Source organism: Vreelandella andesensis (genome assembly GCF_003989795.1).
Lineage (GTDB): Bacteria > Pseudomonadota > Gammaproteobacteria > Pseudomonadales > Halomonadaceae > Vreelandella > Vreelandella andesensis.
Genome location: NZ_RZHG01000014.1, coordinates 1 through 57,671, shown reverse-complemented (window position 1 = coordinate 57,671; position 57,671 = coordinate 1). Strand labels below are relative to the sequence as shown.

Here is a 57,671-nt window from a genome sequence, read left to right as displayed (position 1 = left end):
GTAATGTTGGTGCCAGCCTGGGCACGGATATTACCTTGGTTAGTTTGCAGACGAGCGGCGCTGCTCATGGCAAGCGCTCCGCCACTAGCCAGCAGCTCAATCGTTTGTTCTGCAGCGGCTGTGCGGATTTCGATTTGATCACTGCCATTGCTTAGCGTAATGGCGTCATCTGCCAGCACGCTAATGCTGCCGCGAGTACTGTTAATGTTGGCCTGTACAATGATATCGGCCGTGCGGCCGTCATTGAGCGCTTCCAGCAGGAGGTTGCCGCTGCCGCCAGTCAGATTGATATCGCCGCTGATGGTCAGGCTGCCATTAAGCAGGCGCAGCACGGCATCGCCGCCGGTACCGGCAAGGCTGATTCCGTCTGCTTCCAGCACCTCAAGATCCGTGTCTTCATGCAAATACAGGCCGCCGGAGACACTGTTGGTAGCCGTCAGGCCGGCAATGGTGGTTGTCAGGGCCGTGGCAGCAGTGCCGATGCCCGTGCCTGCGCTAAGCGTGACTATGGTGGTTTCGCCCGCCAAATGGCGGTATGCACTGCTGAAGCCAGCAACCGACTGAATCGCACCGATGCCGCTGTCATTAGCATCAGCGGTCAGCTCGATGGCATCAACCGCATTAAGGCGCGCCAGGGTTATGTCATTGCCCGCCACAAGCGTAATGGAACCGGTGGTCGTGCCACCGATGCTGGCGTCCGTAAGCGCCTCCGCATCCATCTGGATATAGCCATTGGCAGAACTGGCCGTCAGCTCGATCTGCCCGCCAGCAGAGAGGATATTTCCACCCTGCTCGATACCGCCAGCGTTCGAGGTGATATCAATGGTACCCAGGCCGGTATTTTCAATAATTCCCGTGGCGGTGTTGCTGATCTTGCCATCGGCCAGCAATGTGATTGCACCAGTGGTAGAGCGCACCGTAGCGGCAAGCGCCAGGGTTTTGCCGTCATCGGCAACTTTCAGCGCCACCGGGTCATCGCCCGACTGGTTCGCCGTGGTCGAGGCCACCAGGGTGATGGCACCACTTCCTTCGGTAGTAATTCCACTACTCGCAACGATTAGCGTCTGGGTATCCAGGTCAGTGGCCGTGTCAGCAACAATATTATTGGCAGCCCGTGTGGTACCACTCAGAACAGCCGTATTGCCGGCTGCGCTCAGGGCAATGTTGCCCAACTCGGTACTCAGACTAATAGAGCCTTCGCCCTCGCTATGCGTCTGGCGTGCGCTCAGGATATTGAGGTCACCGTCAATCGCGAACGTGCTGTTAGCCTGGGTGTGAATACGAATGTCGCCCTGACTTCCAGTATTGACGGCGGTCAGGGTATTCATTTCGGTCCACAATAAGCTAATGCCTTCTGCGGCTTGCACCTTGAGGTTGTCAGCGCGCAGCGCTTCGCTTATGGGTGTATTCAGCGAATTTTCCTGTACAACCCGGCCTTTTTCCGAGAACAGTGTCAGGGTGTTTCCAGATGTAATGCTCGGACGCGTCTCAACCATCACACCGTTTTTCAGAACAATATTTTTTTCAGCAATCAGCGACATATCATTCAATGACCACAACAACCGGCCTTGGGCGATATAATCTTCCACAGTGATGTTGCCACCGTAGATTTCGATAGCGTCGCGGAAGGTATACGCCTCCGGGTCACCAGTCGCACCGATACGCACGTTACCGGCCCCGCTCTCTGCTTTACCATCTACTTCGCGGCCGATAATGATGCGTTCAAAACCGGGGTTCAGGGCCGCCAGATCCGTATTGGAGATTTCCAACACGTCGTTGTTATTATTGCTAACTGGCCCAGCAAGATTAATAGCACGGTTCAGGGTGGTGGTTTCGATGATCAGTGTTCCATTACCTGCGGTCATCGACTTCTCAGACTTGGGCAAATCAAGGGTATCTGCCTGCAGGTAAATGGTCTTGCCGTTGCCAACGCTGACTTCAATGTCATTACTGAAGAAGATGCGATCCGCACCCTTGACAATCAGATTGCCCGACAGCACTAGGTCCGCGTTAAAGGTGACCTTACCGCTGGCATTAATGACCAAGTCACCATTGATATTCACGGACTTATTAAAGGTTACATCAAGCGCGTCGGTGATATTCAGCCCGGAAAGCGGTTCACTATCTCCCACAGAGGCGTTGATAGTGATATTGCCATCATTGGCTTTCAGATCCAGGTTGCTGCTGACAGCTCCGTCCTTGGCATTCAATCCATGGATGTTGTTCAGCGAGCCCAGGGTGATGCTGCCGCTATTATTGAGCGATACCGCCGAAACATTACTACTCGTGGCTTCCCCATCGACCTTAAGCAGCTCGCCCACGTTGAAGGCACCGCTGATATCGTCGAGGAAAACCATCGTGCCGGACACCTGATGCACGATAGCCTGAGAAGTGCTGTTGGCCAGGTCAGTACCCTGGAAGACCAGGTCGCCGACGTTGAAGCCGGTGCTGTCGTCAACGGTCACCAAGCGTGCGCCGGAGATCGCACCTACGTCACCATCGACCAGGATGGAGTCATTGATCGTCAGGTTGCCTTCCGCGGCCACGTTAGCCGCCCAGTCGGTAGTATTGCCCGAGCCGAACATGATGATGCTGGAGCCGTTCAGCGCTACCAGATCCTGATTGATATAAGTATGGCCGCCGGACTGCGGATTACTAATGACTAAGTTATTACGCGTGATCACTGTCTGGACGGTGTCGCGGTCGCCGATATGGATGGCATAGCTACCGCTATCATCCCCGATCACAACTTGACTGAATCCGGGCTGAATGCGATCGAGTTCCTCAAGTCCCAAGTGCAAGGTATCCTCGCTGCTTCTAAGGACATCACCCAGAATAATCGGTCGCGTGCTATCAATCGGCCGAATACTGAGGATCGCGCCGGTACTGCGTAGGTCCTCGCTGATTTCTGCGCTATCGCTGATAATAGTGATATTTTCACCGCCGGCATCCACGGGTGCGGAAATCGTCTGGCTACCGCTCAGGCTCGAGATATCCGTCGAGCCACCACGTGAGCCAGAAACATTACCGTCTTGCACTACCGTGACATCCCCCGTGGCAATGATCTTAACGGTCTCACGTTGACTGCTGTTAACGTTGATCTGTGACGCGTCCACCACAAGCGCCAGCGGGCTAAACAGGAAGCCGTTAACCTGCTGACCGACACGACCTTGCGCAGCAATATTTAGGCTGCCTTGCGTTTGCAAATAAGGCCCGTCAGAGGCGCGCAACACCTGATTATTAGCGATATGGTTGGGCACTTCATAGGGTTCGACCTTAGCGGTACGAATTTCGCCACTGGCCTGATTAACCACAAACTTGCCACGCCGCATCGCCCAATCGATGTTGGCATCAAAAGCGGCACCGTCCATCCGCCAACCGCTGTAGAGCGCATCCACTAGCACTGATCCCGCCGGGGTGCGCAGAACAATATTGCCTTCCCCAGCGACACGAATGCCGGCTGCTAGCGTCAGGTCACCGTCTTCGGCAGTCACCATTACGCCACCGCCGGTGGTCACGATATCCTGATTCAGGCGCACGTTGGCGCTATCGCCGCCAGCGTAGAGGTTAACCTGTCCACTAGTGGCATTTAGGCCTGTGCTGCTAGCTGCCGTACCGATGATAATCGCGCCATCCAGCGTACTGACACTAACGGAGCCGCCAGCCTGCTGATCGAGCCGCTGGATCTCAAGCTCGCCAACGTTTTCCAGCCAGATATCGCCGCTGCCGGTATTGGCCAGATCAAGCTTGGCTACGTTGATTTCCAGAGTACCACCGCCGATGGTGGCATGCCCCACCCCGTCTACCGCACCGATCACCAACGTGGCATTGCCCGCGTCGATATCCGCCACGCTATCACCAGCATCAAGCAGGGCACCACCACTGGTAATCACTAACGTGTTGGCACTGCTACGCAGCTTGCTCAACGTAATATCACCACCGGCTAGTAAGCTAATCTGCCCGCTGCCAGCCTGCACGTGTGCCTGAGTGTTAATAGTCAGCGCGCCACTGCCGGCATCCAGGGTCAAGGCTCCGGAGCTTGAGGTAATATCGGCAAGACCGCTCAGGCTCAAGCCGTTTGCCGCCTCGATAGTGACGGTGCCACCGTCGCTGGTGATCGCTTGATTCAGCGTAATTGCCCCGGCTGTGGTCTTAAGGGACAAAGCCGCGTTATCAGCCAACGTCAGCTCGGTATCCACTGTCAACGCATCGGTGGCAGAGAGGGTTATTGCCTTACCTTGGCTATCCAGCCGGGTAATGTTCAGCGCGCCGGTATTCGCCAGATTCACAATACCATCAGTCACCAGGCTCAATCGGTCTGCATTGATCGACCCGGTCACATCACCACCGGCCACAATGGTGACGCTATCCAGGCTACCGTTAACACCACTGCCAAAGGTGACGCTGCCCTGTGTATTGATTACCAGGTCACCACCGCTACCGGTCAGCGATTCAATCACCACATTACCGACCACGTTAAGCAACACATCACCACCAGCCAGATCCAGTTCCGAAATGGTCAGCGTATCGGTGCTGCTCTGGTTCAGGGTTAAATCACCGCTGCCAGTGAACGTCACCGCTAGACGGTTGATATCGGCATTAAGGGTGAAGTTATTCAGTACGGTAGCTGTCAGGGTGTTGGCGGTGACCTGACCACCTAGCGCAATGCCTCCGTTAGGTGCGTTCAGAACCATACTACCGCTACCGATGTTAAGTGATTCGACGACCACCAGATCGCCATTCTGCGCGGTCAGGTTCAACGCCTGCCCCGCAACAGTCGGCAATGCCACCACACTGAGGCTACCGGTGGCGATCATGCCGTTAAACACGGTGCCCTCTGGCAGTTCAGGAATCGTCAGTACGAAATCGCCTTCCACCGTGGGCAACGACGTGCCGGAGGTAATGGCCGTGTTCTCGGTAGAGGCTGTCAGTGTGAAAGGTGTATTGGTCGCGTTTGCGGTCAGTCTCAGGCCACTGGCGCCTTCCTTTTCAGCCGTTGTCGCCGTTCCTGCATTAATTTGCGTGATCAGGGAATCGATCACTGACGTCCAGGTGGCAGTCACCCCATCAATACCCGGCTGAGCCGTGTAGGTCTCAGTAGCGACTCCGCTAGTGATGCTAACGACATACTGGATCTCGCTGCTGGTATCGCCGGAGAAGGCGACCGTAGATATTTGAACCTGTTCACTGCCGGCCTCACTGATCCGGGCGCTGCTCAAACGGCTGGAAATATCCGTGACCACCTCACGTATTACCTGAACCTCACCGACAAAGAAGCCGGTATTCGGTTGATCCGCAGTGAATACTAGTTGATTGCCGCTAACAGTGGCCGTTACAGACAACGCAGTGTCTGCATTGGTCGCATCGCGCAACCCTGCCAGTACAATGGCCAGCGTATCGCCGGTGGTGGCGGTGTAAGTGTAGGCCGTGGTGTTGTCGCTGTTAGAGCCAACGGCGAGGCTGAAACGGTCCTTGGGTGCAACATCAAGCGCATTAAAGCTGATGCTTCGCACTTCGGTGGCGCTGGTGCCGGAAATCTGTGTTATGTCGATAGGTGCCAGCGTTGAATCCTGGCTCAGTGCATCACTCAAATTGAAAGCGTCGGCGTTTTGCAACCGCAGTCCGGCGCGCAGGTCGTTGGCGTTATCGGCATCCACGGCGGTGATTGTAAGCCCGGCAATATTCGCATTGATTTGCGCCTGCAGGTCGGCGGCAATGTCATTCCAGGTGGCGGTCTTGGTCGTGACCGCTGCTGCATCCAGGCTGATGGTCAGATCATTGGCCAGGCCGGTCAACGTCAGCTTGCGGGTAGCGGCATCCGCACTCGCCGTGACCAGCTTGGATTCACCCATAAAGCCTGCCAGCTGAGTGAGCAGCCCTTCCCAGGTATCGTCGGTTTGCGGTGCCAGCGAATATCCCTCGCTGACTGTTTCACCGTCAACGCTGGCTTCCAGCGCCAGCGTATAGGTGCGGCCTTCAGAAATGGCATCCGCTAACTGATCGGCAAAGATAACCTCCCAGATAACGGGCTGGCCTGCGGTTTGTGTACGGGTAGCGTCCACTGCGCCGCCGGCGTCCTGCTCGGTTTCGCCGCTGGCGGTGTAGGAAGTGCCTTTAATTACCAGTGTATAGGCACGTTCGGGCTGCGGCTGCAACTCAGTGAAACGCACCTCGCTGATTTGCGGGTCGCCGCCATCGGCGTCCTGCAGGGGCACATCAAAGCGTGAGGCATTGCTCCAGTAGCCATCTTTGATGGCTAGGCCAGTGTCAGTGCCATCGAGCACGTTGACGTTATCGACGCTGAACGCCTCGTTGTTGCCTTTTTCAAGGGTCAGGGCCAACCCGGCGTTGGTGTCAGCAGTTGCGGTGATACCTTCATCGGCAAGCAGTTTGACAAGCTCTGTGCCAAGGTCAGTGAACGTGCCGGCAGTTACAGCATCACCCGGGGCGAACGTGACGTCACTGCCATACACACGCGCCGTGGCGCCATCAACGGTGACTTCGTAGACGTGCGTCGCGTCAAAGCTGCCGTAGAAGTTGATCAGATTCTGCTGTGGCTGATTAGCATCCGCCTGCTGTATCGGCGTGCCCCATGACTGGGTGTTGACTGTCTGTGGCTCGCGCACGCTGGCTTCCAGCGTATAAGCCTGGTTCTCAGCGTTGGCCGTCAGCGTCAGCTGCCAGGCACCGTTTGCTGCCTGCGCGACGTCCAGATCGGCGGCGTCAAACAGGGCATGATCAGCAACAATCTGCGTCCTGAATTCTTCCAGAATGGTTTGGAGCGAGTCGAAATCACCGTTGCTATCTGCCGTCACGAAATAGCTGGCCGCCGGATACACCTCGGCGTCGCCGTTATCGTTATCGGTAACAGCGGACAGATCGAGCTTATATTTCGCGCCATCAATAAAGGTGGTAAAGCCAAGGGTGCTGACTTGCGCCAGGGAGTTGCCGGCCGCTGTTACCAGCGCCGCAATATCCAGGAAATCCGCGGTGACATCACTGTCACGGGTTTCGGTCAGGCTCAGCTGACCCAGCGTAAAGGCCTGATTCAGCTCCCCGGTGATGCGCACGCCGTTAGCGTTGGTGTCTGCCTGGGCAATAACGTCCAGCGCGGCCAGCTTATGCGCCAGCGCGTCCAGCAGGCTCGCACGGTCGGCCGTTACTTCCACGCCGTTAACCGTATCGCCTACCTGCACAGCGACAGACGTGCCATCGATGTCAAACGATAGACGCGTGGTGGGCATGGGGGTGTAACTCAGCGCCAGGTTAAGCTGCTCGCTCTGGGCAGCATTCACACCAGCAGGTTGAATCGTAGTGGTATCTGCCGAGGCCACTGCACCCAAATCGCTGAATAGGCCGGCTGCGGTCTGTTCGGTGGCGCCGGTGGCAACGCCGCCGTTGCCGGTCTGGGTGGTACGCACTTCAATACGACCATCCACGCCCACATCACTGGCCGATTGCAGCACCGTGAACTGCGGCGAACCGTCGCCCTGGCGCAGGGAGACGTTAAAGGCAAACAAATCCGCTGACGTATTGTCATACACGCCATCAATCGTTTGCAGTTCCAAAATCTGCTGTTTGGCATCCACCTTGATACTGCCAGAGGTTTTTTCGGTGCCCTGGCTGGTCGCCGTTTCAACGCGATCGAGGTAAAGGTTACCACCAGCGTTCAACAGAATATTATCGCCGGCAGCGGTATTGGTAATCTCACGGGCGCGCAGATCGCCCCCGGTGGACACATCGATTGATCCGTTAGCTGCGCGAATGCGCGTGGCAGTCAGGTCAGTGGCTTCATTGATCTCGATCGCACCCTCCAACGTCGATTCAGCGCTGATGCTATTGACCAGCGTGTTGACCTGAATGGCATTGGACGTGCGTACCTGAAAATCATCGGCAATAAAGACTGAGGCGCCATCGGCGCTGATGCTGTTGGCCTGCACGTCAATCAGCGTTTTAGCGCCAATAATGCCGCCCGTCACACTCAGGTTGCCGCCGATTTGCAGGCGGATATTCTGAGCGCTCTCGAAGCCTTCCAGACCGCCGATAAAGCCCGTCAGGGCCCAGTCATCCTCCAGAATCACTTCGATATCGCGCGCAGCACGCAGATCAAAGTTGGTCGCCTTCAGCGAGTCCGTGACGATATTGATAAAGCCCGACCCTTGCGACGTACCGGCCGTGCTTCCGCTTTCATTGACGTCGGTGAAAGAAACTACGTCATTTTCACCGCTGGCACGCATCACCACTTCGCCAATGTCAGCGTTGCCGTCGCGAGCAACGATGTCACCGGCCACACTGATGTTCGCACCGGAAATCAGTTCCAGACGATCGCGCACTGTCAGGGTGCCATCAATCGACAGGGTGCCACCGGTCTGGATGATGATCTCGTCTGAGGTCATATCCCCCGGCAGGCGTGAGCTTTGTGCATCCCCGCTACCAAACAAATAGCGCTCACCGGCTCGGTATTCCATGGATTTGTCGGCGGTAAAGAAGCGATAAAGCTCCAGACTGCCAGCCACAGCGCTGAAACCGATGCCCTGGGTGTAGTCGATGCTGTCACCGCTGTTATCGTTTGCATCGAAGTCCGTCGGTGTTACTACCTGAATATCACCCTGTTGGCTGACTAGGCGAACATAATCGCCTGTGATCTGGGTGGCAGCGGCGGTAATGATGTTGTTGACCGCCTCAATCACGACGCGGCTGTCGCTGTTTTGTGCCGTAACGGCCTGCAAGATCCGCAGGCCCTGGCTGGCTTCACGGCTGCCATCGCGGTCTTGTACGCGGATATCGCCCGCAGTGGTAACGGCATCAAGCTGGTTCAGCGCAACGTCAAGGTCGATAATACCGCTGGTGGCACGCGCCACCAGCGTACCAGCGATCAGATCGACTGCATCGTCAGTGACGCTCTCACGAATCTGCCCGCCAGCGGTCAGTGTGACTGTAATCGCGGAGGTCACGTCGGTAACGGCGTTTCCGTCAGCATCTTCACTCACCGGCAAGGCATCGCCATCGGCAAGCAGAACGCCCGCCACAACGCGGCCCAGGGCAATATCGCCGGTGGCGTTAACGGTCAGGGTATTGACCGTTCTGTTGGATGCCAGAGTGACGTTATCCAATACCACGTCGCCCTGGGCTTGAACCAGCAGGCTACCGTCGAGCACCTCGGTGGCGCTCAGTGTCAGGCGGCGATCTGACTGTGCCAGGGTCACATGGCCAGCACGCGTGGTGGTGATGCGCGCCTCATTGACCTGGGTATTCAGGGTGATCGGTGCCATGGCATCGATGATCAGTACGTCTGCGACCAGATCAGCAGCGGTTTCGTTGGCCCGGGTTACGGTACCTTGCGCGTTGATAGTGACATCGCCACGCCCCGCCGTGGTCAATGTTTCGACACTGATATCGGCGCTGGTAATCGCGCCGCTTCGGTAGGTGGTCAGGTGAATATCGTTGCGGTCGGAATTGCCAAGCGCGACGGCGCGGGTCACATGGATATCACCGATATTGGTGATATCGATGGCACCGTCTGCCACTTCCACATCAACCAGGGTCAACGCACCACGATTGAAGAGCGTTAGCTCACCGGCACGCTCAAGGGTCAGATCCACTTCAGCAAACTGGGTAACGGCGACACGGGTATCATCCGCGTTTTTGCCAACCATGCTCAGGCGATTGTCAGCTGTGGCAGTCAGGCGATGCGCACTGACTAAGCCGCCAGTTTGATTAATGGCGCCATCGACCACTGTTAAGGTGACTGTGCTGTTAGCGCCCTGCGCCTGCACCAGGGCGCTGCCCAAGGACAGGCTGCCGCCAAATTCACCGGTTGTCATGGTGATACCGCTACCCGCAGCCGTGGTCGTCAGCTGTGCCGTGCTGGCCAGCGTAATACCGCCGTCGCGGCCAATGCCCTCGCCGGCTTTCAGCGTCATGGCATTGTCAGCCAATAAGATGCCGCTGATGCTCAGGTCAGCGCCAGCAGAGAGCGACAGCGTTTGAGTATTGGTAACGCCCTGATCGGTGTTGGCGTCGGTGCCAACCACGCCCTGAGCAGACAGCGCCCCGGTGGCGTCAAGCGAAATGTCAGCGGCGCTCAGCCGTGACGCAGCTGTCAGCGTCATTGCAGCCCGACTGTTAAGTGCCAGGGTGTTACCGGCCGAGAGCTCGGCTGGGGCAGCAAAATCTGCGCCAGCAACGCTAAGGCCGCGCACCTGCAATGTCTTGCCGCTGGTCACATTAAAGTCATTAACGGCGCTGGCCTGTACGCTTAGGGTCGCCCGACCGCCAGCCTGCAGATTAATGTTATGGCCCAGAAGCGTAGTTTCACCAAAGGCCGCGCCAATGCCGTTGACCGTCTGCTCGGTGATCTCGGCACGGGTAATGGTTTCGGTGCCGGTCAGCTCCTGGGTCTGCCAATCGGTGCGGTTTTCGAAGGTGGTTACCATCACCGGTAGGTTAATGGTCTCGTACACCGGACGGAAATTGTTGATATCTTCAGCCTGGTACTTGACCTCGTAGCTCAGCTGGGTGCGCTTATCAAAGACATCATGCCATTGTGACGTCCAGTCGTAGGCGTAATCCTGATAGGTCTCGCTCGTGATATCGGTACCCCTGGAGCGAACATCAAAGTAAGCGAAAATACGATCACCGCCTCCGCTGCCATCATATCTGATACCAAGTTTGATCTGATGATTGTAGTTCGCATACTGATTGTATAAATTTTGATTGATATTGGGCCCGTAGTCACCGGTATTGCCCCACTCACGGTCATGGCCACCACCTACCATCGTGGTTAAGTTCCAATACCAGCGGTCGGCCGCGGCGCTTTCGCCATTCCAATCCCTTACATTTTGAAAATTCGGCACCTCATCTTCGTCGTCGTATGGTCCCCAGGTCGAGCCGTCGTCGTTATCAACGCGCACACTGCTGATCCGGGTCCAGTCATTCCAGTAGTTGAATCTGAAGCCAAATTCCCCAGCGCGCTCGCTCAGGGCCGTTTGCGATAGGCTGCTGGTATCTGTAGCAAGCGCCGTAATGTAATTCTGAAAGGCGGTGATATGGTCGGTATAACGGCCGTTCTGATAAGTGGTTAGAGCAGTATTTTGCTCACCAGTTAAGGTGATATTGGAGGAATCGACGTTGGTATAGCCCGGCCCGGATTGCCACACCCAGTCAGGATTGCGCAGCTTGATACTGTCGTCGCTGCGCGACTGAATGTCGAAAGTGCGGTTGCCGCTGTTTTCCCGGTAAGTCACTTGCCAGTTGGCTTCGCCGTCTTCTACCGGATTATGCGGCTCGTTCCGATTGCCCGGATAGCCATCGTTCGGGAAATAGTAGTCAGACGTTAGCTGGCGATAGTCAACGCCGGCGTCATCCTGATAGCGCCCTACATATTCGCCGCTGGCACCGCCAGCATTGACGACCCAGTCACCGTTGGACTGGCCATCCCGCGTGGTGTCATTGTCCAGATAGCGCGCGGTGCCCTGTGAAATAATATTGCCAATGTCAGCATTAGCGCCCTCCGGCATAACAACATATTTATCACGCCATCCGGCCACATCAATGTAGTAGACCTTTTCCGCATTACCCGCCCAGTCGGGGGTCACCTCACTCGAGCTGGTGACACCGTTGCGCGTGGTGTTGAGCGTAACCTTGTTCGATGTGCCGTCAGTGCTGCTGTAGCTGAGGTCAAACACCGGCATATAGCCCAGATGGTTAAGCACCGCCTGGCGCTGGGCATCATTGAGCTGGGTAAAACCGCGGTAACCCGTCTGGAAATACTGAAGACCGGTTGGCGCTGTGGCAGAGCGGCTGGGCAGCGCCTCGGTGCCAGCGTCGCTCCAGTCGATCTCGCTGTTGTTGTAGTCGATGCCTTCAATGAAGGTTTCGCGGAATTTTTCGCCTGTCGGCGCCTTGGGATTGTAGTAGCCGGTCTGGGTTAGGGTGACGTCCATGGCGATGAACTCATTGCCTACCTTGACCAGTTTCTGGTCTACCTCCTCAACAATGGTGGTGTCGATCCAACTGATCACGGGCACCTGGATGGTGCCAACAGCCACCTGCCGCGTGCCGATCACGACCTCAATATCCTCGGAGATCACCTGCACCACCGGGCGCATAAAGGTTTGCTCAGCGCCGGCTTTCGCTGCTGCCTGCAGCATAATATCGCCGCCGGTGCGCATATCAATGTCGCCCCCGGCATTGATGACGCCAGCATTGGTTACCTGCAAAGCGCCGTTACCCAGGGTACTGACAGCCAGCGGGGTCTCCAGAGTTGCCCGGTCGAGTTGCATATCAACACCCGATTGCAGGCGTACATCGCCGGCAGAGGCGATGCGTCCGGTCACCAACAACTGGTCATCGGCGTTGACCAGCACCAGCCCGGCGGCATCGGTCACCTCAATCAAGCCTGCAACGCTGACCATCGGTGCCGCCAGGTGCACCAGGCGGTCAGCCTTGAGAATCGCCTGTGGATCAGGTGCATTGGCAGCGGCCAGGGTCAGGCTGTCGCGCCCTTTTAGGAATATCTCGGCACCGGTAGCGGTTGCGTAGGCGTAACCACCCGCCAGAATATTGACCTGATTGGCCACCAGCACAATGTCATCGCGTACGTTAATGCTACCGGTCAGGGTTAGGTTGCCGCCGCTACTGCGCGCGTCTAGGCTGCCCGCAAGCGGTGCCATGTCGTCGTCCAGCTGGCCCAGCATGCCTTCCAGCAGCAAGCCGTCATTGGCATTAATACGGATCACGCCATCGGCGGCGACGTCCAGCACGCCACCCGAAACCAGGGTTTCACCATCAAGAACCACGTTCTTGACCCACACGCCTTGGTTACTGCTGTGAGTGCCGCCCTGCAGGGTCAGCTCAGCGTTGGCGTGAATCAGGTTATCGATACTGATCAGGGAATCGGAAGTCAACAAGGCGCTGGCCCCGGCCGCCTCGGCACGAATTACGCCATTAAGCTGCAGCTGGCCGGTAGCGCTCAGTTGCACGCGGTCATCGGCCATCACGCTACTGGTGCGGTTCATACTGATGCCAATGCCGCTGGCATCAGCGCCGGCGCGCAGCCTGATCTCACCGCTTGCGCGCAGGGTGGCCCCGGCAGCGACAAGCTGCTGGGTGTCATTCAAACGGTCGCCGCCCAGATGGATCTGGCGATCACTGCGAATATCTAGGATGGCATTATCGCCGGTGACGGTGCGGTTCTGGTCCTCGTCAAGCGTCGTGCCGGCACGGGCTTCACCGGCCAGTTCAATGCGAGCTCCGTTAAGGCTGATACGGCTGTTATCGGCAGCGCTGTAGAGCTGGGCATCAGCGCCCAGCACCAGGCGCTCGCCAGCGCTCAGTTCAAGCAGGCTGGCGGCCTGTAGCACAGCCGCGTAAGAGGCCGTATCACCGGCCTGCGGGTCAGCGTTACCCACCAGCAACTCGCCACCGGCAATGTAGCGGGCACGCTGGCCATCGCCCAAATTGGCAATGGTGGTGTTGAAGATACGTAGATCATCGCCAGCCTGAACACGCAACGAACCAGCCAGGCTTAAGTCGCCGTTCAGAGTAATATCCTGATTGGCCTGAATAAGTACTTCGTTATCCAGCGTTGAAGGGGTGGCGCGCGTGCTGCTCAGCACGCCTTCGATAATGACGTTGTCGCCCTTGAGAATAAGCTGTCCGGCGGTGGTGATATTACCTGCTTCTTTCGCCAGCGTTAGGGTGCCCAGCTCAGCGATAGCACTCACCTCGGTGAGACCCGGGTTGTTCTGGCCAATCAATGAATTCAGAGTGACATCATTAAGGCCAATAAAGCGGATCTTGCCGCTGCTTCCAGAGGACTGGAACTCAGCGCTGGCGTGGGTGTAAATACTGGTCACGCCCTCTTCACGCCCCTGGCCAGCAGTAACGATAATATTGCGTGTGGCGGTCAGATCACCGCGAATTTCGATAGAGCGGCTGGCGTCAATCAGGATATCCGCATTACGCCCGGCAGCAATGAAGCTGCCCTCGATCACTGAATCACCCACCGGGTTCAGTTCGATATTGCCGGCGCGCGTTTCAAAGGTGCCGGTCGTTCCTAGCTGCAAACCTTCACCGCTGGCGCCCGCCAGGAAGTTGATGCCGTCGTGGCCCACGATATGGTTGTCGATGGTGACCTTGCCACCCGCCGCACCGGCTTTGCCGAGATTGATCACCGAGCCTGACTGGCTGGCATCCAGCGCATAATGGTTATTGGCCGCCACATCGCCGTTTGCCAGCTGGGTGAACCCAAGACGCTCGGCGCCCACAGCGTTGGCGGTGAGCAAACTGAAGTCATAGAAGCTGGTCAGCTTCAGGCGGCTGTCTTCCAGGCGCACGGCAAGCTGTTGATCGGTGATGCGCTGGGTAGTGTTTAGGGCAGGCCCCGACCCACTGGTCTCAACCACAGTGAAGTCAGTAGCGTAGAGTGCCGCGCGCAAATCTGCCGCCAGGGCACTGGTGTTGGTATTATCCAGGGTGTCGTTTTTGGCGACGGTCACTTCGCCACGCACTTTATGGGTGCCCAGATCCAGTGTTACGTCGAGCGTGATATCGGCACTGATATCACCTTGGGCAAATTCAATGAAGCCGGCGGCCTGAAGCTCGCGTGACCAGGGTGTGGCCAGCACATGCAGGTTACCTGCCGAACTCAGGTTGATGGCCGCATTGGCAAGCCCGGTGCGCAGGCTGCTGGAGCCAAAAACGACGATGCCCTGGTCCGCGTAGTCTTGCGTTGGATCAACCGAACCAAGCCCCCCCCGAACGTCGAGCAGGCTACCGGCGTAGAGGTCGCGACCAAGACGGATTTGTCCTGTGGTGGCTTCGATCGTAATTTGGGACGCGCCGTTGCCGTATTCGCGCGTGGTGCCGAGACTAAAGCCACGCTCATCGAAATGATCACGAACCTCGCCACCGGCGACCATCAGGCCCAGCAGTTCGGCATCGTCCGCCGACAGAATGCGGATCTCACCGTCAGCATTGGCGGTGGCAACGCGTGCCCCACCGGGCATCCGCACGCCGATGCCGTCGCTGGAACCTTCACGAACACGGCCGCTGCCGCCTTCCAACGTGATCTGCTGGTTGGCACGGAAGGTACCGCCGATCTCGACAAGCTCGCCATCGGTGGCAAGGGTCATCGCCCCCAGCCACAGCTGGCCACCGGCCTTGAGTGACAGCGTCGAGTCTTCCTCAGACCACAGTGTCTCCTGGGCGGTCAGGTTACCGTCTTCGTCAAATGTCTGGCGCATGACGCCGCCGGCCAGCAGGGTGCCGGCCGCTTGAATATGACCCAGGGCATCAATGCTGACTCGCCCACCGCTGCCGTCCGAGGTTTGACCGGCCGCGCTTAGCCCACCCGCGGTAGTGACCGTGACCGAAACACCGTCGTCGTCGGCGCCCGGCGTGCCAGTGGTTACAACGTTCACCGCTTTGGAGGCAGAGACTGCGGTATCGATCAGAATTCGCTGGCCGGCACTCAGATTGACCGTGGCGTCGCCCTGACCCACCCAGGTAACGCCGTTTTCACCAATCTCTCCGCCGGCAACCACATCGCCGTTAAGGATTAAGTCCTGAGCGCCGCTCAGGTCAATGGTCGTGGCAGCGCCAAGGGTGTTCAGGCGCGCGGTGTCGGCAACATAGATGCTGGCCCCGTTAAGGCGGGCGTCGTCGCTGTTGCTCGCGCCAGCGGCGCTGAAGCTGATATCGCCGGTAACGTTGGCAAAGCCTTCCCAGTAGATAAAGCCTTGGGTATCAAAGGTGAGATCGGCGTTATCGCCCAGCAACTCAATATTGCCGCGTACGATAATCGGGCTATCGTTATCGCCCGCAATGGTAATGCCTTCACCATCGTCAAGCGTGGTAAGGGTACCGTCGAGCAAGAAGCCGTAGCCGCGCTGCCCGGTGAGTTCGTGGGGCTGCTGAATCTGAATCGCATCCACCACGCCGTCGTTATCTTCATCCAGGGCATAAACCAGGTAACGGCTGTCATTATCTTGCAGCAGCCAGCGGTTCTGGCTGACCTCATCCACCTGCTCGGCGATGGCGTCATTGCGATAATGCACACCCTCGGTAAAGGTGGTCATCAGCGCATTCAGGTTATTCGCGGCATCCGGGGTCGCGGTGTGATAGACCATCTGCTGATAGCGCTCAAGCCCCAGCGCTTCCAGCACTTTGAACTGCTGGAAGCTGGTGAGCTTGCTCTGGCCCCGAGCGTCAAGTTCGGCATCGCTGAGCTCGCTATCAAAGAGCGCATCGCTGGCCGGCTTGGGAATCCGGGTCCATGCAATATCGCTGTTGCGGTAGTCGTAGCTTGTCTCTGAATCGCTTTCACTGATCAGCGTCAGGCGCAGCTCACCGTTGGCATCGTTTTGCCACAGCTGGCCGTTGAAGCGGTAAAAGCCGATTTCTTCCAGCACTCGATCCTGCTGGGCGGACGTCAACTCCTGCCAGGACGTATCGGCCGCTGGCGCCTTCAGGTCGATTCCCCAGTCAATGTCGTCAACGGTGAACTCACCGCCTATCGTCGCCTGGGTAACGATGGTTGGCCTACCCGTGTCCGGATTGTTCACGTCACTGAGATAAACCTGCTGCTCGAACAGGCTGAAACCGGCGCTTTCGGCCACCCGAAGACGCTGCTCAAAGCTGAGTGATTCAAAGCTTGCCGAGGCATCCTCCGGCTCGCCCGGGCCGCCCCAGTCCAGCAGGTCGTAATCCACCCGATTACCGATCAGGAAGCCATTAACCATCTGCTCGCCGACCAGTGCATTAGGATTGAAGTAGCTAACCCCGGTAACGACGTCAAGGCCGAGGCTGGCAGCCACCACCTGTTGCTGGTCAGTGGTCAGGCTTGCAAAGCTAGCATTGGCATCCGGCGCGCCAGCGCTGCCCCAGAAGATATCCTTGTTCTCGTAGTCAGTCACCACGCCCTGTTCGAAGGTGCGCACAATGCGCTTGTCCGGTGTCGCTGAGAGATTGGTGAAGTAGTAGCCGCTGATGGTGGTGGCGTAGCCCAGTGAATCGGCCACGCGGGTTTTCTGAGCGGTCGTCAGGCTGCTAAACGCTGTCGTTGCGTCAGGCGTTTCGAGAATACCCCAGTCAATTTCGCGGCTGTCGAATTCCGGGAACTGACCCAGATATTTGGCTGCTGCAATCTTCTGATCAATATTCAGCTCAGAAAGCAGCGCCTCTGCACCCGGGTCATTGTCACCCCAGTTGGCATCGGGGTCGTAAAAGTAGATACCGAAGGTGCTGCGGTTGTCGTCTGGCTCACCCGTCGGCTGCTTGCGACTGAACTCGAACTGCGGTTCAACGCTGTAACCCAGACTGCGCGCCACAGCTTCCTGCTGGGCTGTCGTCAGGGCGTCAAAGCTGGCGTTGCTTGCTGGCGCAGCTACATCGAAGGCGGCCCAGTCAATCTGAGCATTGCTGTAATCGGCGGAAGGCCCCTGCACCAGGGTTTCAAACACTTCGCCGCTGCGGGCGTTAAAGTAGTGAGTACCCTCAAGCTTGGTATAACCCAGCGCTGCGGCGCGTGCATCATTGGCGGCAGTGCTGTTGTCACCCACCTCAATGGCAGTGAAAAACTGCTGTGTTTCAGCAGTGTAAAAGCCGCCGTCGGGGTGGGCGACATAGCCAAGCGATTCAGCAATCGCGACTTTGGCCTCATCGGCCAGGGCTGCAAAAGGCGTGAAGTTATCAATCGACACCAGGCTGGCGTTACCGGCCAGGCTCAGCTCACCTTCAGTCAAAAGCTGGCGTAGCTCATCACTCACTACGCCGTTACCAAGCGCACTCAGCAAGGTTGCGATGCGCGCTTGATTCTGGGTTTGTGTCAGTGTTTTGCCAGGCAGGGTGTCAAAGTATTCGGCATAGTCGCTGACCGTTTCGCCGTAGTTCAGCGTCATGCCACCGCCGGTGGTCACCGACCCGGACAGGCGCAGTTCGCCTGCGGTGTCGATGGTCAGTTCGGTGCGCTCGCCGGTCTTGTAGGCAACCGGCGTATCACCTTCATAGCGGAAAGCCGCCCCAACCAGGATCGCTGCACCAGAATTGACATGCAGGTAATCGGTGGAGCGCAGCGTCATTGAGGTATCGTCACCTTGGGCGCTTAACGTACCGCCTTCGAGCAGCAGCAAGCCGGTGCCGGCGTCCGTCTCGATACGTGAGCCGTCACCGCCGACGAAAATGCCGGTAGCACTGATGATTGACGCTGAGCTGTTCAGCGTGATGACGCTGTTGTCGTTGAACGTCTGAATGGTGCTACCGGTATCAGCGGTGATCGAGTTAGGCTCGCTGCCATAGGTCACCAAGGCATCGGTTCCAGTTGAGCCCTGAACATCGATCGAAACACTGTCATCGCCCTTGATCCAGCCGGTGACGACCAGCTGTTCACTCAACGCGATCTCCGTATCACGGGCATAAAGGCCGGCATCCGGCTGCCCCAGACCGTCGTGGACATTGTTGCGTAACACTTCCATTACACGGCCTTGAACACGCAAGGTCTGCGCTGCCTGGACGTCACCCACAATCTGGATGCTGTCTGCCTGTAGCGTGGTCGCATCCATCAGTTTGGCGTTAAAGGTAAACCCACCGGCCTGGGTGCGATCCTCGACATCACCGACGTACATGTCGACGTTATCGCCCTCATGGCCGATGGTGATTTGCGAGAAGCCCGTTTGCAGCGCCGAAAGATCGCGCATCCCCAGCTCCATAAAGCCGGTTGCGCCATTGATTGAGTAGTCGTTGCCGTAGGTCGACTGTCCCGCCGAGCCAATACGGTAGCCCTGGCCCGTCAGCGCCATGGTGCGCAAACGCAGCTCGCCGCTGCCGCGCACCTGGTTATCACCGGAAGCGAAGTCGATATCATCGGCCAGAAGACGCAGGGAGCCGCCGCTGGCGGCTTCAATCGCGCCTGAACGCAGGCTCAGCAGGCTTTCGCGTGCCGCTAGCTCAACATCAATCAAGCCAGCGATGGCATATAGCCCGCCTTTGCTACCGCGCCCGCCATCAACAATTCGCAGACTGTCGCTTTCACGAATGACGATATCCGCCAGATTACTGGCGGTGCCCAGATTTACCAGCGTCAAGGCATCAAGTTGGGTGGTCAGGGTGCCGCGAATACCGGCCGCTTGCAGGTTGAAGTGGCCCTGCTCGGCGACAAGATCAGCCAGGCGCACATCCAGCGCGCCGGCCGTGGTCAGTTCAAGATCTACCGAGCCCCAGGAATAGCCATCTGCCTGCGTCAGTATGAGGTCTGCAGTGGCCGTTTCATTGATGACCACCGCTTCCACAGCGTCATCCATACTCAGCGTGCGATCCCCATAGCTCAGGCCGCGATCGCTCAGGTTAAGCGCGCTGTTCATCGCCAGAGTATCGAAGGTCAGCGTATCACCGCCGCTGCCACCGGCGATCTCCATCCCACCGACCCAGTCAGCGCTGATGTCGTTATTACCCGCTTTAAGGTCCAGCACGGCATAGCCGGTGTTCTCGATGCGAATGGCGTTGTCGCCGCCACGCACTTCAATTTCTACTTCACTGGCACCGGAAACGGTAATCCGGTCGTTACCGGTACCGGTAACGATGCTGTCCTTCCCGGTACCCATGTCGATGATGGCCGCCCCCTGGCCACCCTGGAAAGCGTCGTTACCCTGCTCACCGAAGAAGCGCATGCCGGAAACGTCACCGCCGATAAAGCTGTCGTTGCCTTTGCCTCCGCGAATAACGCTATCGGAAGCACCTCCCATGATGATGAAGGTGTCGCGCCCGGCGCCGCCGTCGATATTCAGGGTGGCATCAACGCCGCGTCCGACGTACAGAGTGTCGTTGCCGCTGCCCCCGGTAAACACGATATTGCTTACGCCGCTATGCTGGGATGTTTCTCCCAGCGCACTGACCTTGACCGCACCGGCAATAGCTTCACCTTTGTCATTGGTCACAGCTTCAACGCGGTAGCTCTCATGGAGAATATCGCCATAGAGTTTGCCGCCGGCATCGCCGTAGCGGTCGATGACATCACCGGCGTTAAGATACAGGGTGTTGCCTACCTGCGTGGTGATCACCGGCGGCGCACCCCAACTCCAGCTATAGCCTCCGGATACACTGATACCGGCGATTGTTGCCGTCGCTTCAAGTGAGGCGCTCGCCTCGGTCAGTTCGATTTCGCCACTAAAGCCGGCCAGGGTTTCGTTGATTTCGAAGAAGCCCAGATCCAGACTAATATCCAGTGAGCCGTAGACACTGGCAGCAAACAACTTGTTACTGAACGTCATCGACATGCCGGCGTTGAGCTCGATAATCGCCATGTCAACGGTGATATCCACCGCGCCGGTCAGCTCAAAATCACCGTCCGAGCGCATATAACCGCTGGCATTCACCTCAACAAAGCCGAAGAAGTCGATACTGGCCTGATCAAGGCGAATCTCGAAAACGTCATCGACGATGCTCATGCCGCCTTCGAAGTCGACATTGAAGGCCAGAATTTTGATGGCGCCGTCCAACTCAAGGTTGAACAGCGTGTTGCCAGCAATGACGTCGCCACCCAACGTGGTGTAATCGCTGGAACCGGTATTAATTTCCAACAAGGCGTCGGCATTTATACCAATGGATGCGATGCCCAGTGACACGTTGGTTTCAGCACGCAGAGCAAAAATGGTTTCCGAACCATCGTTAATAAACGCCGCCGCACCAGCAAACTCCAGGGCACCGAAAGCCCCGAGATCCAGCGTCATGTCCAGATCAGCCTGAAGACCGCTGCTGTCGATCAACAGATCCACAGCGCCGGCCATCTTGATAACGCCGACGCTGATGGCCCCGCCGCCAGAGATACGCAGCGTCTGCGCACCCAGATCAACCCGCTCGATTTCGCCGGGAATGACATTGCCATTCTCGTCCAGCTTGAGCATATCGACCCGCTGGGTGCTGCGTGTTGTGTTGATCTGCAGCAGCGCGTTCGCTTCAAGCGAGAACACGCCAGCCACTTCGATCAGAGTGCGATCTCTGGGCGTGCCCACCTGCAGACTGCCATACAGACCGGCATCAACGCCGGTGTCCAGCCCAAGGGTACCCGTTGCGGACACTGGCTCCAGCACCGGCAGATCCAGAGTCATGTTCAGGTTGAGCTCGGTGCGCTCTTTAGCCACCAGTACGCTGAAACCGCCCTTCATCGCGAGCGCATCAAGCAACGTCAGCGAGCCATTGCCCGCCAGCGCCACAAAGAAGTCACTGGGTGTTTCCTGACCCGGCGGTATATTGCTTATTTCTAAAATATCGGGAAGGCCACGACTTGCCTCGAATTCTTCAGGCACGTCATAGGTCACCACATCGCCGGTGGTGTTCATCACAAACTCAAGGGATTCAACATTCAGATCGACAGGTCCAAGTTCAAGATCGACCTCAGTCAGTCCAAATCGTGCCGCCAACCCGGCTCTGTTCAGCACCAGCAGTGCTTGCGCATTACCCGAGAGGAAGCCACCCACCTCGGCCGACGCGTCGGCAAAAATCGTGAGCTCATCGTCAGTCAGTTCAAGCTCAAAGACACCGTCAAGCGTGGCGAGACCAAACAGATCGAAGTTGGCCTCCCCTTGTACACGCACCAGACGTTCATCGAACATCAGAACCACCGGCTCGTCGGGGTTACCGGTGTCGATACGGTAGCCCGCCGCTATGCTGCCGTCTGCCGTCTCGTAAGTGGATCGACTAAAATCGACGACAGCGAAATCACCGCCACTGATCGCCTGGTTCAGATCCAGGGTGAGGCTGCGCGCCGCCAGCGTCAGGCCATCAATACCCACCAGGCTGGCAGAGACCAGATCCGCCTGCACTGCGGCATAAGCAGCCGGGTTGGACAGATCCGTGTCCAACATCAAGACGGCCCCCATGGTCAGGTCTTCAATGGCCAGCCCCACGGCGATGTCGTTACGCACCGAGCCATCAATGCGTCCGTCGCTGTTGTTACCCCAGTAGTCGCCAACCCCATAAAAACCAAAGACGTTCGTCATGCCTAAAGCCAGTGAGGTAACCTCGCGTTCCTGACCATTAGAAAGCGTGACCGTCTCACCGCCAAGCTTGGTAAAGGCTACCGAACCGCTCACCTGCAGGAAGCCAGACAGGCCCTCGAAGTATTCCACCTTGGCCTGAATGATTTCCTGGTCAAAGTCGAGAAACACAGGGCTATCCGGGTCTCCCGTTTCCACTCGAAGACCCTGCTCACCAAAGACCGGCTGACCGATTTTTGGCAGCGCCAGTTGGTTAAACACACTGGTGAGATCGCCATCCAGGATGCCCTGGACACCCTGGAGGATTTTGAAAATATCCTCGACGCTACCCAGCGGCAGGCCAGGTGGCAATTCTGGTAGCGCCGGAAGCTCCAGGCTCGGCAGATCAAGCTTAAGCTCATCAAACAGCGCGGACGGGTCCAGGCCGCTCTGGGTCAGGTCGATGTAAGGCATCGGCAAAATAAGGGCCGCTTTTTCAAGCCCCTTGATCAGGCCGGTATTAATGTTGACTTCAATGCCCTCAAGACGGGCATCAAGCACCTCTTCCATACCGCGCAGCGCTGCTGAGCCCACGCTCGCTTTACCCGAAATATATTTGGGCAACGATTTCTCGATCCCATCGATTTTGATGCCCGCAAAGCCGGTGGCTGTCATCAGGGACAGGCCAAGATCCACATCCCGTACGTCAAGACCAATAAAATCATCGGAGTCGGGATCACCGATGCCCGCATAACCACTCAGGTTGGACGCGCCAAGCGTCATAATCTCAACATCGTGGTAGATGGCGTCCAGGCCAAGGTTAGAGAGAATACCCGTCTCTACCCTCACCAGTTGACGGGTTTCACCTTTGCTGAACGCCATGGAGCCTTCAAGGTGCAGGAATTCGGCCACCGATATCTTCGCGTGCTGTACGCTGGCGGCAATCTGGACGCGCTGATCATGATCCAGAAAAACCGAACCGCCCGCCGTTTGCATTTCTCGCCCTTTAACGCCATAGGTACGCTGAAAATCAATCCAGGCAAATGCATCGGTCTCTGGTGCCTTCGCCGCAATGTTCATAGCAGCGCGGACGTTCTGTAGTGTCGCTGTCAGTACCGGATCAAGCCCTACTACACCGGCCTGGTCAATTTGCAGATCCATGGCATTCAGGGTGTAGTCATCGTTCCGGTATTGGCTGAACGCGAAGTCCACGCCGTTGGCAAAGATACCAATAGCGCCGTCCGGGTCACCCACGCCGAAATAGGGGTCGCCAATACCGACAAAGGCATTCATACCGGTGCCAACGATGTCGATGGTATCGAAGCTTTGCCCCGTATCGGCCAGGTCCGTGCCCAGAATGACGTTGTCTTCTTTGCCCAGGGCAAAGCTGATATCACCGCTGAGATGTACAAAATTGTCGATCGCGAGGGTTGCGCCGGCCAGATCAATAGCAAAGATTTCGTCGCGGCCACCGTCAATGTCCAACACCAAATGGCTTTCGCCACCGGTGCTGGCCTCGATACCACCCACATTCCCGCCTAAGCCAAGAGGAATCGACAGCTCTTTGGCACTGTAATCAATCACCCGGCCGTTGCTGGCGGTATTGATCACCAGCTCGGCCTGATCGGCTTTAAGCGTCAATGCCGGCATGCCGATCAGGCCAATGAAATTAGTGCTTGCTTTGGCACTGACCCAGGCATCGCCCCCTAGCCCCAGCACCAGCGCTGCGGCCAGATCCAGATCGTCGATCGCCAAGCCTGCGCCGCCGTCATTGCGATCACCGACACCTGCAAAAATATCCAGATTAGCGGCGCCCAACGTGAAATACATAACGTCTTCGATGCTGCCATCGTTGAGTACCAGCGTTTCGAACTCAAGTTCGATTTCCATGAACTGTTCAAAACGTGCCAATCCAAACAGGTCGATATCAAACAGGCCGTTAAACTGCAGCAAGCTACCGATGCTCGGCAGTTGTCCGAAATCAAACGCGATATCGAAGTCAGGCAGGTTAAGTCCGCCCAGTAAGGCCAGTAGATCCGGCAGCTCAAGGTTGGGCCAGTCAACGTCAGGGAACAACTCACCGAGCGACAGCTCCGGCCAGTCAACGCTGGGCACAGAAGGCACGTTAAACGTGAGCCCGGGCAGGTCCAGATTGGGCAGCGCCAGGGCCAGATCTGGGAAGCTGATATCCGGCCAACTGACGTCAATGTCAAAGCCCAGCTCCAGCGCCAGATCCGGCAGGCTCCAGTCGGGCAAGTCCATATTCAGCCCAAGGTCAGGCATGCCAATATCGAACGAAAGATCCAGGTCACCAAAATCCAGCGGCGTCAGATCAAAGTTGATACCCAGTCCATCGAGAGGGTTCTGAAGGTAGGAAAAGCCGATATCGAAGGCGTCGATATCCACGCCCGGCAGTCCGACAAAACCCAACCTGCCGATGTCGGTCTGCATCACAGTCCACTGGCGATTGGTGTTGTTGCGGTCAGTCAGGATGCCCAGGCCAAAATCGAGCTGTTCGATCTCAAAACCGAAGCGGTCGTCGCCGCCCAAATCCACACCCACGAAGCCATCAGCGCCTTCGGCACTAAACGTTAGTGCATCCACCGTGGTGGTCGTGCCATCGTTCAACGCGATCTTTTGCGTCTGATTTGAGAAGGTGAAGCGGCCATCCACCTGCACTGCATTCAGCAGGTTCAGCGAAAGATCACCGCTGATACCCTGCTTGAGACCTGCCATATCAAAGACGATATTGGTTTCATCGCCTGAATCAATTTCTTCGCTGCCAAGCTTGACGCCAAGCCCGCGGGTCAGGGTCAGTGGCGCGGCAGAATAGTCAATCGCGCGCCCGCTTTCCGAGGCGGTATTGATGATCAGGTCGACGGCATTGGCCTCGACGGTCAGAAGATCGATACCCGTGAAGCCGGCTTGAGTTGCAGACGCCTTGGCGCTCACCCAATACTCACTCGGGTCGGTGACCTGCACCGCTATACCCAGTCCAAAGTCAGCGTCCTCAAGTCCGAAACCAATCCCATTGTTACCCGCGAAGAAATCGATATTTTCTTCAGCAAAGGTCATCAACGCCACGGTCGCCTCAGAGCCGTCGTCCAGAGTCACCGAGAAAAACTCCTGCGACAATGAGACATCCAGCTCAACATCAACGAGGTCAAACGCTTTTAGATAGAGTGTGCCATCGACTTCGAAGCTCAGCGTCTGACCATAACTCAGGTCAAAGTCCGCATTGCGCATACCGGCCTGAATGGTATCGCCCAGGGCAAACGCCAGCGCGAAATCGGTGCCGCTGGCATTCAGCGCACCATCGGCAACGCCAAAACTCATATCGCCAGACAGGCTGACTATGCCAAACAGGTCAGCGTCGACGCCCTCGGCTTCGAAGAAAACCTCGCTGCCGTCGGAAACACCGAAGGCTTGCTCAAAGGTGTAGCTGAGCGCACCCAGAGTGATCACGTCATTGGCCGCAATACCGGGATCGTTTTCGCGGTAGCGGAAGGTAACGGCATCTGCACTCACACCGGCGAAGTTGTCAATTGCCGCGGCAAATTCGCCATTTTTGGTCTCGAAACCCAGGCTATCGGGGCCCATCACCAAACCGATATCAGCACCTTCGACGCTGACACCCGCGGGGCCCGCGTCAAGGCTTGCGCTCACGCCACGCCCGATTGCCAGCAGCTCGTTGCCAAGCTGGCCAAAGGCAAAATCTCCGCGCAGGCTGATCAGATCACCAATGGCCAGGTCAACGTCCTCGCCGCTAACCTGCATAAACGGCGTATCAGCGAGCTGCACTTCCTGGCTGGTAAACTCGATGCTGATATCTTCACCACCCACGGTGAAGGTGTCGCTGAATGCGCCCGTAAATTGGCTGTAGCGCAGCGTCAGCGTAGAAGCCATGGTCACACCGGTCACACCAACAAGCGATACCCGCCCGGTGATATAACCCGCTTTGGCACCGTCCTGTTCAATGAAAAAGCCCTGGCCATTGGTGAGCTGAAGACCAATGCCACTGCTGAGATTGTCACCAATAAAGCCATTAACCTGATTGCCGATGACCACGGTAGAGCCGCCCACCGATTGCGACGTGGCAAGGCTGAATACGCCGGAAAGCTCAATCCCGGGGAAACTCAGGTCGAGCTCAAGCTCAACGGCGACCTCAACCCAGACAGTGGCGTTATCCTGACCCGCCGCATCGATCTCCAGAACGCCGAAGTCTCCCTCCAGCGTAATCGCGCGCCCAAGGTCGTTGAAGTAGATCACCGCATCACCGCCGGCTTCGACGCCGGGCAGCTCTAGATCGCTGGTGAAGCTCAGACGCCCGACCATGCTCTCACCTGGCAGAAGAGCAAAGACCCCCTGGGCATCGCTAATATCCAGACTGACATCACCGGTACCAGCACCATCAAAACCGTTAATGCTGGCATCATTAAAATAGGCGACCAGCTGATCGCCGTCGGCGGTGGTCGATTTTTCAAAGCCGACTTCGCCGCTGACGTCAATACCCATCAGGCCGACCGTGGCCAACTCCGATCTCATCGACAGGTAGCCAGGGCCAGCCTTGGCATCCAGCGTTACGCTCTGACCGCCCAGCGTGAAGGTTTCTTTAACGCTGCGCTGCATGGTGTTGAACGTGGCGCTGAAGGCATTAGCGTCAAGCGTTACCCCGGGCACACCGCCCAGCAGGGCAAGATCACCACTCAGGGTGCCCGCAACGCCTTCACTATTAAGCAAAAGACCGCCACTGCCGTCAGCGAGATTGATCATCTCAGTACCGGCAATCTCTACGGTAAAGCCCATATCCACACCGGCAATGCGTGTTTCACCGGCGGCGGCGTCAAACAGCAGCTGGTAAGTACCAGCAAGGGCAAAGAGCCCATCAATTTCCAGGCTGCCACCAAAATCGACCTGAATATCTCCCTGCGAATTGGTGCTGAACGACCCATCACCATCAAGGGTGACTACGCCCGCAACCACCGCGCTCAGCCCTTGCGCAGCAATGGCGATATCACCGTCAGCCACGTTGTCGGCAAACGTAAAGCTGATGTCACCGACCGCGAGCGTCTCATTCTTGGTGGCGCTGGCTCCAGATGCATAGCGAACGCTGACCGCTGTGGCGCTGACGTTGGCCAGCGGGTCAAGTGAGGCCGCAAACTGGCCTTCCTGTAGTGCGAATACAAGGCCTCCAGTGCCCTTGTTAATCAGGCCAAAAGAAGCATTGCTGAGCGACACCGAGGCGGGGCCAGCGTCCAGGCTGGCACTGACGTTGTTACCCACGGCGATCAGGTCATCACCGGCTTTGGCGAAGCCAAGATCACCGCTGAGGCTAACAAAACCCGCCACATCGGCACTGAAACCTTTCACGCCGAACGCCACCGTCTCCGCCGCGATGGCGTTGTTGAAGGTGTAGCTCAGGTCCAGCGCTTCCAGCGTGGTATCCGCCGCCACGGTGGTGGTGGCGTTGGTGTACTGGATGATGACTTCATCTGCGTTGACGCCGCCCAGGCCATCAATGGCAGCCGCGAAACTACCGTCTTTGAGTTCGAACGCGGTGCTGCCGTCAGCGCCGAGCACCAGACCAAAGGAGGCGTCACTCAGGCGAACGTAGGCCGCCTCACCGGCTTCCAGAGTGGCTGACACCTGACTACCGACCGCAACCAAGTCACCGTCGGCCTGACTGAACGCCACGTCACCACTGAGGCTGATAAAGTCAGCGACATTGGCGGCAAACCCTTCGACCCGGAACGCCACCGTATCGGCGGCAATGGCATCGGCGAAGGTGTAATTGATATCGCCAACATTCAGGGTTTCACCAGCGTCTACCGCTCCGGCGGCATTGGTGTACTGCACCCGTACATCTGCGGCGCTGACGCCGCCCAATGCATCCAGGTTGGCGTTGAAGACACCATTGGTCAGTTCAAAGCTGGTGCGTGCCGCCCCCACAATCAAACCGAAATCAGCGCTGCTCAGGCGGGCATAAACCGAGTCTGTTGCTACCAGGCTGGCACTGACGTTATTGCCCAAGGCAATTAGATCATCTCCGGTTTTGGCGAAGCCCAGGTCACCGCTGAGGCTGACGAAACCCGCCACATCGGCACTGAAACCTTTCACCCCGAACGCCACCGTATCCGCCGCGATGGCATTGTTGAAGGTGTAGCTCAGATCCAGCGCTTCCAGCGTCGTATCCGCCGCCACGGTGGTGGTGGCGTTGGCGTACTGGATGATGACTTCGTCTGCGCTGACACCGCCCAGTCCGTCAATGGCAGCCGCGAAGGCGCCATTGCTTAACTCAAATGCCAGCTCGCCGGTACTGTTACTCAAGAAACCGAAGTCGGCATCAAGGAGTTCCACATAGGCGGCATCGCCAGCAGCTAAACGGGCGTCGATCCCGGCGCCGGCTGCTATCAAATACTGTTCTTCACCGCGGGTTTCGCTGCTGAAGCCAAAGCGCCCACTCAGGCCCACAAAACCATCTACATCGAGGGTTAGATCGCCCACTGCTTCGATCACTTCGCCGCGGCTGCCGTCTATACCCAGCTTAAGAGCACTGTCGGTGCCAGTGGCAACCAAAAGCGCCTTGGCACCGAAATCCACCACCAGGTCCGCATCAAGATCAGCAACTAACCCAGGGCGAGCAATGCGCTCGCCTGCCTGAATCACAGTGATGACCGGCGCTTCTCCTTCATCAACGCTTGCGCTAATGCTGCTAAAATCAATGCCTGCCAACGCACCGTCGAAGTTAAGACGGAAGCCATCAGCTTCATTGCCTAGAACCACGACATGTCCGTCAACATCATCAGCGCTGTAGCCACCGTGTTGCGGTGCTGCTTGCTTTAACAATGTCACTAGCGATTGCGTTAACTTATGGCGTGCACTGCTGTCAGAGCGACCTTTGAGCAGCCCCACCACCGCCGCCTCGCCCAACAGCGCTAGCGTCATGGCACCCGTGGTTCCAGACGTATCAAGCTGAAGTTCGGTAGCAATAAGTTGATCTGTCTGGGCAACCGTTTCAGCTTGCGCACTTACATTGCGGTTGATAGCAAGCGTTAGATCCTGTGCCGCAAGTGTCAGGTCGTCTATACCGACCAAACCCACTGAGGTGGTATTGCCTTGCAGCGCCAACCATTTTTGCGACGCATTCTCTGCATCGCTCATTAACGCAAGACCGAAGTTCAGGTTATTCAGCGCTAACCCCAACGCTTCAGGTGTTTGGCCGTTCACGCCCGCAAAGGCTGACACTCGCTCGGCGCCCAGCGTTAACATATTCACTGCTCGGTCGCTGCCATCGGCGAGACGCACTTCAGCATTAGACCGCTCGAAGGCAAAGCTACCGGCCAACGAGAAGAATCCCGCCAGTTCCAGCGTGAGTTCACCGGCGGCGCTCAGCAGCGAACCGCGTGCCGCGTCAAAGCTCAGTACTATCATATCGCCGCCCCCGGTCGCAACGCTCAACGCCGTCGCGCTGAAATCAATCAACTGCGCGCCTTCAGAGGCCGTATTAATCTCCAGACGCAGCTGCTCTGCCGAGATCGTGATATCACTTGGCAGACCTTCCAATGACACACCACCGACCGTGCCTTGCAGCGCTAGCCACGTAAAACCGGTGTCGGCTTGGTCACTCAGCAGCGCAAGCCCCAGATTAAGATCGCTCAGCGCAAACCCCGTGCGCCCAGCACTATTGCCGTCAAGCCCGACGAAGCCTGATAGGTTACGTCCACCAACCGCTAACACATCTGCGGTGACGGGCTGTCCGTTGGCTAATGTCAGCGTTTCTTCGCCACGTGTAATAGATAAGCCGCCACGTGCCTGCACAAAATCACGAATTTCGAGTTCGGCGTTACTGACGCTAACACCTTGACGGTCAGTGGCTTCAAGCTTGCCAAAGGTATATCCCAAGCTACCCAACGCGAGCGTTTGGCTGCTCCAACTCTGATCGGTGTCGTTGAAATACAGCACTGCATCAGAAGCCGAGAGCGAGACTTGACTACCCAGCTCAGCAAACAAGCTACCTGTCGCCTCAAGCGCCAAACCATCAGCGCCGGCTACCAACCCCATTTGGGCGCTATTTAAGCCCACACTGAAATCACCCGCCGATAGCACAGCGGTGACGTCGTTAGCAGCCAGCAACACACGGTTGTTGGTGACATCGCGTTCAAGGCCAAACTCACCGCTAAGCGTCAGCGCATCGCCAATGCGTAAATCACCGTCCAACCCGATTAACAAGCGTGAATCCGACTCGGCATAGCTCAGCGATATATCACCGGCTAGCATTAACCCACCGGCGTCTAATCGAGCCGCTAACGTCAGCTCTGGATTCAGTGAATTGAAGTAATCAAGGTTGAGAAAGCTACCGAGATCATCAGCCGCAGCGGTGAGATCCGCACTCTCATCTAATAACGAAAAGCTAGTGTTCGCCCCCGCCACCAGATCGCTGGCAATCATGCCTGGAAGTAATTCGCGCGTTATCAGTGTCAGCGCGGTGTCGGTCTGCTCAATATCAAAATAGAGGTTTTGCGAAAGATCGAATAAACCACTGGCGCTATCGAAGCGTCCTTCTGCTTCAGCGAAGGTATAGATAATAAATTCATCGCCTGCCGTCGGCGTAAAATCGTCCCAAAGTGCAACGTTCAGCGTACCGCCAAAGCTCGCGGTACCCCCTACGTTAACCTGGTCGTATGCCTCGCTGCCGGTACCGCCAAGTTCAATAAGGACCTGACTGTCTGCCGAGTAGCTAAGGTCACCATCGAGTGTTTGTACGCCAGGGGAATTGCCGGGGCTATGAATACCACCGTCAATTACCACGTCAAACGGTGCCACACCACTGCCTGCCAGGGTGTCGTGGGCACCAATAGTTAACGTGCTAAGCGTTAGGGAATTTGCGTCGATATCGCCGCTAACATTGCCCGCTAGCGTGGTCATGTCTGCCACATCAACCCGCGTACCTACGACAGCGAATTCGCTATCCGCCGGTGCGTCGCGATCGTAGACCTCGACCTCCGACTCAAGTAGGCGGCGATTTTCCGACACTGAGTCGAGTACATGAACCTCCTGCGCCTCCAGCAGAAGGTCCTGACTCGCGTCACGCTGCATCATGGCCTGAACCGGTCCAAACACTGGATCAGCCGATAGCAGGACGCGCGGCTCTAACGGTTCGACTTTAAAAGCGTTTTTAATTAACTGGGCAATTTTGCTACGTTTGAACATGGCTTTTCTCGGCAGGCAGGCGTGAAAACACTCAATTACCATTTGGTAACAAAGTATTAAATGCCATCCCATGGAGAGTGACAAGATTCGCTTTGTTGCAAAATATTTCACAGCTGATTAATCTGCGACTTTCTACAAAAAAACTAGAGACATCATGCCTCTTCCCTCAGAAAGACCAGTATCGTGCCCTAAGCCACAGGTCTTGCGCGTGCTGATTACTGAAAATCATCACACCAGCATGGCTGTACTAACGGACTTTCTTCATTTACGGGGCTTTACCTGCGTTAGTGTGCTGACTAGTGCTCAGATCACAACCGAACTGGACGTTGAAGCCCAACACATCTTGTTGTTTGATAGTGCGCTTCCCGCGATCACCAGCGAGTCACTTATCCGTGCGTTGCGCCGTAAGTACGGCTACCGCATCGGTATTATTGTGTTGCTTCCCTCGCAAGATTTGCCGCCAAGGCTAGCCGCTTGGCGTTGCGGCGCAGACATGTCGCTAGTGAGACCCGTCAATTTCGAGGAGCTGGATAGTGTTATCTGGGGACTTTACCAACGGCTACGTTTACAGGCTGTCGACCAATCACCTCCCACCGCTTGGATGCTTTATCCAGAGCATGAGGTGCTGACACCGCCAGATGGCCAACGCGTCAGACTGACCGGTGCTGAAACCCGCTTATTAACCGCGCTTGCCCAGCAAGAGGGCCAGGTAGTCAGTCGTCAGGTGCTTGATGAGGCACTCGCGCCAGGCGGCTTGCCCGGCGACACCTTGCGCCTGAATGTTCTGATCAGCCGATTGAAGAAGAAAATTAAGACAGAAACGGGCATCGCACTGCCCTTACAAACCTATCGCAACCTGGGCTATGCCTTTCAGGCCGAAGTGGTTACGACTTCCGGCGCACAAAACTCATCATCTCACGCGTTTTACGATCAAACGTATTGAGCCGCTGACGATGGCTAAATGCACGCCGCTCAGCACGCTTCTGGGCATACTGAATCAGCCGCGTAATCAAGTAATTGCTAGTTAGGCCCAGCGCCACCAGCCGATTGAGCGGCCGCAGCCAGGGCGGCAAATGTTTACGCAACAGCTCATCATCAGCGGCCGCTAGCGGCATGACGTCTCCCGGGTTACCTTGGCGTCCGGTACGCCCAAACAACTGCCAGTCGATGCGGGCAGATTCATGGGGTTCAAGCATAATTACCGCCAGCCCCCCTAGCGCCTGCACCGCAGGGCTAACTTTGATATCCGTTCCACGTCCCGCCATGTTGGTCGCCACGGTCACCGCACCACTGGCACCGCTGGTTGCAATGATGTCAGCCTCGGTAGCGTGGTTTTTGGCATTGAGCAGCTCGCAGGCCATGCCATCGTCACGCAGCGCCTGCACGAGCCGCTCACTATCTTCAATGTTACGTGTACCAATTAGCACTGGGCGGCCACACTGATGGTAGTGCTTAATCTCACCAATCACCGCCGCCCAGCGAGCCTCACTTGAGGGAAAGGCACGGTAGGGATGCACCTGCCTAAGCGGCGTTATACGCGACGGTATGCGAAGGGTATGAATGCGGTAGTTAAAGAAAATCTCGGTTTCGATGTTCTGCAGGGTTCCGCTGGCACCGGCAATGCGGTGATAAAGCTTGAAGTAGTTCTGAAAGCTCATTCGCGCCATGATGCGGTTCGGGTCAGTGAGCGGCACACCCGCCCGGGCCTCAACGGCTTGATGCAAACCGTTGCTCCAGGAACGCCCTGCCATCAACCGTCCAGTTTTTTCGTCAACAATGACGACCTTTTCATCATCAATTACGTAGTGGTGATCGCGCAGAAAAACATCACGCGCTTGAATGGCCTGCTGCAGAATCTCACGGCGACGCTCGGGGTGTTGCCAGAAGGACGGCAGCTGATCGACCAATGCATCTAATGCCTGTTCGCCCTTTGCGGTATAAGCCACATCGCGATGCAGCAAATCAATGTGATAATGGCGCCCTGGCACGAGGTGATCAACAATATCGCGAGCCGCCAGAATACCGCGCTGCAGCGCTGGGTCTGGCTGTGGCCCCGAAATAATAAGCGGTGTCGTAGCGTCGTCGATCAGAATACTGTCGGCCTCATCAATAATGACCGAGTACAGCCCACGCGTCTTCAACGCGTTTTGTGGCTTGCCCTGCAAATAACTCACCGTTAGCGCCAAACGGTTGATGGTGACATCGCCATTGGCCAGCCTGTCTTTAAGGTAATCGGCCAGGAACTGGTTGGAGGTGCCGTAGACAATATCGGCCGCATACGCCTGCACTTCTTCTTGCGCGTCTGCATCAGAACTTAAGCTGGCACTGCTTAGCCGACAACGCTGAAACAGAGGTTGCAGTAGTAGTGCATCGCGCTGAGCCAAATACTCGTTGGCGGTGACGACATGACAAGGCTTGCCTTGCCATGCAAACAGCACGGCCGCCAGCGCTAGCGACAGCGTTTTACCTTCACCTGGTGCAAGTTGCACCAACTGACCGTCCACCATCGCCAGCGCACAGAGCAGCTGTACATCATAAGGGCGTTCACCCAGCTCATCGACGCACAGTTCACGCAAAACCGCTAATGCTTGGTATAGCTGGGTTCTTTCATGGGTGAGCAAACGCTGGCGGCGCGCACTGCGCTGGAACATATCCAGCTGTTGCTCAAGCACCTGGGCATCTAACCCCTGCGCCCATTCAGCATACTGGTTAATGTCTGCTACCTGGGCCCGATAGCGCTTGATAAGACGCGCCTCGCGCCACCGGTGCCATGCCACGCGAAGGTGCGTTACCAAACGGTACTCTGGGCGCAGATCATCCTTGGGTTCATGATAATTCAGCCCGTTAGGGGGCCTATTAACGTTCGCCTCGATCATATCTGATAGCGCTGCTGCAACAGCTGCTGGAGATAGCGTTTAACCTGCCAGGCACCGCTGCGTGGTTCCAACTCCACCCTAAGCCTACCGACAGCGCCATTGGCGTAGCGCACGCCTTCAGCAACGCTACTTTCTGGCGGCAGCGTTGCCGACAGCTCAAAGAATCCTTCCTGCGTCATCAGCCGGCCATCGCGATCCGGCTGAGCGACAAAAGGCCCCCCGCCGTTGATACCTAGCGCTGGCGAAGGTAGCTCGAACTGACGAAACGGAATAAACCGTAACGCCTCGCTGTGTAACGTATGAGCGGCTTGGCCGACCAGGCGAATTTCAGCGATGTCCATCGGCTGGGCAAACAGACGATCAGCCTGCGTTTGACGTACCAACGCCACAAAACGGTACTCAGTTTCTGACAGCACACGGCCGAGCAGGCTGCCACGCGCTACGCTGCTATTTAAGCGTGAAGACAGATCCTTACCTTCCCAGATGCCATCGATCGGCGCGGTCAGCGTCAATGCCTCGCGGCGCTGGGTTAACGTCGCCTCGCGTTCACGCAACGCCTCCAGCTGTTCCAGCAGCGGCGCTGCCTCTTGATCTGGCGAGCTTAGAGAGCGCCGGTAACGCCACTGGGCCTCTTCGATCTGGTGGCGTGTAATTTGCCACTCCTGATCTAGTTCACGGTTCTCGAAACGCACCACTATCTGCCCAGCCTCCACACGATCACCGTTTTCAACCGCCACGTGAACCAAGGTCCCCCCCGAATCAGCAAACAGCTGAACGGTTTCGGCCGCTTGCACAACCCCATGTGCTTTTAAACTGTGCGGCAGAGGCATGGTCATAAATAACGCCACAATGGTAGTTAATAGCCCCGTTGACACCAGCACGGCACGCCAGCGATTCTTGACCAATCGCGGGCTGGTCAGCAGGTATTTCAGCAACTTCTGGCCTGGAATCAACACCCAGATGAAACCCATCATTACCAGCATCAGGGCGCCCAATCCAATCCAGATATCAGCCACCATCAGCATAATCACGAACATGATGAACAAGCGATAAAACAGGCTGAGCGCGCCGTACAGCGACAACCAAACCGCTTCTGAAGGGCTGTCGGCTGCGGGTTCGCTCTTCGGCGTTCCCAGCAGCCAGCGGTCCATGTAATAAAGCCACTGCTGGTTGGCTTTCTGATAGAGATTAGGGATATCTACCGCGTCGGCGAGCATGTAGTAGGCATCAAAGCGCAACAGCGGATTACCGTTAAACAGCAGACTAGAAACGGACCCCGCAACCATCAAGTTAAACGCCAAGCTGTTGACGGGGCCTGAGCCCGTTGATGCCCACACCAGCGCTGCTATTGCGGCCAAAAATAGCTCAACGTACATCCCTGCACCGCCCACAAACACGCGGTGCCAGCGGCTACGCATCGACCAGCTAGAGCTGGCATCAATGTAAGGCAGCGGGGTAAAAATAATGAACATGATGCCCATGGTATGCACCGCCGCCCCGTACTTCTTACACACGATGGCATGTGCCATTTCATGAAAGATTTTAAGCACGAAGATGCTTACATACAGCAGTGGCAAATTACCTAGCGTGAAAATACCCTGCCCTTGCTGCCACAGCGCATCCCAATGTTCGACTACCGTTTTACCCGCGTAGAAAATTACTGCTAGCCAAATCAGAAAAGCGGGTGCACTGAAAAATGGCGAGAATACGCGGCGCCAGGCATTCAAAAACTGATTGGGATCCCATAGCGGCACACGCACGTACATAAACGCCATCAGTTTGCCTAAATGCTCGCGGGTGCGATGCTTCTGATAGCGTTTGAAAATAGCTTCGTTATTGGCGTCAGAGCGGAAAAACAGCAGGTTAGAATGGTGCAGCTGGGCAAGCAGTTGGATAACATCTTCCTGGCCCGGGGCACAATCGGCGTGCTCCTCGATAAAGGCTTCCCATACCTCACCTACGCTCTTTTTTGGCGTTAACCGTGTGACAAACCAGTAGCTAACCGGGGTAATCCGGTAATATTTTTCTGAGCCCATTTCCTGAAGCACGTACCATTCACGACCACGATACACCTGCTTGTGAATACGCACGCTTGGCAGCAGCCCCAGTCGCAGTTGTGACACTTCGTGCCATGTATCACTAAAGGTTCCCGACATCGCCTGCTCTCCTAATAATCGCTGTGCTTACCACCATAGCCAGAGCCTAACGCGATCCACCAACCGGTGGCTGATCACCCAGAAAACGTTCCGCTCGCCTTGGTCGACCTTGGCAATCCCTTCCATGCCAGGCCGCCACCACCGCTCGGGAGGCAATTCGATATCTGCTTTCAGCTGGAATGCCGGACCACTTATGTCTTCTACTGTGGCCACGGGGATAATACGACGCACGGTGAACGGCACGCGCACGTCTGGACGGCTGGCAAATGTAAACTCTCCGCGATCACCCTCTTCTATATAATGCACGTCGCGCTGCGACACGGTGATGTCTAGATACAGGTCATCTAACCGTGCCACTCGATAAAGCACATCGCCTTGGCTGACAGACAACCCCAACAGCGCCTGCCTATCTCCTTCAATGACGACGCCATCAAAGGGCGCACGCACCTCAGATTGCTCAAGATACACCGTCAAACGTTGCAATCTCGCCTCGTTTTGCGCCACCCGTGCGCGGCTAATCTCGGTTTCAACCAGGTCCATCATTGCCCGTGCCCGGTTAACCTCTGACTGATTGCGCAGCATGTCTGCACGCACTTCCGACTGCTGCAGCAGCCAATCCTGACGGTCCATCATCAGTAGCAACTCACCCTGCTCAACAACATCCCCGTTGGTCACCAGCGCCTCATCGACACGACCATCAAAGGGCACCCCAGCAATGCGGATATTGTCGGTGACTACGCTCGCTGAGCCTTCGATACGATGCGGCAAAGTACCCAATGCGCCGTACAGTAATAAAGCAGTAACGACACATGACATCACTTTGATCCACACCATTTCAGGGCCAACTAACCAACCTAGCCCACGGCGCAAAGTGCGCAGCCAACGCAGCGGCAACGGCTGCTCTCGCTCATGCAAATGCGTTAGCCGTGGCGTAATTACCTGACCTAGAAAATGCAAAGACGCCTGAACGTCTGCGGGGATAGGTTGACCATAGCGAATCAGCAGGATCACTAACCCTTCCCCCTCACGCTCTCCTATTAGCGGCAGCGAAAATAGTGACGTGCAACCATGGTCTGTTTGTAGCTGACGATGCGCCAGTACAATAACACCTGGCGTCGCGTCGCTATCAGGCTGCACGCTAATAGCCTGCTGTTGGTCAAATGCCTCCTCCATGGCGGCTTCAAAGCATTTGATAAGCTCGGTTTTACGCTCGAAGCGATCCATATGGCTAACAGCACGCACCTTCAGGTAGGGGCCTTCGCTCCAGCCAATAACCGCTTGATCAATCGCCTCGCTGTGGCTAACTAAGCCGTTGGCCAGCGCATGAACCGCCGTAGAAAAGCGCGATGCTTGATAGATTTCAGCCAGCAAATTGAGAAAACTGAGCACCTGCGTTGCTGTCTCTTGTCCCATGGCGGGCGCACCAGCCACCGCATCGAGATTAGGAATATCTGCAATTAGCTGGGCGCGTACGACGATGTCATTAACACGGTGAGCGGCATCAGAATTAAGTAACAACACTAAATAAACGTGCTCTTGCCCACTAAGCGGCACGACTAGGCGCAGCACTCCCCGCGCATCTGACGGTGTGCCGATAGCAAAACGGTTGGATTCAGCGCGCTGCGTTAGTGCGGCTAACCATGGGGCGCTGACAATATCGTGGGATTCATCAGCACTGTTAAGTACCGCAGCATGAATGTGAAAGGTGTCGCCAGCAGACTTCTCGACCACCAGCGCCGAGCGAGCCAAACACAATGATAGAACCGCCTCCAGCAGCCGCTGCCAGAATGCCGCGTCGATGTGAGAGACATGCCGCAGCTCCCGAAGTTGGTCGATGACGAGTTGAGGGCTGGACATGAAATGGTTTCCTAAAAACAACGGTACAAAAATCAACAAACGTAACGGCGCTTACAGGTAGCCGCCGCTATCTGACAGTCGAACAACCACAGGATTTAATTAAAGTTGGGCAGTGGCACGTGAACCAGGACGAATATTTCCGGTGAGGTTAGGCACCTCAATATCAATACCAACGAGACCACTCGCTTGATCAGCAACAGGAGAAATAGACGTCACCACCCCTTCATGCGGCCCAATGCCTTCAATGGCAACCGGTACCGGGCTACCCGTTTCTAACCTGCGGGCAAGAGCATCAGGAATGCTAATACGCAATACCACAGCGCTCAGGTCCACCAACGTAGCGACCGTATCACCGGCGGACACCCACTCGCCGTCAAATTTCTCAATATGCGTGATCACGCCATCGATAGGTGCCTTCAATGTCAGCGCATCTAGCGCCTCGACAGCCAGTTGATACTCTAATTCGGCCAACGCTTTTTGTACTTGGCTACTATCACGCTGCCCACGAGTTTGAAGACGCTCTAGCTGTAGCGCATCTAATTCATCTTGGCTGACCGACCCTGTGGTATTCAACAGAGTCCTCAAAATCTGATACTGGTTATCGAGAATACGCAAACGCTCGCTGCTAGCAACGATTGCCGTCTCATCCTCCCAGACTTGCAGACGTCGCTGCATTTCGAGTTCTGCTGCCGCCGTATCCAATTGCAGCAGGGCTTCTCCCTGCTCCACGTGCATTCCTTCGCGAGTCGTTACCGTGGCAATCAATCCCGCGACCGGCAAGGCCAGATCACGCTCTTCAATGGCATACAGAACACCTTCAAAGGGTCGCGGCGTCTCTTGTGCAACGGCCTGGGGAGCCAGCAAAGCCATTAACCCAGTAACGGCAAGGGCTTTCATTGCCCCACAGGTTAAAGATGAGGCCATAGTAATGATCTCTAATATTTAAAATCGGAAAGGAGAGCACTTTAAAGATGAACCCTGCCTGTTTAGACAGGGCCGTGCGGCAGCAGAATGGACAGCAACGCTTAACCGTTAGGCTTATCAACTAGCTTTAATAACCAGCTTTAACAACTAGCTTTAATAACTAGCTTTATCAAAAAGCACTGAACAACCGGGCGTGATAACCAAACTGACTATCATCTTAATGGATGCTGTCAGATTCTGTTGTCGTTGCTTGCTCAGGACTGGCGGCCTTCTCAGCACTTGCTGGCGTCAGACCGGTTACGCCTTCTTTAAGCTGTGAAAGACGCTCGATCTGCGCTAAAGACGTTAGGTGGGCGTAGATAGGTGCCAAGTAGCGGCGCTGACGCAGATCCAGTACGTTGCTATCGGACAGGTTATTTAAACGCTCTTCGTTAACGACATAGCAGCCGGTAATGTTCTTAACCTGGTTATCTTGACGAACGCGCATATTCAGCGGCGTAAACAAGTTCTGGTGGGCCAAGTGGTTGCAGAATTCATGCGTGAAGGCTTCCATCTGCTGTAGCTCGCCCAAGTAACGTTTGACGTTATCAACAACTTCCGTCGGCTCGCCATTTTCGTCAAACAGCGGGTTGCCTTCATCACGACTGACCGTGTCACTGCCTTCATCAACACATACCGTGTACTGCCCATCTTCATTAACTTTAGCGAGCGCGAAGGGGTAGCGACGAATAATGGCGGGAACGTAAGAAGCCTGCCACTTGCCATCAGCGCCGACAAATAAGTTTTCGCCTTCGTTAAGGCCCAACAAAACTACCGGGCGGAACGAGTCCTGTGCCTTATCTTCAATAAATACAATTGGATACACTGAAGCAGCACGTGCAAACTCATGAACCATTAACGAAGCGATATGGAAATCTTTGGCATAGCCAAAGCCCTCAATCGCCTTGATCTTGAGCGTTTTATGTTGCTCTTTATTGACGGGCACTAATTTTTTGAACATGGGGATCCCTTATTTTAGGCTTTTTTGCTTTTTATCTAGGCTTGGAAAAAACAAGCAGTTATAAATTCTTCAATAGCGTTAAAGCAACGTGAAGCTATATGTAGCAGGAGCTTACGAGATCAAAAGCATGCGTTAAGCAGCGTTTCTTATATATCATTTAACTTTTTGCAACACAAATTTCCCCTCAACGGAAACACTGCATAAATCCCGCCGTAGATGCCTGATCGCCATCAACAGGGTAAAATTTGGTTGTCACACCACCGTCTGACAGAGTCATCCAATGAAGCAGATCTCTTTCGCCCAAGCAGAGCACCAGAACAAGAAGAAGATGCCCCCCCCGCGAGCGGTTCTGACCCAAATGGAGGCACTGGCGCCTTGGCAATGGCTGATTGACGCAGTAGATGTGCCGCCCTGAGTGCTTCAGCCGCTCAAAGACGAATTAATCAGCGGTTTCCTAGCAGAGAAACACGGAAATGGAAGCGTGGGAATGGCAGGAACTTCTTGAGTATTAAGGATGGTGACAAAGGTGCATGCACAACCCATCACCCCTGTTAGCGGAAACCCTCGCCTTTCATCGGGCGAGGGTTTACGTGAAGTTTTGCTAAGGGGTTGCCCCCACTGAAGGTGTTTTTTTCGGGCAAGTAGACCTTACATACTCTGGTCAACTACCGCCTCAGCATTTAGCCCCTCTTCACTCTCTACGGCGTCGAGCTGCTCAAGGAAGAAATCGCGCGCGGCGTCACCATCCACGCCACGCTCCTTAGCCCCGGCCTCCCATTGGCCAGGAAGATCTGCGGCTATTTGCTGGAAGCGCTCAAGCTCTTCGGCAGGCAGCTCCAAAAACGTGTTGCCCTGCTCTTTCGCAAACTCAATACCACGCTCATCCACCACGTCCATCATGTAGCCAAACAGACGAGAAAGCCGCTCTCCTGACACTTCCTCAATGGCCGCACGATCCTCTTCAGAAAGGGACGCCCATGTATCAGGGTTAATGACCATCGAGAAACTACCGCGATAAAAACCACCCGGCATCTGGACGGTGTAGGGCAACACCTCCGCTAGACGAAAACTTTTGAGCCCTTCAAGCGTTAGCATTGCGCCGTCAATAACGCCCTGTGTGGCAGCCTCATAGGTGCTAGCAGGGGGCAGTGCTACGCCAGTAAGCTCAAGTGCGTTCGAAATGTCCGCCATAATGCCACCGCCAATTCGCACGCGCTTACCGTCCAGGTCGTCAAGGCCATCAATCTCTTCCGTCAAATAAAGAGCACCAGGGCCGTGCACCCCAACCCCAATCACCTCAACCCCACGGTGTTCGTTAGCCTCGGCTAGGAACTCGTTATGGGTGCGCCAATAAGCCACCGAAGCGGACTCAGACGAAAAGTCTTCAAACGTGGGGAGTTCAGGTAGTTTGGTCAGCTCGAAACGACCCGGCATCAAGCCGTGAAAAAGCCAAGTAACGTCCGCCACTCCGTCTGCGATTAATTCCATTTGAGAACTTGGCGGACCCATATCGTGAACCACGTTAACAGTGACACGCCCTTCAGTAGCTTCCTCTACCCAGCTTCCCCATGTCGGCCAAACAATTGTGTTAACGCCATGATTAGGGCCTGCCCAAGTACTAATCTGCAGTTCAGTCGAGGCGGTGGCATGTTGTAAAGTGCCTAATGCCATCAAGGCAGAAAGTGTTGTCAGTGTGGCGAGTTTTTTCATTATTACTGTCCTCTCGTTCATTTCAGAAGTGGCATGCAAGGTGTTGCGTTTTAATGTTGTTGGTTGTTGGTTGTTGGTTGTTGGTTGTTGGTTATCAGAGAGCGAGTACAAGACGACCACCCTCAGCTCTTGAACAGCAGGCCATCATACGATCACTGGCAGCCCGCTCGGCACGGCTGAGCACCAAGTCACGGTGATCAATATCCCCCTCGACAACAGCGACTTCACACGTACCACACAAACCTTCGCAGCAGTCGCTGGGCACATCCACGCCAAACGCTGTCAGTACTTCCAGCAAGGTCTGATCATTACCGACCTGAAGTGTCACATTAGAATCGGTAAGCACTACCTCGAAGGCATGCTCTTGTTCAGGATCAAGGATGTTAGAACGAGCCGAAAAATGCTCAACATGTAAGATTCCTTCCGGCCAGTTCTGCGCCAATAGCTCAAGGGCTTCTAACATTCGTTCAGGGCCACAGCAGTAGACCTGGTCACCCTTGGCTACGTTGCTAAGTGCAATCGAGATATCAAGCCGACAGCCCTCATCACTCGCATGAACGGTCAGCGCTTCGCTATGATCACGTTCGGCTCGCTCTAAAAAGGCCATGGTTCGCCGCCCGGCGCCGCAATAGTGGAGTGTGTATGGCTTACCTAACGCCTTAAGTTGATCAGCCATGGTAAGAATCGGCGTGATACCAATACCACCCGCTATTAAGGTATACCGCTCTGCGGTCTCATCCAGATGGAAATGGTTTTTTGGGCCAGCAATATGCAGGATGTCGCCCGGCTTGACCGTGTCGTGAAAATGTAATGAACCGCCACGTCCTTCAGGCTCACGGAGGATGGCAATAGACAAGCGATGCCGGTCATTACGCTTTCCACACAGCGAGTAATAGCGCCGCCACTCGCCTGAGACCAACTCGATATGCGAGCCAGGTGACCAGTCCGGCAACTCACGGCCATAGGGGTCGGCAAGGTCGATGCGAATGACGTCTTCGGCTTCACGCTCCACCTCGGTGACTAAAACCCGACGCACAATATCCTCTTTGATAGGCGCGCCAATATGGAAATGCGTCGGGTTATCTAGCACCCCACGGTTGCGACGTTCAGGATTCTGCTCAGGGTCCCACTCCACCCAAAGCGAGGTTGGGCCACGGAAAGAAGTATTGGGCAGATACTCGAACGCTTGGTTTTCAACGAGGTGTATATGGGGTAAACGGCGGACAAATTCGTCAAGGATAATACGCATTTCCATGCGGGCAATATTCTTACCCATACATTGATGAGCACCGTAACCAAAGGTGAAGTGCTCAGCTGAGTTATGGCGGTAAATATCAAACTCATCAGGGTTTTCAAAATGCCGTGGATCACGGTTAGCTGATGCTTGTACCAGCAACAGTTTGCCACCTTTTGGGATCGTCACACCCCCTACGTCAGCATCCTCAGTAGCGATACGGCGCCAGGCCACCACAGAGCCAGCAGCACGAAGACACTCCTCAATAGCACTGGGGATTAGCGTCGGGTTATCACAAATATCGTTCCAAGAAGCACGGTTCGATAGCAGTATGCGGAAGGCATTCGAGGTGGCGAAAGCCGTTGTCTCATGAGCAGCCACCAAAATCGCCATCATCATTGAGCGCAGGTAGCTCTCAGGCACAACATCGGGGTGCTGGTTGTGCATACGGATCGAATCGTACATCCACCCCTCACCGGTTGGCTCTTCACGCATGCGATCGAGAATAGCCTGCGCCGTTTTCCAGAATTGCCCAACGTCTTCAGCAATCTTCAGCTGCTGTTCTGGCGAGGGGCGGCCCCAAGTGTTAAGCGTGTGAGCGACCGAGAATTTGCGGAGTTCTTTGGCATCTTCACTGGGCACCCCCAGAAAACGCAGCGCCACGGTCATGGGGATTTCCCGAAACATCTCCTCCACTAGATCCGCGCGGCCTTTATCGATGAAATGATCCATGTAGCTCCGCACTAACTCGCGTACCCATGCTTCATGCTTCTCGAGGTTCTCAGGCAGGAAAGCATCCATCAGCAGGCGGCGGCGCTCCATGTGGTCTGGCTCATCCTCATTAACCATGGTGCGACGCATTGCAAAGCCGTAGCTTTCAAGAATTTTAGCCGCTTCTGGCGGCGCTGGCGTCAGCTTCTCCAAGGCAATCGCGGGCGAAAAGGTGAGATTGTCACGAAAAACAGTTTTTACCTCTTCATAACGGCTCACGACCCAATACCCAAGCTTAGGACTGAAGAACACCGGTTCCTGCTCGCGAGACCAGCGTAGCGCCTCAGCGGGGTCAAGCTGGTAAGACGCGCCGAAAGGATCAAAGGCAGCAGCATCCCGGGAGACGGGGCATCCCGTCGGTGATGTCATCGTTGCGTGGTTAGCTGCATGATCGGGCTGACGAAAAGGACAGCCTTCTGACATTTTATCGGGCTGGCGTGCAGATGTGGTCATGATGTCTCCAATGGGGGGAACGTTCAGCAAGACACTTGTTTTATTTTTGTCTCTATTAACGCACAGTCATTATCTATTATAGAAACAAAATATAGAGAAAGAGTCTCGCATCGTCAATACGTGTTTGCAGCCCCAAGGTACTGCGCCATACTTGTCGATCCTTCATTATCCAAACGCCAACGTCTGTCTGAGGTTCACAACTGATGTCGTCCACGCTTCAAACGCTTGATCGCGGCCTGCTTGCCTTAAAAATAGTTTCAGAGCATAACGAAGGCATCAGCATCGCCAAGCTTGCTGAGGAGCTTGAAGTGCACAGGGCGATCGCCTATCGCATCGTCGCCACACTCGAGTCACATGCCCTGCTTACCCGCACACAGGGAGGCACCCTTAGGTTAGGCGCAGGCATTACTTTGCTCGCCTCTCGTTTTGAACCCCAGCTCCATGCGGTCGCCCTGCCATTGCTAAAAACCCTGGCCAAAGCAACACGCGCGACTGCGTTTATCTCTCTGTCCCAGGGGGAAGAGTGCATGGTGACGCTGGTCGCTGAGCCTGAAGAAGGAATGCTACGGGTGGGATATCGCGTGGGCAGCCGCCACCCGTTAACACAAGGGGCAGCTGGTATCGCGATTTTGGCAGGACGAGCACCGAAGGAAGAGGACAGCCCAGAGGTAAGGCAAGCCCGCGCTGATGGCTATAGCCTTACGCGCGGACAACTGCAGCGTGGCGCTGTCGGAGTCGCCAGCCACATTCCCACCACCCGGTCTGGTATTGGCATGGAAGCGTGTGTCGGGGTAGTCGCAATGGACGACCTGGATAGTGAGCGGGCGATTCGCGAGGTAAAGACGTGCGCAAAACAATTAGCGGAGCTGATTGGACAATAGCGCCGAGAGCTCGGCGATCGACCTTGGCCTCTGAGCCGCATTCCATATCGGCGAACCGGCGCAACGTGCGACCCGTTCGCCATTGGGGATCAGTTCATACTTGAAAGCTTGAATGAAGTGCTCTCTCCAAGGCGAAGAGTCGTCACCACTTACTCATCGATGAAACTGTTTTTCCCGCTCGGGCTGCCAAAAAATAGCATCGATGCGCAGGCGCACTTCGGTATTGTTGGGTAGCGGCCACTCAATCACATCGCCTACTCGCAAGCCAATTAAGGCTGCACCAATCGGTGCCATCACCGAGATACCGTCCTCAACGCTGGCAAGTGCATGAGGATACACCAACGTTCGAATCATCTGACGCTCGCGGGTCAGGTCAGTAAAGCGAATCTGACTGTTCATGCTAACCACATCCTCAGGGATATCCTGCGGATCAAGCACCTCGCCGCGAGCCAATTCCTCTTCAAGTAACGCCGCCACCATCATGTCTTTTTCAGAGGCGGTATCAATTAGACGCTGAAGTCGTTCAGCATCAAGACGGTTAATGATGATTGGAGGACGCTGACCCATTTCTACTCTCCTTGTAAAGCAATCAATAATGGTGTTGCGAGTATAAAACCCACCAACAAAAAAAAGCCCTTCCCCAAAGGGAAAGGACTGTGTCGTCATAGTATATGTGGTCTACCCAGTTAAAGCGATCAAATAACGCCCTGCTCAATCATCGCATCGGCCACTTTTCGGAAACCTGCAATATTAGCGCCCACGACAAGGTTACCCGGCTCACCGAATTCACTTGCCGTGTCCGCGCATTGGCGATAAATACCCGCCATAATCTGCTTAAGTTTTTGGTCTACCTTCTCTAATGGCCACTGTTCCATACTGCTGTTTTGAGCCATTTCCAGCTGGCTAGTGGCTACACCACCCGCATTAGCCGCCTTGCCAGGACCATAGGCAATTTTAGCCTCCAAAAAGACATCTACCGCCTCTTTGGTGGAAGGCATATTGGCCCCCTCGCTCACACAGGTAACACCATTCGCGAGCAGCGCCTTGGCATCGGCGTCGGTCAGCTCGTTTTGTGTCGCACAAGGGAATGCCGCCTCGCCTTCAATACGCCAAACCGCGTTGCCATCCTGCGGGTAATCTCGAACCGAGATATAATGAGCTTCCGGATGGTCGTGCAGATAACCTTCCAACGACACACGCTGCACTTCTTTCAACTGCTTCAACAAGCCTAAATCGATACCGTTCGGGTCGTGAATCGTCCCTTTGGAATCACTACAGGTAACAGGCGTGGCACCCAGCTCATAAAGCTTTTCGATAGTATAGATTGCCACGTTGCCCGCACCCGATACCAAACATGTTTTACCACGCAAGGCGTCGCCCTTTGCTGCCAGCATGTTCTCGGCAAAATAAACCGCACCGTAGCCAGTGGCCTCCTTCCGGCCAAGAGAGCCGCCCCAGTTCAAGCCTTTCCCCGTGAGCACGCCTTCATAGTGCCCTGTTAAGCGCTTATATTGACCAAAGAGATAACCGATTTCTCGCCCACCAACGCCAATATCACCGGCGGGAACATCGGTATGCGGGCCAATATGACGATAAAGCTCCGACATGAATGCCTGACAGAAGCGCATAATTTCATTGTCAGACTTACCCTTCGGGTCAAAGTCAGCGCCGCCTTTACCACCGCCAATCGGCAAACCCGTTAGGGCATTTTTAAAGATTTGCTCAAAGCCTAAAAACTTAATGGTGCCTGACGTCACGCTGGGGTGAAAACGCAAACCGCCTTTATAGGGGCCAAGCGCCGAATTAAATTGAACGCGATAACCTTTGTTTACCTGGACACGGCCAGCATCATCCACCCAGCTGACCCGAAACATCACCTGACGTTCCGGTTCAACAATACGTTCAATTATGCTGTGGTCATGATAGTGCGGGGCACGCTCGAACAGCGGACGCAGGCACTCAAGCACTTCTTCTGTCGCTTGATAAAACTCAGTTTGTGCAGGACTACTTTTCGCTAAGCTTGTCAGCGTGTCGTGGACATACGGCATAAACAGACACCCTTTTACAGTTAAAAACGTCGATTTGCTGGCCAGAGCGATGACGTATTTAACTGCGAGTACGCAAACCTGCATACCCTATGCCGGTTTGGTATGGGCAAAAAAAGCACGAAAAGTAGACTAAAGTGGCGTCTAGATTGCTCCCTCATGGTGCAATCATTAAACACTAATAAACGTTTTATAAACGAACTAAGCTGTCAGCGCAGGAAAAGATTGGTCACAACGACGCCATCGCGTTAACAATTCCTGATATGACCCTACTGGTGGAAGGGGGGGTATAGCCTCAGAGCGAAGTACGAGTCAGCCTTAGTCGGGCCTTTTCACCCGAATGGCAGGCATCACAGCTCTCCACACCCCTGGAAAGCAGAGCGCCCATTTACTTATACGCTGACCCCTTTCAGCTCTTTTATGATAAATTATATTATATTTTATAATTTATATATTTTCTAATAATTGAGCATAAAAATGAGCATACGTTTCGTTTATCATCGAATAACCTTAGCTGATTCAATCGTGCAGGGCATGGCCGGCGCTGCGATCGTTGACTACAGCTCAGGACTCTTCCTGACGGCCCCGCGGCGCACTGGAAAAAGTACCTTTCTGCGAGAAGACTTGATCCCAGCGTGCACTGCTCAAGGATGGGAGACCGTTTACGTTGATCTCTGGACGAACCGCGACGTAAGCCCCGCCATCTTGATAGAAAAGGCGATCGCTACAAAACTGATCGAACATCAAACACAAATCCAGAAGCTGTTCACAGCAACGGGCGCCAATAAAATCACTCTGCTTCGGTCTATCTCCTGGGATCTGACGACAAGCGCGTTACCGGACGAGGCCACCTTGGCCGACGCATTGCAACTGCTATACCTTGCGACAGACAGAATGGTCGTGTTGATTGTCGATGAGGCGCAGCACGCCTTGAATTCAGACGCCGGCATGAACTCTATGTTTGCGCTGAAGGCGGCTCGCGATGCGTTAAATCAGGGCGAAACGCGGCCAGGACTTCGTTTGGTCTTTACGGGGTCTAGCCGAGACAAACTCGCCCAGCTTGTCCTGAATACAAAGCAACCCTTTTTTGGAGCACAAATCACGCCGTTTCCACTGCTGGGCCGGGATTTCGTTGAGGCCTATACCGAAGACCTCAATACCAAATTAGCCGAAAGGAACCGTTTCCAGGTTGATGCGATGTACCGGGCATTTGAGCTGGTGGGAAACCGGCCTGAATTATTAGCCAGCATCGTCAGCCGCATAGCCTTGGAAATGGGCGAAGCGCCTAACCTGGGAGATCTGCTGGAAAGTAATGCGCATGCCTTTCAGCAAGAGCTTTGGGGGGAATACTCGCTATCGTTCGACCCGCTTCCCAACATTCAGAAAGCGGTGCTTAAGGCGGTCGCACGTAGCTTAGCATCTCGCGAACCCTTTGCGGCTTACAAAGAGGAAACCGTCAAACTCATAGCCCGGTTGGCACGGGAGCAAAATCCTGAATGTGACCTACCGACGGCTCAGCATATTCAGCAGGCGCTTGAAGCACTGCGAACAAAAGAGCTGATATGGCGCGTCGGTCGCGGCATGTATGCCCTAGAAGATGAGGGAATGGCCGACTGGCTAGCTTCCCAGGCTGAGGATGCGCCTAAGGCGTGAAGGTAGTTAGGAGTTACTGACGCACTGGCGTGCAGCTGGCTCAAAAGGCACCTTTAAGCGCTAGTAGGTAAGCGGCAGTTAATACCAGGTGGTATCACGTTATCAGTATTATTCAATGCTAAATAAATAACGAAGGTGCCACTCGAAGGATCGATAAAGCGATCAATACTGGTAATTTCAGCAGGCATTGATTCGCCTACAGGCTCAACCAATTCAATATCTATTACATCACCTACTGAGAATCGACCAAATGCACTTAATGGAAGCACCAGCTCGAGCTCCAGCGGATCAATCTGGACAAGCTGCATTACAGGAGTGTTGTCGATGTACTCTCCTTCCTCACTTTCTAATGAGGAAATGATGCCTGGAAAAGGAGCTTGAATGATGCGATCTGCAATTCTTGCCTCTGCCAAATCCGCTTGTAACCTAGCTATGCTAAGTTCTGTATCCATTTCATCGCGTTCACTCTCACTCAAAATACCTCGCTCAATGAGCCGCTGATTACGCTGTAACGTGCGCTGTGCGAATGCAACACGTGCGGACTCAAGCGCAAGGCTCGCTTCCTCAACATTGCTATTAAGGCTAAATAATACTTGTTCTCTTTCTACCTCTTCACCACGCTGAACATCTATAGTTTCTAAAAGTCCAGGTACTCCACTGGAGAGGGTTGCGGATTTACTCGGCCCGACCAAGCAACTAACTGCCTGAATATCAGCTTGGGAGATTGACGGCACCACTAGCAATGTGGAGACCAAAAAAGGAAGTGATGCTAACGCGCTTATTTTAACCATGCTCGCTCCTATAGTGGGTAACCCCTTCACTCCAGGCGACCGCTAAACCCAAGTCGTTCACTACTTTTCCAATCGGCGCGCAACATACGTGCTCGTTGATGAGCATGCCGTTTCTCGCGCAGGCGCTGTGCTTTTTTTTGACGACGGTAAAGTCCGCCTATATTTTGTTGCCACCCTTGCAGTTCATCCAAAATGGCATCTTCTTCGCTGATAGCCCATTCAATCGAGCCGGGATCCCCTTGCCGTGCACAGCGCCCTTCAATCTGACGGTCAATTCTTCCTGCGTCATGCAGGCCTGCTGCGATAATGTGTAGACCGCCTAACGCTTTAGCTGCGTCATCGAGTTTTATATCTGTACCACGTCCAGCAATGCTGGTAGCGATAGTAACTGCACCTGTGTTCCCAGCACGCATTACTACGTCTGCTTCATTGTCGTCTTGGCGAGCATTGAGCACGTCATGGTGCGGAATGTGGCCTGCCAGTATCGCGGATAATTCTTCGGAGTCATTGACATTAACCGTAGTAATTAAAACAGGCCTGCCCTCTTCTGACTTCTCAAAGGCTCGCTTTGCTATCCACTGCCAGCGAGTCTGATTATCCTTAAAACTATGCACACGCCCTTTTTGACGGCGATTTTTTTGGTGGGGCGGGACTGGCAAAAAAGGACGCCCATAGGTTTGCCAGAGCTCTTTTTTAACTTCTTTGGCAGTACCCGTCATCCCTGCAAGATGTTGATAACGGCGAAAAAAACGCTGAAAAGTAATTTGTGCGAGTGTCACATTAGGGGCCGTCCGCTTACATCCTTCTAGTACCTCTAGTAACTGCTGCAGACCTTTTGCCCAGCGCCGATCTGGAAGTACCCTTCCATTATGCTCATCTATAATGAGAATCTTGTCGTCTCGCACTAAATAATGGCGATCTTTAATAATTTGGTGTTTAGCGACAAGTGCCTGGTGGGCCAACCATTCCAATTTTGCTTTTCCCAGTGGATGTCGCTGTCGCGTTATGTTTTGCGTTGAAAGCATTTCATTGGAAAGTACTTCTTTACCCTTCACAGTCAAGAAAAGAACACCTTTCTCAATATCAAAATGTTCTCCTTTTTTAAAATCCTTTGTCATTCTGAGTGATGCGTGAATCAACGAAAGATCAAGGCCGTCATCTCCGTCATCCTCGGCTGACAAGATTAAGGGAGTTCTCGCTTCGTCGAGCAATACACTATCAGCCTCATCTATAATGGCAAAATGTAACCCCCGCATTAAAAGTAAGCGAGTCGACAAACGACGTTGTAAGTTAGCCGCATGCGCTTGCAAAGGTGAGCGCACGTTGTCAAAACGTTTCATATCACGCAGGTAGTCAAAAACCAGCTCTTTACTGGTGCAATAGGTGATATCAGCACCGTACGCTTGTCGACGCTCGGCACTAGACATGTCATGTACTACGAAGCGCACATTCAACCCAAGGCGCTCATAAATAGGCAGCATCAGCTCGGCATCACGTTTTGATAAATAATCATTAACGGTAACAACATGCACTGGAACACCTGCCATTGCCGCAGTGGCAGCCGCTAAGGTCGCGGTGAGCGTTTTGCCTTCACCTGTTTGCATTTCTGTCATACAGCCCCGCATGAGCGACATTCCACCTAGTAATTGGACATCTCGGTGGGGCATCTGGAGTTCTCTTCGGGCTACTTCTCGTATTAATGCAAAGTTGCGTACCACATTGACAACATTAACTCCCGTTTTAAGTAATTGCTGCCTTTGGTCTTGTATATGCTGATTTAGCGCCGCATCGCTTAAGCGTTGTAACTTTTTGCCATAGTAATGTATGAAGGGAAGCAGCATTTTCAAAGCAAAAAGTGGCAGCGCTGAAGGTAAATGTGCATGGGCTGTCCCCCATGCCCACAGTTGATCTAGCCAACTAGGCGGCTGTACCACTTTTTCTGGTCGATCGACACCATTAACAGGATAGCGCTGAAGTGCAAACAACATGAGGTTAGCCTAATTTATCGTTCAAAGAGAGACAAAAAATTTCGTCTAATGTTGTCCCAAAGCCGATACCCTATAGGGGACGGTGTATGTACAAGCTTAATGTACACACGACTATCGAGCGCCACTGCCACTTCTGCGTCGATTAAAGGCTGTGCATTAACATCCAGCGTGTAATGTTGCCGGTACGCCCTAAGCTCTTCAGTCTGCTCCGGATCTAACGCTACTTGCCCTCCTCCCTGTCTTGTAAGCGTTATGCTGGGTATTTCTCGTGTCGCGCTTGGTGATATGCCTAACAATGTGCTTTCAAATTCACGGTTCTGTCCAGGCAGCTTCAGCTTTACCTCCTGCAAATCATTGACGACCTGCGGCTGCAAGTGTCCAAGAAGTAGTGATCGGATGCGGAAGTCGCTGTCTTGAGTGACGGTCCCAACGGTTTGGCCACGTTGGATAAACTGACCAAGGTGAAGGCGCCCTTGATCAAAATTTACTTGGCCACTCCTAGGGCTCACTATGCGTGTGCCTGAAGCTCGTAACTGCGCATCTGCAAGCCGATTTTCAATCAGGCTTAGGTTCTCTAACTCAATGGCAATCGCTTGAGGATTACCTACGGTTGCCTGAATGCGAAATTCAGCTTCGCGCCTTTGACCTTCAAGACGAGCAACTTCGCTGGTCAGCTCTGGCGCATAAAGGTCAGCCATTAACTGCCCTTCTTCAACAGTCTCTCCATCCTCTACCCACCAATGACGTAGCTCACCAGAAGCTCCAGCCCGTACATTTGTAGGTTCGCGACTATCAACGACACCGTGAATTACTGAGGAGTGAGGGAAAGGCATCAGTAATAGACCTGCTGCTACGGCGAACACAACGCCTAAGAGCCAACACCAGGCTCGTATTTTCGCACCCTCTAGTTGCGTGCCCACAACCATCTCCTTCAAGATTTTCAAACTTGGCAGAATTAGGGCCATATAAAGTGACCAAATAGCGAGCACCACGCCCACAAAGAAATAGCTAGTGGCCACAAAAATGGCAATAAATACCATCAAAAACATGCGATAGACGAAAGATATAATCGCATACATAACGAGCCAAAAAGACTCCTTAGAAGAATCTGCAGAACTTGTAGTGTCGCGCTTATTTAACAAAAAACGCTTGATCAGGAAGCCAAGTTGCTGATTAGCACGCTGTCCAAAATTAGGGATTTCTAACCAGTCTGATAACACATAATAGGCATCAAAGCGCAAAAGAGGATTGCCGTTAAAGAGCAGCGTTGAAATACCTGCGATCACCATGATGTTAAACATGATCGATCGTAGTAGACCTGGTTCAGCTAATACCCAGACCATCATTGCCAACGCAGCAATAAAAAGCTCAACTAAAATACCTGCGGCACCCACTAACATCCTTTGTTTTTTATCCGGACATACTGCCGCTGCCGATGCATCGACGTAGGGAACCGGAAAAAAAACTAAAAACATAACACCAATTTCGTGTACTTCCCCTCCCGTATCCTTAGTTGTCCAAGCATGGCCTAGTTCATGAATAACCTTAATGACTGGATAAACTAACGTCATAAGCAATAAGTTATTTAGACCTAACACTCTATCCGCAAGGTTGTCCGTCAAGGCCTCCCAATGCGTAGCCGCCAACACAACTGCAAAGCTAACAACAGTGATCCAAATAAGAGCCCCCCATATGCTTAAGACAGGCCTTACATAAGGATAAGTGGCATTAACGAAGGCATCTGGATCAACAAGCGGAATTTTTACGCCCAATGGGGAACGTAACACTTGTTTAATTTTTTTCAGACGTCCTTGTCGTTTACGGTGCGAGAGTTCGTCGATATCAATATCATGATACCCCGCAAGAACATTTGCATGATGTAATTTCGCGATGAGCCCTATTAACTCATCTTGTGTGGGCATTTCGTCGCCGATTTCATAGCTGACATCATCCCAGATTTTTTGCAGTGAAGAAGAACCGTCAAGGCGACCAATGACTTGATATGCCTCCGGTGTAAACCGGTGAGCTTGTCCCGTAAGAGCATCGAATAAGACATACCAAGGTGCCCCGCGGTAGTCGTGGCGATGTATGCTGGTATGTTTTCGAAGACGCGGTGCAAGGTGTGCAACGCGATGCCACTGATCGCTGTAAAGAGAAGCACTCATAAATTAAAACCACACCCGCCATTTAAGCATTAAGAGCCACTGTCTTAACTCGCGGGTCCAAATGCTAATGCGCCGCTGCTCGCCAAGCGGCACCCGTGCTACCCCCTCCATGCCCGATCGAAAGGCGGGGTCGTTACTTAGTAGCGTAGCTTCCGCAATAAAGTAATTGCTGCCTTCGCGTTGACGCGTCTCTTGGGTAACGCGCTGTACTTCAAACTCAAATTGTCGGTCTGTTAACGCTGCCAACAATAGTTCACCACGCTGACCCTCTTCTATATCGGCTACTCTAGACTCGTCCACAGCCAGCTCTAAACGATAGCGGCCCTCGGGTGCAAGACGCAAAAGTTCATCTCCTGTGCTAACCGCCCGCCCCAATTGCTGCGTTAAATCTCCTTCTACAATAATTCCATCGAATGGAGCTTTTAACGTAGATCGCTGCAGACGCGACTCAACCAGCGCTAAATCAGCTTCAGTTTGTGTCCGCTGAGCATCTAATATGTTTAAGGAGGCACGATCCCCTTCAGCTCTCAAACTTTGCGCTTCACTTTCTAACTTAGCTAATTGACTTTGGTGTTGCAGCTGCTGGAGACGAAGATCACGCGTATCCATAATCACTAACGCTTCCCCAGCACTTACGTGGTCACCAGCGCGCGCTTTGGCAGCATCTATATATCCCTGAAACGGTGCTGAAATAACGTGTTGAGATTCGCTAAGCAAGGTGGCGTCGGCTGCTTCGTAAGCCGTACCGGTTGCAAAATAACCGTAGCTCAAAAAGGCGACCAAACTGATGGCAGCCAGTTTATAGCCAAGATGCCCTGCACCTAGCAACGCAGCTAACTGCCCACGTATGGCGACCAGCATTTTTAATACTAGGGGACGATCATTGCGTCGTTTTTCTTCTAACGCTCTTATACTCAACGCCATCACGCTGCTTAACGCTTCAATCTCAGTTAGTGTGAAGGGATCTTCTCTCTCTACAGTTAGCGCGGCCTTAACACCCGTTTGATCAACGGCTGGCACCGTCAGCACATTGCTAATATCTGTCAGCTCCGACAGAGCAAAGTGAGCACGGTTAACAGCGGCCACACCACCTTCAAGCGCCCTTTCTTTTGGCCACACAACAGGACATCGCTGATCAAGCGCTTCGTCCATTGACGTTTCAGTTGCCCGTATGCGGTTCATCTTATTATTAAAATTAGCGCTATGGGAGATGCTAGTGATCTTCGTTCGTGCGCCTGAACGCCAACCTAGACTCACGCGTTCAGCGCGCATTAACGATGACAGTTTGGTCGTCAACTGCAAGGCTGCCGACTCATAGCTAGGTTGCTCCAAAACGGCGGCCAAAAGCGAAAAAAATTCGCTTTGCTGTCGCGTTGATGCATGAGCTTTTAACGCTTCATTGGATAGGCAGTCCAACTCTAGCCCCGAGACACTGTCTTCTAAATGATACAGAAACGCAGTGAGGTAACGCTTATTTGATGCATGTGTTGATGTCCGATACGTGACGTGAAAAGCAACGGCACCTACTACTTTTCCATCACCCTCAGGTGAGCGATCCAAAATAGGATAACCAACGCCGTACCCCTCTTCACCTATTGATACAACAGCGCCTTGCGCGGCCTCTAATGCCTGGCTGGCAACATCGAGTAACCCCACTCCTTCCGCTTGCGCTGGCCACAGCGCTATGGGCTGGAATTGTCCATCTTGCTCCCATAGCGCGATGCCTTCTACAAAGTGCAAATGTACGTGCGCACTGATAAAGCGATCAGCCTGAAGCTCTAACCATCGTTGTATTTCACCAACCTCGGTAATTTGAGAGGTTGCCACTTCATTGCTCTGCCATGCCGAACTCATCAGCTACCCTATTTTTGTTGCGGAGTTGTCATTTTTTGCCAGTTCCGCGCGGCGGACTCACGACGTAGCTTTTCAAGCTGATCTAAAGCATTCGTCTTATTTCGCTGGTGGGCTACCGCCAAGGCTGAGGCTCCACTCACTGCGGCAAGCCAGCCTTCAGGAAGGCCATCAAGCTCTTCACTTTCCACAACATCGCTTTCTGATATTTCTTCTTCAGCAGATAACTCCCCCTCTGTCCCTTCCACCGTTTCAGATGCTTCGTCGACTGCTTCACCTTCTATGACCTCATCACTAGGAAGAGCGTCCTCTAGGTCTGTGTCCAGCGCTTCTTCTGTACCCTCTGAAGGTACTTCTTGCTCATTCATCAGCACAGTCGTATCGGTGTCTTGAGCATTTCGCAGGCCTTCGGTCGCTGATAGTGCCGTTGCACTTGCGATACTGGACCGTAAGCTACCTGACTGGCGTTCCATCCACGCGTCTATCAACTTAGCAATACGACTGGATGAATCCCGCTCTTCACTTTCCATTGTGAAAGCGGTGTCCATGACATTCATCGAATCAAGCGATCGGGCGATGATAATAGGCTCAGCCTCTGCCACATCATCACGGCCGTTGGTGCTATATAGCGCTTCAAGTGAGGCACGGATCAAATCAGAACGGCCGTATGAGATAGTCTCTAGGTGCACCATACGCTCTTGCTCGTTCGGCGCACTTATTTCAATTTCGAAAAAGCCATAGTCACCGACGAATATGTCCTTAGAGAAATTGGCCTCAAAGAAGGTGTCTTGACCTGCACCGCCTATCGCACTGTTGTTACCTGCACCCACATGGATTTCATCATTGCCACCTTCATATATGCTCTTAGCATCGACAAAGAGTCTATTCTCCGTCCGGATGACACGCCCAAAGTCGCCAAATAAAATGTCATTTCCATCGCCGCCTTTAATAATGTCATCGCCAGCGCCACCGATTAGAATGTCACGGTCGGAGCCGCCGTTAAGCTCATTACCAGCGCCCAAACCAGGATTACCAGACACTACTCGTATGTAGCGGCCTTCGTTATCTGCCTCGATCACACCATCATCACCGATGACAATCGACTCACCAGCAGCGTTTATTGTTTCGTTAGCCCCAATCCCTGCAATGACATAGTCACGGCCCGAGCCTGTTGTAATAGTGTTGTTGCCAGCCGTCGAGGGCACAACATCAAGGCTTTGCAATAGGCGTCGAATACTATTTTCACCTTCGATGAAGCCGTTGTTGCCTATGACGCTGTTATCACCACTTTCAAGATCAATGGTATTGCTGCCTTTTCCACCAATTACCCAGTTATCGCCTCCATCGCTGGTGATGGTGTCATCTCCACCAAATTCGAAGTGAGTTGAAATAAGTTTCTTCACTTCACCTTGGTCATCAAACGTTATACGACCGTTATCGCCAATAATGCGATCACTGCCCAAGCCTGTTGAAATTTTGTTCTCGCCACTCCCACCAACTGCCAATACGGTGCCTGCATTGGCGTTGATGGTGTCGTTGCCGCCTGCCTCAGGTGCAAAGCTTTCAACGAAGTTAAGCAAACCCGTATCTAGCCAGTTGATTCGGCCGTTATCACCCATCAACACATGCTCGCTACCTTGAGCTGCGTCAGAGATCTCAAGGGTGTCGTTACCCGCACCGCCGAACCAGGTGACGTTGCCGGCATTAACGAACACCTTATCATCACCGCCAACGTCGGTTGCCAAGCTCTCAGCGCTGATGAGGACACCGTCATCCGTCCAGCCTAACTGGGCGTTATCGCCCATCAAGGCGTGCTGACTACCTTGAGCTGCATCGGTGATCTCTAGGGTGTCGTTACCGACACCACCAATCCAGGTGACATTGCCCGCGTTAACCGACACGGTGTCGTCGCCACCTTCTTCAAAGGCGAGATTTTCAGCGCTTACTAAGATGCCCTCATCAGTCCAGCCTAACTGGGCGTTATCACCCATCAGGACGTACTGGCTTTCCTGATCAGCATCGGTTATTTCAAGCGTGTCGTTACCCGCACCTCCGATCCAGGTGACGTTGCCCGCATTAACCGACACGGTGTCGTCGCCACCAACCTCTGGCGCAAGACTTTCGGCACGGATCAG

18 protein-coding genes and 1 pseudogene (1 of these 19 running past the window's edge) are annotated in these 57,671 nt (G+C 54.6%); 4 read left to right on the top strand and 15 right to left on the bottom strand.

Features of this window, described 5'->3' with window-relative positions:
• On the bottom strand, positions 1–31,181 hold part of the coding region annotated (locus tag ELY33_RS07330; RefSeq protein WP_167470056.1) for an LEPR-XLL domain-containing protein (this coding region is incomplete at its 3' end). The annotated region extends 2,152 nt beyond the left edge of the window; 31,181 of 33,333 annotated nt are visible.
• A 208-nt stretch (positions 31,182–31,389) separates the two neighbouring features.
• On the opposite strand from ELY33_RS07330, the gene ELY33_RS07325 reads away from it, so the two are divergent.
• Positions 31,390–32,124 (top strand): response regulator transcription factor, encoded by a 735-nt coding sequence (locus tag ELY33_RS07325; RefSeq protein WP_167470055.1) that lies wholly within the window; start codon positions 31,390–31,392, stop codon positions 32,122–32,124.
• On the opposite strand, the gene ELY33_RS07320 is transcribed toward ELY33_RS07325, so the two are convergent.
• From ELY33_RS07320 to ELY33_RS07300, 5 genes are all read right to left on the bottom strand, one after another.
• Positions 32,066–34,057, bottom strand: coding sequence for a preprotein translocase subunit SecA (locus tag ELY33_RS07320; RefSeq protein WP_126946145.1), 1,992 nt, complete (start codon positions 34,055–34,057; stop codon positions 32,066–32,068). The two genes, ELY33_RS07325 and ELY33_RS07320, sit on opposite strands and share 59 nt — an antisense overlap.
• Positions 34,054–36,213: a site-2 protease family protein gene (locus ELY33_RS07315; RefSeq protein WP_126946142.1), complete on the bottom strand. Its 2,160-nt coding sequence runs from the start codon at positions 36,211–36,213 to the stop codon at positions 34,054–34,056. The genes ELY33_RS07320 and ELY33_RS07315 overlap by 4 nt, the downstream gene beginning before the upstream one ends.
• A 27-nt stretch (positions 36,214–36,240) precedes the next feature.
• On the bottom strand, positions 36,241–38,070 hold the full coding sequence (locus tag ELY33_RS07310; protein WP_126946139.1) for an efflux RND transporter periplasmic adaptor subunit: 1,830 nt from the start codon (positions 38,068–38,070) through the stop codon (positions 36,241–36,243).
• Between the two features lie 99 nt (positions 38,071–38,169).
• The gene (locus ELY33_RS07305; protein WP_126946136.1) at positions 38,170–38,994 is read right to left on the bottom strand and encodes an efflux RND transporter periplasmic adaptor subunit; all 825 of its coding nucleotides are present in this window, start codon (positions 38,992–38,994) and stop codon (positions 38,170–38,172) included.
• 217 nt (positions 38,995–39,211) lie between these two features.
• Complete coding sequence (locus ELY33_RS07300) at positions 39,212–39,994, bottom strand: SapC family protein (RefSeq protein WP_126946133.1); 783 nt, start codon at positions 39,992–39,994, stop codon at positions 39,212–39,214.
• A gap of 280 nt (positions 39,995–40,274) precedes the next feature.
• Between ELY33_RS07300 and ELY33_RS18080 the strand changes: the two are divergent.
• Positions 40,275–40,394: pseudogene (locus tag ELY33_RS18080) on the top strand (IS5/IS1182 family transposase); the annotation flags it as partial.
• 248 nt (positions 40,395–40,642) lie between these two features.
• Here ELY33_RS18080 and ELY33_RS07295 read toward each other — a convergent pair.
• Together ELY33_RS07295 and ELY33_RS07290 are read right to left on the bottom strand one after the other, a co-directional pair.
• Positions 40,643–41,704 (bottom strand): TRAP transporter substrate-binding protein, encoded by a 1,062-nt coding sequence (locus ELY33_RS07295; protein WP_126946131.1) that lies wholly within the window; start codon positions 41,702–41,704, stop codon positions 40,643–40,645.
• A 94-nt stretch (positions 41,705–41,798) separates the two neighbouring features.
• The gene (locus ELY33_RS07290) at positions 41,799–44,162 is read right to left on the bottom strand and encodes a cytochrome P450/oxidoreductase (RefSeq protein ID WP_244208579.1); all 2,364 of its coding nucleotides are present in this window, start codon (positions 44,160–44,162) and stop codon (positions 41,799–41,801) included.
• 203 nt (positions 44,163–44,365) lie between these two features.
• Between ELY33_RS07290 and ELY33_RS07285 the strand changes: the two genes are divergently transcribed.
• Positions 44,366–45,043: an IclR family transcriptional regulator gene (locus ELY33_RS07285; protein ID WP_126946128.1), complete on the top strand. Its 678-nt coding sequence runs from the start codon at positions 44,366–44,368 to the stop codon at positions 45,041–45,043.
• A 153-nt stretch (positions 45,044–45,196) separates the two neighbouring features.
• Here ELY33_RS07285 and rnk read toward each other — a convergent pair whose 3' ends face one another.
• Positions 45,197–45,610 carry a nucleoside diphosphate kinase regulator gene (gene rnk / locus ELY33_RS07280; RefSeq protein ID WP_126946125.1) on the bottom strand — a complete coding sequence of 138 codons (414 nt, stop codon included), beginning with the start codon at positions 45,608–45,610 and terminating at the stop codon, positions 45,197–45,199.
• 128 nt (positions 45,611–45,738) lie between these two features.
• Entirely contained in the window at positions 45,739–47,091 is a 1,353-nt protein-coding gene (gene gdhA, locus ELY33_RS07275; RefSeq protein ID WP_126946122.1) for an NADP-specific glutamate dehydrogenase, read from the bottom strand.
• A gap of 474 nt (positions 47,092–47,565) precedes the next feature.
• Here gdhA and ELY33_RS07270 point away from each other — a divergent pair, with 474 nt between their 5' ends.
• Positions 47,566–48,741, top strand: coding sequence for an ATP-binding protein (locus ELY33_RS07270; RefSeq protein ID WP_126946119.1), 1,176 nt, complete (start codon positions 47,566–47,568; stop codon positions 48,739–48,741).
• Between the two features lie 53 nt (positions 48,742–48,794).
• On the opposite strand, the gene ELY33_RS07265 is transcribed toward ELY33_RS07270, so the two are convergent.
• The 5 genes from ELY33_RS07265 to ELY33_RS17825 all read right to left on the bottom strand — a co-directional run.
• The gene (locus ELY33_RS07265; protein ID WP_126946116.1) at positions 48,795–49,532 is read right to left on the bottom strand and encodes an efflux RND transporter periplasmic adaptor subunit; all 738 of its coding nucleotides are present in this window, start codon (positions 49,530–49,532) and stop codon (positions 48,795–48,797) included.
• A gap of 26 nt (positions 49,533–49,558) precedes the next feature.
• Positions 49,559–51,520: a preprotein translocase subunit SecA gene (locus tag ELY33_RS07260; protein WP_126946113.1), complete on the bottom strand. Its 1,962-nt coding sequence runs from the start codon at positions 51,518–51,520 to the stop codon at positions 49,559–49,561.
• A 14-nt stretch (positions 51,521–51,534) separates the two neighbouring features.
• The gene (locus ELY33_RS07255; protein WP_126946110.1) at positions 51,535–53,685 is read right to left on the bottom strand and encodes a site-2 protease family protein; all 2,151 of its coding nucleotides are present in this window, start codon (positions 53,683–53,685) and stop codon (positions 51,535–51,537) included.
• Positions 53,686–53,688: 3 nt separating this feature from the next.
• Entirely contained in the window at positions 53,689–55,539 is a 1,851-nt protein-coding gene (locus tag ELY33_RS07250; protein WP_126946107.1) for an efflux RND transporter periplasmic adaptor subunit, read from the bottom strand.
• 8 nt (positions 55,540–55,547) lie between these two features.
• Positions 55,548–57,671 (bottom strand): calcium-binding protein (locus tag ELY33_RS17825; protein ID WP_279629874.1); only part of this gene is annotated, 2,124 nt, incomplete at its 5' end.

Coding starts and splice junctions, on each gene's coding strand:
- ELY33_RS07320 (WP_126946145.1), bottom strand. CDS start 34,057: ATGATCGAGGCGAACGTTAATAGGCCCCCTAACGGGCTGAATTATCAT.
- ELY33_RS07315 (WP_126946142.1), bottom strand. CDS start 36,213: ATGTCGGGAACCTTTAGTGATACATGGCACGAAGTGTCACAACTGCGA.
- ELY33_RS07310 (WP_126946139.1), bottom strand. CDS start 38,070: ATGTCCAGCCCTCAACTCGTCATCGACCAACTTCGGGAGCTGCGGCAT.
- ELY33_RS07305 (WP_126946136.1), bottom strand. CDS start 38,994: ATGGCCTCATCTTTAACCTGTGGGGCAATGAAAGCCCTTGCCGTTACT.
- ELY33_RS07300 (WP_126946133.1), bottom strand. CDS start 39,994: ATGTTCAAAAAATTAGTGCCCGTCAATAAAGAGCAACATAAAACGCTC.
- ELY33_RS07295 (WP_126946131.1), bottom strand. CDS start 41,704: ATGAAAAAACTCGCCACACTGACAACACTTTCTGCCTTGATGGCATTA.
- ELY33_RS07290 (WP_244208579.1), bottom strand. CDS start 44,162: ATGACCACATCTGCACGCCAGCCCGATAAAATGTCAGAAGGCTGTCCT.
- ELY33_RS07285 (WP_126946128.1), top strand. CDS start 44,366: ATGTCGTCCACGCTTCAAACGCTTGATCGCGGCCTGCTTGCCTTAAAA.
- rnk (WP_126946125.1), bottom strand. CDS start 45,610: ATGGGTCAGCGTCCTCCAATCATCATTAACCGTCTTGATGCTGAACGA.
- gdhA (WP_126946122.1), bottom strand. CDS start 47,091: ATGCCGTATGTCCACGACACGCTGACAAGCTTAGCGAAAAGTAGTCCT.
- ELY33_RS07270 (WP_126946119.1), top strand. CDS start 47,566: ATGAGCATACGTTTCGTTTATCATCGAATAACCTTAGCTGATTCAATC.
- ELY33_RS07265 (WP_126946116.1), bottom strand. CDS start 49,532: ATGGTTAAAATAAGCGCGTTAGCATCACTTCCTTTTTTGGTCTCCACA.
- ELY33_RS07260 (WP_126946113.1), bottom strand. CDS start 51,520: ATGTTGTTTGCACTTCAGCGCTATCCTGTTAATGGTGTCGATCGACCA.
- ELY33_RS07255 (WP_126946110.1), bottom strand. CDS start 53,685: ATGAGTGCTTCTCTTTACAGCGATCAGTGGCATCGCGTTGCACACCTT.
- ELY33_RS07250 (WP_126946107.1), bottom strand. CDS start 55,539: ATGAGTTCGGCATGGCAGAGCAATGAAGTGGCAACCTCTCAAATTACC.